This window comes from Roseburia porci, assembly GCF_009695765.1.
GTDB classification, from domain to species: domain Bacteria; phylum Bacillota; class Clostridia; order Lachnospirales; family Lachnospiraceae; genus Roseburia; species Roseburia porci.
The window spans coordinates 1-57,671 of record NZ_VUNI01000011.1; the positions used below are offsets into that span (position 1 = coordinate 1).

Here is a 57,671-nt window from a genome sequence, read left to right on the forward strand (position 1 = left end):
CTCACCCGTCCGCCACTCAGTCACAGAACAATCACTCCGAAGAGATCAAGTAAAGTGCTTCGTTCGACTTGCATGTGTTAAGCACGCCGCCAGCGTTCATCCTGAGCCAGGATCAAACTCTCATGTTAAAAAGTTTAATCATGTTCAAAACTTAGCTTGGCTAAATTTATCCTTTGATTTAATGTTTAAAGGTGCATCTTTCGATGCTGTTCGTCAAATCTTTTTGATTTGCCTGAATAATTCTCATTGAATCTTTCAAGGTTTTTCACTGTTCAGTTATCAATGTTCTTTGTTATTGTCTCATCAGCGACAACTTCTATATCCTATCATAGAGTTGCAAGCTTGTCAACAACTTTTTTATTTTTTCTAACAACAAAAACCTGTATTTCTTCGGCTTCGCTGTCAGCTCGATTATAATATCATGGCGACCATACAAAGTCAACAATAATTTTACATTTTTCTATAAGTTTTTACATAATGTGTTTTAGACGAAATTCATTATCGTATTCAAAATGAAATTGTTCTCATACAGCCATGTTAATACCGGAGCTTCATAAATATAGCCAGTCATATAACTTCCAAATTCTGTTGTGCTTAAAAATGCTACAACTGTCATAAATATCCAGACTCCGATCACACCTTTGAGCACCCCTGCACCAAGTCCAAGGAACTTGTTAACTCCATTAAGGATCGGGATATAATCCACAATTTTGAGTGTTCTTCCAATAAATCGAAAAATGATTCCAGATGCAATAAGAACAAGGATATATGCGATTCCTTTTATCACAAGTACAGCCATATTATGTGCTATAAGCGTATATGCTCCAGTCTGATCTAATACCTGGTCAGCTAGCTGATTTGTATTTAAAAGCTGTTTGCTGACAGGTTCCGGGAATTTGATTCCAAGTCCTGCCAGCCATTCCTCAGCTGCCTGCGGCTGTGTATTCGTAGCATCAACAGAAGTATCGGAGTTCGTCTGGTCTTTTATTGTATTTGTCAGCCATTCATTACAGCCTTTTTCCACACTGCTTTCTATCGCCTCATTCTGCATCAGCACATTAGTAACATATGGCGTTGCCCATGTAACAAATGCAAGAACCAGCACCCATTGAACCAGATAATATATCGTGCGTAAAAATCCTTTTGAATATCCAGAAACAATATGAAACGCTATAAACCCAATTACTGCAATTAATAACCAATTCATTTCAGTCGTACCTCTTGTGTCTCACCGTCCATGATGAATGTGTATCTTCTACTTGTTACACCTGACATGATCCGGTATATTTTATTATCAAATGTATATGCGAACTTTTTAATACTGTGTATCGTAAATAACTCACATTCATGATCATTTCGAATGCAAATGTCATTATTCTGCAAAAATTCCACCGCAGTATAGGCAAGTGAAGTATCATTTTCCATAATTACTTTTCCATTTTTGTCATAAACCTGAATGTGATGTGAAACTTCTTCTCCTTCGTTCGCTGTAACAATGCCTATGTATTTATCGTTATAAAATACGCTCTCAACCTCTTTGTCAAGGGAAATCTCCTGCTCGACCGCCGGCTTCTGAGAGCCGCCAAACACGATAATTTCGTTATCTCCGATTGCATACATCCGATTGTCTGATATGTATTCAATATCCGGTATCAGCATATCTGAATATGAAAAAGTTCCCACGTTGTTGTCGATCTCATTCTGTCCTACAGATCCAAAGTTGTAAAAACTGATCGTGGACTTAATATTTCCATCATTCACGTCAACCATATCCACTGCCATTTTCTGTGCATCGTCCGAAAGTGCAATGTCCACCGGGAAACCTCCCTGGTCTCCGTAGAATTCGCCACTTGCAAGTTCTTTTCCATTTCGGTCGTACAGTTTGACATAGGAGATATTGTCCGACTTCATCAAAACGGCGATTGTTCCCTGTCCCGCAATATTTACGGTCTGAATCGGCATGTTTGTATCAATCTCCTTTTTCAGGCCGGTCTGATCCATAATATAGATAGAAGTTCCCTGCTGATCATAGATGGCAAGATATTCCTGACACATATCAAGTTTCGGACGTGTCATCTCATAGGACTGATTCCAGATCAGTTTATTGGAATTATCCATGCAGGAAGCTCCATCATTGCTGTATTTAATGATTTTCCCACTGAATTCTTCAAATTTAACTGCCTCCGAATCGTCTCTCTGCTGGGTACTGATAACTTCATAAGAATCATAACTTCGCAGTGCCATCCACAATCCAAACAGAGCGGCAGCAATTATCAAAACAATTATTATTTCAACCACACGTCGAAATATTTTTCTTCTGTGGGCATGTATTTTTTCATCTAATTCTTCCAGATTTGTCTCTACGGTACTGAAACCGCTATTCTTTATCTCCGGCATTTCTCTTCCTCTTAATCTGTGCATTTTCCGCCTGCCAGCAGTCGAATTGACGTCTGGGCTCAGGCAAAAGTCCGGAAAACCTCCGGTTTTCTGCCTCACCGCTTGCTCATTTACTTTGCTCCGCAGTGCAAGCTCGCAAACGCTTCGCGTTTTCTCGCTGGCGGGCAGTCGCCCTATCGCCAGGAATCCAACGTCTTTTCCGCCTGCCAGCAGTCGAATTGACGTTGGATTCCTGGCGGCACTGCTCGTTGCTTACGTCATTATACCATGTTTCTAATTTCACTTCATCTATTTTATTTATTGTGGCATTTTCAGGATTTGTCCGTCATAGATTGCATCCGGATCCGAGATTCCATTCAGACTGCAGATTTCCGATAGCCTGTCCAGGTTTCCATAGCGTTCCCTGCAAATAGAACGGAGTGTATCCCCTTTTTGTACACAGTAACTTACAGGTTCTTCACTTGGTTTTGCAAGGGCAGCATCTCCGGACACTTCCTTTTGCTCGATACCAGGTACTTCGTCCACCGGAATTGACATTGTTTCCGTAGACTGCGTTTCCGTACTTTCCTGCACTGATGTGTCTGTGTTGTCTCTGTTTTCCGTTTCCGGCTGCTGTTTTACTGCCTCTTCTGTATCCTGTTTCTGAAACGATATCGTGTTGATTGCATGCTGTAGATCATACATCTGGTTTCTGGTCCGGTAAGCTCCCACACCAATAATTCCAATAAGAAGTACAACAGCTGCACTCATCACATAAGAAACAGACTGGTGTTGTTCGGGTTTCTTTTCATTCTGTTTCAGCATCTGCCTGTATTTTGGCTTTTCCCGTTCTTTTGTCTGTGATTTTTCCCGCTTTTCCATTCGGCGTTCCTGTGTCGTTTCTTCGTTGTCCACACGCCAGTCTGGGATATGATCGCTGATTCTCCAATCGGATGCATTTTCCCGTTCATTGCGGTCTAACGTTTCCAGTTCTACATCCACACGTCTGACATACTCCGGTTCATAATAAATATAAAATCCCTGTTTTTGGCGAAGATGATTTTTGCATGTGATATAAAAGAATTCATCCCGTTCCATGGAATCCAGTAGGAAAAGAACCTGATGTGCCCCGCCAAACTGTTCCCTGTGCACTGCCTCCAGTTCCATGCTGATTTTTGGCGGCATTCCTTTGATATCAAGTGCCCACCCGACAATGATATAAGATTCATATGCACGCTTAATATCCCGGAACACTTCACTCCAGGAATGATTGTTCCATTTTGGAATATTTTGCACAAACTCGATATCCACGACCGGAATCGCAGCTTCTACAAAAGTCGCATACCTTCCACCTGTACATTCTGTATGCCCCATCAGCACAAATACCCGCTTGTCCTGAAGTTCTTCCCGATGTATTCTGTCGTAAGCACTTTTTTCTATGTAGATTTTGTCTTCTTCATCCGGGGAACCGATCTGTTGTATGTTTTTCAGGTTCCGCTGCGTAGTCTGCTGGATATCACCCATGATCACCACTCCTTTTTCAGCATGGTAGCATATGTTTTCTGCAAAAATTGATGAATGGTTGTCCGATTCCAGATAATTTTTCGACAAAACGGTATACGTTGAACGTAGACTTGCAAATTTGATTTATCGGGTTAGGGGGCTAAAGGTGGTTTTTATTTTTGGACCGGCAATTGCGCAAAGCAGTGCCTATTGTGTCCTATTGTACGAAAATAAGACACTCTAGGTTTGCCTGATTTAAATTTTCTCGAAATGACGCGTACGTCTTAAACGTCCCGTCCATGGACCGTTAAGACTTTTGCAGCCATCCATGGCTGCAAAACACTATGCATAAACAGGCAAACTAAGATTGTCTAATTTCCTCCCAAATCGCCAAAACAGGCACTGCTTTGTGCAATTCGCCTGCTTCCAAACCCTGAATCACCTCTAGCCCCCTAACCTGATAAATCAAAAGGCGGGTGCCTAAGCACCCGCCTCCGGTCAGATATTTGATTTATTTTACAAACGCTTTTACTTTCTTGTAAATTCCTTCTGCATCCAGTTCATATTTATGGATCAGCTCTGTTGCAGGGCCAGATTCTCCGAATTTGTCCTCTACACCAATGCGCAGAACTTTTGTCGGAGCTTCCTCGCAAAGCACTTCGCATACGGCACTTCCGAGTCCACCATTGATCCAGTGTTCTTCGACAGTTACGACTTTTCCGGTCTTCTGAGCTGATTTTACAACCAGTTCTTTGTCTAATGGTTTGATGGTATGAATGTTGACTACTTCGGCATTGATTCCATCTGCTTCAAGCATTTTTGCTGCTTCTAATGCTTCGCTTACTTCAAGTCCGGTAGCAAAAATAGATACATCAGTTCCTTCTTTTAATACGATTCCTTTTCCGATCTCGAATTTGTAGTCTGCATTGTCATTGATAACCGGAACTGCAAGACGTCCAAATCTCATGTATACAGGTCCTACATGCTCATATGCAGCTTCTACTGCTGCTTTTGCTTCGATATCATCGGATGGATTGATCACTACCATTCCCGGGATCTCTCTCATCAGAGCAAGATCTTCCAGACACTGATGTGTTGCGCCATCTTCTCCGACAGAAATTCCGGCGTGTGTTGCACCGATTTTTACGTTTAAGTGTGGATATCCGATTGAGTTACGTACCTGCTCATATGCACGTCCTGCTGCAAACATTGCAAATGTACTCATAAAAGGCACTTTTCCACAGGTAGATAATCCTGCTGCGATGCCTGCCATATTTGCTTCTGCGATTCCACAATCCCAATGACGGTCAGGGAATGCTTTCTGGAATGTTCCTGTTTTGGTTGCGCCAGCAAGGTCTGCGTCCAAAACGATCAGGTCTTCATGTTTTTTACCAAGTTCTACTAATGCATTACCGTAGCTCTCACGGGTTGCGATTTTCTTAACGTCTGCCATTACTGCTCACCTGCTTTCTCTAAATCTGCCATTGCGATTGCATACTCCTCATCATTCGGAGCTTTTCCATGCCATCCTGCATTGTTTTCCATGAAGGATACACCCTTACCTTTGATTGTCTTTGCAATAATTGCGGTAGGCATTCCTTTTGTCTCACGTGCTTCTTTGAAAGCAGCGCGGATCTGATCGAAATCATTGCCATCGATATTGATTACATGAAAATTGAATGCTTCAAATTTCTTGTCGATCGGATATGGAGAACATACCTGATCGATTGGTCCGTCGATCTGAAGGTTATTGTTATCTACGATGACAACAAGGTTATCTAATTTACGGAAACCAGCCCACATTGCTGCTTCCCAGATCTGACCCTCCTGGATCTCTCCATCACCGGTCAGGCAGTATACACGATTTGATTTTCCGTCAAATTTTGCTGCGGCAGCCATACCAACTGCAGTGGAAAGTCCCTGTCCAAGAGAACCGCTGGACATATCAACACCTGGAATATGTTTCATATCCGGATGTCCCTGTAAATAAGATCCTGTATGACGTAATGTCACAAGATCCTCTTTCGGGAAAAAGCCTTTTTCTGCAAGTGTTGAATAATATGCAGGTGCTACATGGCCTTTGGATAATACGAAACGGTCACGATCCTCCATTTTGGGATTAGCCGGATCAATGTTCATCTCTTCAAAATACAGATAAGTAAAAATATCTGCTGAGGATAAAGATCCACCTGGATGTCCGGATTTTGCACTGTGAACAGCTGTTACAATGCTTTTGCGAATTTCATTCGCGGTTTTTGACAGTTCTAAATTATTCATGTTGTCTCCCTTTCTATAATTCTGTCCTACCTTCCAAAGCCCTGAAAAGTGTAATCTCATCAATATATTCAAGATCACCGCCAACAGGTACTCCGCTGGCAATTCTGGTCACTTTGATTCCGGTAGGTTTTATCAGCTTACTTATATACATCGCGGTAGTTTCGCCTTCAAGACTGGAATTCGTTGCAATGATCACTTCATCCACATCACCCTGGAGGCGCTGCATCAGTTCTTTTAACTTAATGTCATTGGGACCGATTCCAAGCATCGGTGAAATTGCGCCATGAAGGACATGGTATACACCATTGTATTTTCCTGTCTTTTCATAGGCTGCAAGGTCTCTGGTATTCTCCACAACCATGATCGTTTTATGATCTCGCCCTGCATCTCTGCAGATTGGACAAAGATCACTGTCCGTCAGCGTAAAACACTGTTTGCAGTATTTCACGTTGCGTTTTGCATGAATGATCGCATCAGAAAGCTGTGCGACCTGTTCTTCCGGCATATTCAGAATATGAAACGCCAGACGCTGTGCCGATTTGGTTCCAATCCCCGGAAGCGAGGAAAGTTCTTCAATCAGCCTCGATATCTCTTTACTATAATAATCCATGAATTGGACAGCTCCTGTTCACCGTTTCTTAGAATGGTAATCCTGCTCCAAGTCCGCCTGTGATCTTAGACATAGATGCCTGTGAATTCTCATCGATCTGGCGTAATGCTTCATTGGTAGCAGCCATGATCAGATCCTCTAACATTTCGATGTCATCCGGATCTACAACTTCCTCAGATAATTTTACTTTTTTGACCTCGTGTTTTCCGGATACAGTAACTTCAACTGCACCGCCGCCGGCTTTTGCAGTAACTTCCATTTCTTCAAGCTGCTTCTGAGCCTCTTCCATCTGTTTCTGCATTTTCTGGGCCTGTTTCATAAGATTGTTCATGTTTCCCGGCATTCCACCTGGGAATCCACCTCTTTTTGCCATTGTCTGTCATCCTCCTAAAAATTCTCTTCTACTATATCAAAATGGATCAGATCTCTCAGATCCGGAACGATATCTGCTGCCGCTCTTCCCGACTCGTTTTTCTTCAGCTGGACTTCTATTTCCTTACCGGTTCTCTGGGCAAGTAACTCCCGCAGCGAATCCATGCATCCCGCTTTATTCTCATAGAGATATTCGTATGCATTCGGATCATCGAACAGCAAGATCAGTTCTCCACTGCTTCCAAGTGTCGGAACGCCTTTATTCAGGTATGTTTTTGCAATCGCACCACATTCGGAAATAATGGATTTCCAGTTGCCGATTGCTGCTGCAACGTCCTCCGGTATTGCCTTTGGAAGCTGCGGCTTTTCCATTGGTGCTCCTGCTGCCTGCGTCTGGCCAGCTGCTGCATTTCCACTTTGTGGCGCTACAGCCATTGGAACTCCGTTTGCAATCTTTTTCTCAAGACTGTCGAGCCGGTCAATGATGGAGGAATAATCCTTCTCCATCTCCGGCTTGCAGAGCTTGATAATTGCTATTTCAATCAAAATACGTTTCTGTGTCGCATATCGGATCTGGTTACTGAGGTCCGAGAAAATACGGATATAGCGCATCAGCACTTCCGCGTCAACCATTTGTGCCTCTTCCTTTAAAACAGCCAGATTATCGCTGGAGATGTCAAGCACATCCTCCATGCCGTCTGAACTCTGTAAAAGAAGCAGATTCCTCATATACCAGGTAAAATCATTTACAAACTGTCCTAACTCCCTGCCTTCCACCACAAGTTCTTCTAAAACAGCGATGGCGCCTGTAATATCCTTATCCAGGATCTTCCTGAGAAGACGCGAAAACACATCCGTGTCTACCGCACCGAGCACTTCAAGTACATTGTCATAGGTAAGCGTCTGTCCAAGGTAAAAAGCAATACACTGGTCAAGAAGGCTTAATGCATCACGCATGGAACCGTCTCCGGCTTTTGCCACATAACGCAGTGCCTTTTCCTCCACGTCTACATGTTCTTCGTCCATCAGTTCCCGAAGCCTGTCCGTAATGGTATCAATAGAAATCCTCCGGAAATCATATCTCTGGCATCGGGAAAGAATCGTGATCGGGATCTTGTGTGCCTCCGTAGTTGCCAGAATAAAAATAACATAGGATGGCGGTTCTTCCAGTGTTTTCAACAATGCGTTAAACGCACCTATGGAAAGCATATGAACCTCGTCGATAATATAAACCTTATATTTGCCCTCAGTCGGACGATAGGTTACTTCCTCGCGGATCTGTCTTATATTCTCCACACCGTTATTGGAAGCAGCATCGATTTCAATCACATTCATGGATGTGCCTGCTGCAATTGCCTTGCAGGTCGGACATTCCCCACACGGGCTTCCATCTACCGGGTGCTCACAGTTTACTGCTTTTGCAAAAATCTTTGCGATTGTTGTCTTACCAGTACCTCTGGTACCGCAAAACAGATAAGCATGTCCTATTCTATCGGCTTTGATCTGATTCTTCAGCGTTGTTACAATGTGATCCTGTCCTTTTACATCCTCAAATTCCTGCGGACGGAACTTGCGGTATAATGCCTGATATGACACGCTTTCACCAACTTTCTAATCTATCTGATATTAATCGGATCAGTCACCAAAACTGATACCGATTCTCTTTGCTTCTTTGATCATCTGTCCGTTTGGATCTACTGTCTTCAACTTACCGGCAACTTCTCCTAACGGAACTCTCTTCGTCCTGCCATCGATCATGGCAATCATATAACCATAATCTTCATCCATGATAGCCTTTGCTGCTGCAGATCCAAGTCTTGTGCAAAGTACACGGTCATATGGACATGGGCTTCCGCCTCTTTGTGTATGTCCCGGAACGGCAACACGCACCTCCACACCACAAATCTCCTTGATCTGATCTGCGATCTCATAGGAAACGGATGGGTATTTGCGGCTTGCAGCCTTTGCTTTATATGCCTTCTTCGTAAGTTCGGCATCTTCCTTTGAGATAGCACCTTCGGCTACAGCAAGGATTGTAAAGCCTTTTCCTGCGTTGCTGCGCTTCTGGATTGCTTCCACAACTTTATTGATATCATATGGAATCTCTGGCAAAAGTATGATATCAGCACCGCCGGCAATTCCGGCATAAAGTGTCAGCCATCCAACTTTGTGCCCCATAACCTCTACGATAAACACACGGTTATGTGATGCAGCCGTTGTATGGATACAATCAATTGCATCTGTCGCAATGTTGATCGCACTCTGGAAACCAAACGTAACGTCCGTTCCATAAATATCATTGTCAATCGTCTTCGGCAGATGAATGACATTTAACCCCTCTTCCCGGAGCAGATTTGCTGTCTTCTGTGTTCCATTTCCTCCAAGGATGACAATACAGTCCAGCTTCAGCTTACGATAGGTATTCTTCATAGCCTCAACCTTGTCCAGACCGTTTTCATCCGGAACTCTCATCTGTTTAAATGGCTGGCGGGAGGAACCAAGAATCGTTCCACCTTTGGTCAGTATTCCCGAAAAATCTGCGGCTGTCAGAATGCGGTACTGTTCATAGATCAGTCCCTTATATCCATTCTCGAATCCATAGATCTCTAATTCATCTACATTCTCTACAAGACCTTTTACCACACCGCGCATCGCTGCGTTCAATGCCTGGCAGTCTCCACCGCTTGTTAACATACCAATTCTCATCATAAGCATATCCTTTCCTGGAAAAGTCCATAGTTCTCGCTACATTATAATATAGTTATTGTTCTTCCGTCAATTGTGAAAACTCGCAAATCCCTGCACAAAATACAGCAATTTATTTGCAAAATATACGACTTGTGATATGATATAGAGGTTGTATCCATCTAATTTTATGGAGAGTTGTCCGAGTGGCTTAAGGTGCGGCTCTCGAAAAGCCGTGTACCCCGCAAAGGGTACCGCGGGTTCAAATCCCGTGCTCTCCGTTATAGTATTGATACCAACTAGCATAAGAGCGAATCACTGCAAAGTGGTCTCGCTCTTATTTTAAATTATGAACATTTTGTGTCCTGTATATAAATTTCATAAAATAAACACAACTTCATATTAAATTCTAAAATAGATGTAATTTACATATATGGAGGTTTACCGATTATGAAAAAGACTACTGACCAGAAACCGGAGTTCACTCTGGATGCCCTGAGTGAAGCAATCCGCACTTACGCCCGGGAGGATGTTTCCTATTTACTGCAGAAAGGAATTTTAAAAGAGATCCCTGAAACAGATAAAATGCATTATCACCGCCAGCTTGTATCACTGCAAAGCCTGGATATTGTTTCCGCGATTGCCAGACAGGAAGACCATCTTGACCCCAAAATTTTTCTTGAGCAGTCTGCGTCATCCCAATGGAAATCCTTTGTTGGCCAGTGCCTTACAAAATTTCACAAACGTTTTCAATATGATGACCGCGAAGTCTGTGACACTCTGTTCACCCTTTCCCTGCAGTGTGGTGTAAGCAGCATGTTAAATACACTGCTTGAAAAAGGAAAATGCAAAGACCGTTATCCGGAGATTGGCAGCTGCTCCCTCGAAATGTTAAAAGGACTTCGAAAATTCTCTCCGGATACCATCCACAATGATGATCTGGTGCAGTTCTATCTCATAGCAGCCACCACACAGGAGCATGAGAAAAAACTGGATTATCTGAATAAAAAGGGATTTGATTTCTTTCTGAAAGACAGCACTGGAAAGACCGTCATTGACTATCTGAACGAACGCATCACCAGCGGCAGATACGAGAAGAACCGCCATGGCAGCCTGCTTCAGGTAGAAGATAAAAAGATGTATGGCAAATTAAAAGCCATGAAAGAAGAAAAAGAACATCCTGCTTCTTCGAAAAAGCTTTCCACCAAAACACTTGCCTGCATTATCGCCTCTGTCTGCGTTGTGGTTGCCCTGATTCTGATCGCAGTCATCCCGAACCTGAAAAAATCATCAGATTCCAATACCGTAACCAACACAGAAACCAGTGCTTCCAATAACACAGCAGACTCCACAGAAGCTTCTGACACCAGCTCCGAAAGCACCGATACAACCGCTTATCAGACTGACAGCAGCCTTACCGTTGCCGATGGTGACAAAGTCAATATCGATTATGTAGGTTATGTGGACGGAACAGCATTTGACGGCGGTGATACCAAAGGACAGGGAACCGACCTTACAATCGGGTCAGGAACTTACATAGATAACTTTGAAGAGCAGTTAATCGGTGCACATCCAGGTGACACGGTCACTGTAAATGTTACCTTCCCGGAAAACTACGGTAAGGAGAACTTAAACGGAAAAGATGCCACCTTCGATGTCACCATAAATGGAATTTATAAATAATTACTTTGTAAAGTTTTCTGAGACAGGGCATTTTAAATAAAATGCTTTGCCTCGGAACTTAGTTCATCAGCAACCGTTTTATTCTGCATAATTCTTCCTGAAATGTCACTGATTTCATTTGAGAGATCTAATGTATTGGCAGCTGCAAGGTTAATTCCTTCCGAACTCTCTTTTACAGCTCCCAAGATATTCTCCACATAATTCATAATATGAACCGTCTTTTGTCTCAATTCGTCGGACATCTGATAAAAATCACCCACAACTTCATGAATATATACGGCATCTTCATTATACTGTGTTCCGGCAGATACGAATTTGTCGTAATCTGGAAGAATATTGTTCTGAATATATGTTACAAGTTCACTAGAATTTTTAATTAATTCCTGCACTGTTTCTACAACGGTTTTATTAATTGCCTGAATATTGACTGCAGCATCTCTGCTGGATTCTGAAAGCTGTCCAATTTCTGATGCAACAACCGCAAATCCTCGACCTGCCTGTCCTGCTCTGGCAGCCTCTATGGATGCATTTAGCGCCAGAAGATTTGTCTGATCGGCAATATTTAAAATATCATTGGTAAGCTCGCTGACTTTTTCAACCTGTCTACTGTCCTCAATTGTTTTCTGAAGTCTTTCAATAATATCATTTGCCATCCGATCCGTGTTCTGCTTATTTTCCACTGCATCATTTTTCAATTCATTTGCCATCTGATCCATATTGTCTGAATAATCCAGCATATGATCTGAGCGTTCTGCAAGTTTCTTTGTGCGCTCTTCTATTTCTTTCATATCATCAGAAATACCAGATACTGTATCTGTCATTGTCTGCATTGAAGCAGATAATTCTTCCATAACTGCAGAAATATCATTTGAATTTTCATTAGAATTCTGGATTTTAACATTTACCTCAGATACGATCTCATCCATCTGACGCGAACTGTCAGAAATTCTTTCCATAACATCCTGCAATGTCTGGATAAATGCATTTACACTTGTTCCAACACTTCCAATCTCATCTTTTCCAGAAATTTTAAGACGAACGGACAGATCCCCTTCATTGTTCTCAATGTTCTTAATCAGCTTCTGAAGTGTTTTACTGATATACTGCATCGGGGCAACAATTCCTTTCATACAGATATACATCGCAAATACGATCATAAAAGCAGAAATTGCGATAAAAACAATTGATGAATTTCTTGCATTATTGTATGCCCTCTGCTGTGCATTTAATGCCTCATCCATTGCCGTTTCCCGCATGTTGATCAGACTCTCAATCTTTTTAGAAAGGTAATCCTCTGTCGGTTTCTGTATAACATTAATTGCCTCTATCGCCTCATCTGAATTTCCCTTTGAACTTGCATCAAGAACCTGATTCATGCCGTCTTTGTATTTGTCAAATTTCTTTTCCATTGCGCCAAAATATTCTTCTTCGCGATTTGTCAATGACTGTTTTTTATACTCATCAAAATAGGATTGCATCTTTTCCATTTTCTCGTTGATCACCTCAGAAAAGCTATCCTTTGTGATTGAAGTATCCGCATCACAGTGACCATACATATTTTTTCCCATCGACTCCAGTTCCGCAGACATATTCATAAGAAGTTCAATGCTCTTTGTGCAATCATCTGAAATCACAATCCCGGTATTCCTGAGATGCCTGGTATCTTTCAGACTGAATATGCTAGCAAGCAAAACAACAACACCAAGAATCACAATTGGAAACATTACTTTAAATTTAATGCTAATATTATTTAATTTTTTCATAATATTCCGCCTCCTATTCTGATAATTCCGGATGAAGTGCCTTCATTCTATTGTAAAAATCCTGAAGGGCTTCATCATAAGTAATGTCTCCATCAAAATACGGATGAAACGCTTTCTGAATCTGTTCATTACAATCCTTATCATAATCTGTTGTATTACTCATATCAATCTTCTTTGCAGCCTCAGCAAAAAGTGCAATATGATTCTGCCCGCCAAGGAAATCTGAACTATAGTCACTCGCTGCAAGTTCTTCCATAGCACTCTGATTATTCGTATAATCCTGCGTATCCTCTGTAATCTGCTTCATTGTGTCTGCATCACACGATAAACGATACATAAGGTCCCGAACGAACGGAATATTATCTGATCCCTTTGCGGCACACATCCACGTTCCGCCCCAGTAATATGCCTGTGGTCCTTCACATACCGCATAATCACCGTAAGCACCATTTCCTTTTTCCTCCGGAGCCGAACTGTCTGCAAGAGAATTACCCATCAATGTAAAATTGATTCCCCATGTAGAATAAAAAAAGCCAAACACTTTTCCATCTGGTCCTTGATCCAGACTCCACTGAGGACTCCAGAGTGTTGTGCGGTTCGAATAATTATTGTCAGCATATTGCTTCGACTGCTCGATCCATTTTTCAATACTTGGATCAATCTCTATTTTTCCATCTTTTACCCACGGAGATGACACATTATTGGAAAATGTACGGTAAGAATCATCATAGCCCGATAACATATAGTATCCGTTATCATGCATTTGTTGCGCAACCTGATCAAATCCCTCCCAGCTGGAAAGTTTCTCCTGTACCTGTTTGGGATCATCGGTTCCAAGAACCTGTTTTGCAATTGATCTGCGGTATGCAAAAAGCCCAGGTGTTGCCTGCCATGTTGTTGCTTTCTGTACTCCATTATCGCTCACGATCTCTTTTGTATAATTATACTGATCTTTCAAATCATCTTCTGTAAGTCCAACATCACTGACTACATCTAAGACATAGTCCGATTTTATGTATTTACCAGCATAATCTGCTTCGATTAAGAACATGTCGACCTTATCATCATCGATCGCTTCATCCTGTTCCTCCAGAGCCTCGTCCAGATTAATCTGATATGCATTGTTATCACTGGAGATTATTACAAAATTCACTTCTACACCATGCTTTTCTTCCAGATCCTTTGCATAGACTTCATAAATTTGTTTGAATTCATCATTCCAGCAATAAATATTGACAACTTTTCCTTCCTCTTCAGATGTATCAGCCACATCACTCTCTGTTCCCAGGTTATTTCTGTTTCCACAGCCTGCAAGAAGAGTTGTACCGGTTGCCACCAAAATCAACACACTTACTATTTTCTTTTTCATATGTGCTCCTTTCTGATACCATCCCTAATAATGTCTGTCTTTTTTGCAATATCTTATTTGTATATCAAAAGGAACGCTATTAACTTTTCCAATTCTGCCATAGCGTTCCTTTTTATTGTTTCTCTATTTTATTTTTATGTTCAGTTTCTCTATTCCTTCACACCGCCAAGCGTTACTCCGGCAATGATAAATTTTGACAGGAACAGGTAGATCACAATGATCGGTACGATTGCAACCGTGATCATCATATAAATCTTACCCATATCAAAGTTCATATAATCTGCGCCACGAAGTGTTGCGATCAGAATTGGAACTGTCATCTTATTCTTGGACTGAATAATAAGTGCCGGTACAAAATAGTTATTCCATGATCCTACAAACGTAAAGATTGCCTGTACTGCGATTGCCGGTTTCATAATTGGGAGAACAATATAGTTGAATGTTTTAAATTCACCGGAACCATCGATTCTTGCAGCCTCTACTAAAGACAACGGAAGAGATGACTCTAAATAACTGTACATAAAGTAAAATACTGCCGGAGATGCAATGGATGGAATGATCAGCGGAAGCCAGGAATCATACATTCCCATTTTGGTGATCAATCTTAAAAATCCCATTGCTGTAACCTGTGTCGGCATGACAAGGATTGCCATAATAAATGTAAATGCAGCTTTTTTCATCTTAAAATCATATGCATAAAGACCATATGCCGTCAAAGATGAAAAATATGTACAAATTGCTGCGCTGCTCGCAGAAATGATCAAACTATTCACAATGCCGCGGATCATCGGAAAACTTCCGTCTTTTGCAACATTTTTCAGATTATCCAGGAAATGTGTCCCTGGAAGTGCTGAGAATCCTTTCTGCAATTCTGCATGTGAACGCGTTGCATTTACAATCAGAATATAGAAGAAGAACAGACACAAAAATGATAAAACAATCAATACAATGTGTGCAAAAATACTGCGAAAATGCTTTGCTTTATTTGGTTTCACTTTTTATTTCCTCCTTCTTCTTTCTTCTCGTGCAGCCTTTTTTGCTGCTTTTTTAGAACCATCCGGGTCACTGTCATTCGTCATACGATATACGATAAAACATAAAATTGCACTGATAATGAACAGGTAAACAGACAACGCACCTGCCATACCATAGTTTTTACTCTTCAGATGATTATTTAAGAACATGATAAGTGTCATGGATGACCGATCCGGATTACCCTGTCCATTCGTAAGGATCTGCGGTACATCGAACATCTGCAGACCACCGATAATAGAGGTGATCAATGTATATGCAAGGATCGGACGGATCATTGGGAGAGTAATATAAAGAAAACGTTGTATGCTGTTACATCCGTCCAGATCACATGCTTCGAAAATTTCTACACTGATTCCGTTTACTGCAGCAATCAGCATGATGGTCGTATTACCAAACCACATCAGGAAGTTCATGAATCCAATCAGTGATCTGGTACCAAAAACCGATCCCATAAAATCAATTGGCGTATGAATGAGCCCAATCGACATTAAAATGGAATTGACCGGTCCGCTTGTTGAGAATAATGCAAAGAATAACATTGCAAATGCAGATGCCATGATCAGGTTCGGAAGATAAATTACAACCTTGAAAAACTGTTTGCCACGGATTTTCAGGCGGGCATCTGTAAACCAGCATGCAAGCACCAGTGCGATTACGATCTGAGGAATAAATCCGATAATCCAGAGAATCAATGTATTTGCACCATATTGCAGCATGTCAGATTTCAAAAGGCTTGCATAGTTTGCCATTCCTACAAAATTTGGTCCGATCTCTTTGATTCCAGAACGATAGTATTCGTAAAAACTATATCTGACTGTATCCGCCAGCGGAATCAAAGAAAAAATGAAATATGTGATGAAAAATGGGAGAATAAAGATATAGCCCCATTTTGCATAGCTGACGGTTCTTTTCTTTTTCTTCATGAAACTTTTCCTTTCTATCAAGCTGGTTATGCGGAGCATAATCATTTACGCCCCGCAAATCAGCTTTTTATTCTGGCCAATTAACTTGTTTGATATCCGGATAACGTTCTTCAATGGATGTCTCAAAGTTTGTCTTAGCTTTATCAAAGTCTACATTACCCTGTAAGTAATCGCTGAAGGAATTCTGGATCAGTTCAACGCATCCCTGGTCGTAAGATGAAAGCGGCGCAATCTTAATATTCTCAGCAACTGGTGCAAAGTATGCAAATGGGTTCTGTCCTCCAAGGAAATCTGATGCATAGGTTGCATCATCCATAGCAGCTTCCTGCATTCCTGATTTTGTATTTGTGAAATCAGAGTACTCTTTGGAAATCTTTAATAAATTATCTTTGTCTGCCGTCATAGCAAGAATAATGTCTTTTACATGTTCCGGATTATCTGTTCCGGTAGCAGCATGGATGTAAGAGCCACCCCAGTTGTATTCCTGTGGAGGAGTTGTAACAGCCCATGATCCATCAGCACCATCCCAGTTTGGTTTCAGTGTAAAATCAATACCCCATGCCGGGAACAGGAATGCGAATACTTTTGACTGGGAACCCATCGCTTTGTTCCAGTCATCATTCCACTGGCCTTTAATGTTTGCATCAATATACCCGTTATCCAGCCATTCTTTGGAATCATCTACCCAGTTCATGATCTTCTGGTCAACATTTACCTGATCTCCGTCCGGCTCAACCCATGAATTGTCAATGCTGTTTCCATACAAACGGAATGTATCTGCATAAGATGCAAATGTATAGTATCCTTTTTCTTTTAATTCTGCTGCTGTCTGTTTGATGGTATCCCAGTCTTTCACTTTCTCGCCTACTGCTTCCGGATCGTCAGTTCCAAATACATCCTTTGCAATATCACGGCGGTATACTAAAAGTCCCGGGCAACACTGCCATGTAGAACCTCTCTGCACTCCGTCCGCATCAGAAGCAGTTGTTCTTGTAAAATCATACTGATCTGCAAATTCTTTATCGCAGTCGATTCCAAGGTCTTTCAGAGGCATTGCCACATCTGCTGCTGCATCTGTGTATTTAAATACATAGTCTGTCTCAGATAAGAAGATATCTACCTTATCATCTGCAGCCGCATCAGCCTGACGTCCTAATGCTTCATCTAATTTCTGCTGATATACACCATCCTGATTTGGATTGATGATCCAGTGAATCTCTGTTCCATCATTTAACGTCGTTACCGTGCCATCATCCGAAGTCTCTTTTACTTCTGGATAAACAGCCTCTAATCTCTGGCGGAACTCGTCGTTCCATGAATAAATGTTGATTACCTTTCCTTCCGATGCATCGGCTCCATCACCGGATCCTTTTGATGCGCTGCCACATCCCGCAAACAATGTAACCCCCATTGCAACGGTCAGTAGCAAACTGATTGCTCTACGCTTCATATTTCATTTCCTCCCTTTATAGATTAAATATGATTGAGATTACGTTTCTTAATTCCTTTTGGCTTTTTCGATCCGTCCATCTCATTTACAAGTCATATATTACCCGAATGTAACGCTTTATTATATTAAATCAATTGTAAAAATGTCAGATTCGTGTCATAATAACACTATTCTGACATACATAAGGAGCGATACCATGGAACATACAAAAGAATGGTTTCATACAGAACTTGAAAATAGCGAGCTGGAGACACAGCACCGCTCGCTAAATATCGAATATTCATTTTATAATGCTGTAAAAACCGGAGATATGGATGCCGTGATCCAAAACTGTAAACAGGATGCTTTCATCGATTTAAAAGGAACTGGTGTCCTGTCCAGAAATCCTCTTACGAACATCAAATATCATTTTGTTGTCACAACCGCTATGGTGACACGTTACTGCATTGATGGCGGTCTTGAGCCGGAACAGGCTTACCGTCTGAGCGATTTCTATATTCTGAAAATGGACACCTGCACTACGATCCGTCAGGTTGCCGATCTGCATCATGAAATGGCAAAGGATTTCACTGGAAAAATGATCCTCCAGAAAAAAAGTTCCATTTTGTCAAAGCCTGTCATGCAATGCGTTGATTACATTTATAGCCATATCAAGGAACGCATTACCATCGCCGTGCTCGCAGAACACACCGGTCTTTCTGAGAATTATCTTTCACGTGTTTTCAAACAGAATCTTGGTGTTTCCTTAAGTGATTACATCCGTGAGAAAAAGATTGAAAAAGCAACACATCTTCTGCGTTATTCCGACAAGCCGATTGTCGACATTGCAAACTACCTGTCTTTTTCATCCCAGAGCCATTTCATTCAGATCTTTGAAAGTTATACCGGACTGACACCGAAGAAATACCGCGACAAATATTACAAGTCCATGTGGTAGGAAATCGTTACATCAATTCTGTGACTCTTTTCGGAAGAGAGTGTATCAATTACTGTTTTTGGCAGATACACACTTCTTTCATCGTGTTTCTCCATGTCTGTTCCATCGCACTGCGCCTTTTGGATTTTCACTTGATCCGGCATAAGTTTTTCCGGATTATGAATGAAAATATCAAATTTCTTACCTGCAAATTCCATGTGAAGTGCTGCATCTCCGGTTTCGTCAAACTGTTCCGGCATAAGAGCAGGCGCAATCACCAGATCTCCAAGTTCGCCGTAAACACCATAGGCAGAGGTGATCATTGTAAGCATAAACCAGCTTGCCGCACCTGTCAGATATGCATAAAGTCCTCTTCCGTCATTATCAAAATATTCCGGGATTCCCGGATACATAACGCTATTTTCCACACGCATCGCAGCATCCAGCAGAGTTTTCAACACTTTATACCCTTCCTTGGCATATCCCTGTTTATAAAGTGCATTTGCGTACATAACTGCCATATGTGAAAATACTGCTCCGTTTTCTTTTTCTCCGTAAGCAAATCCAAACATACGTCCCAGATCAAATTTTTCTTCTTTAAAATCTGTATTCAGGCGATATCCTCCAGCTTTTTCATCGAACAGATAACGATCTGCGCTCTTTATAATTGCCTTCGTCTGATCTGGTTCTGCCGTACCACTCATGATTGCAAACACCTGTCCCGTCAGCATCATACGTACATCCTGATCTTTGCAATGTTCAACTGCCCTCCCATGATTATCATAATAACTGTTAAACCATCCTGCATCATTCTGATCTGCAACCCATTCCTGCTCACGGATATGTTTCATCATCCAGTCTGCTTTTTCTTCAAGATTGTCTGCAACCTGATCCAGTCTCAATATTACGGTATGTCCTGTGATATTATGTGCACAACAGTCTGAATATGCTTTCAGCAATTTCTGTTTTTTCATCGGATCATCATAAAGTTCTTTACCATCGGACAGAAGATATTCCATCTCTTTTGCAATCTCGATCTTACTGATTCCAGTCCGGTTTTCCAGCTCTCTGCAGATTTTTGCAATATCTTTCAGATTACCTGCATAGGCACAGGTGAATGCCACACTTTCTCCTTTTTCCCATGCCATATCCAGTGCGTCATTCCAGTCTGCTCCATGAAGACGCATTTCGTTATGCTCTCCCACATCATAAAAAGCACAGAGATTCTGTAAAAGAATGTGCTCCAGCATGCTTCCGAAATAAATTTCTCCCGATTCCGTACACTGTTTTTGTCCATATCCGCTGTTCCACAGCTCGTCATGTGCAGTTCCGCGGCATGACTGAAGATCTTTAAAATATGGGATTTTTTCAAACAGTATCTCCATATCTCCGGTCTGGTCGATATAAAGCTTTGTTGTAACAAACGGCCAGAATGCGTGATCCATCCATACTCTTGTAATATTATTACGGTCTGCAATGAATTCCCCCTGCTTTTCACCAATGATCGTAGCATTTGTTCCATCAATGCGAACGCCACCATAGTTATCAACGATCATCTGCCGTACAACGGATGGCTCCATGATCAGAAGCGCCAGACAATCCTGCCACAGATCTCTCCATCCGCGCCCACCTTTTCCGTAATCGTGATACGGAAGGAAAGAACAACCATAGATTCTTCTTAACACAGGTTGGAAACAGATCCACTTTAGGTAATTGTCAACCTCCATATCTCCAGTTTCAAAATCAACATTTACTTTTTCTGTCCAATGTTTTTTCACTTTGGAAAGAGCTTGTTTTACTTGTTCGAACGTACGATATGATGCTGCGATCCTGTCTGCCTGTTCTTCCTGTTCTGCCATTCCTGCAAGTACAATATACCGTTTTGTGTCTCCTGGCATAAGTGTCACATTATGATAACGGATTGCTCCAACCGCTTCTTTGCCCTGAATCAGCTGCCCAGCCAAAATACCTGCTTTCTCTGTGCGCACAGCTTCCGGGATCAAAAAAGAACCTCCTTCTCCGATAAATTGCGGAACCGTAGGATAAAATGCCTCTGGTCTTTGCCCATCTTCTTCAGATCCATATACAAAATAAGTTGTCTCATTTTTCTGATGTCCCCTCTCGTCAAAAGAAAGAACCGGTTTCACCTCCACCCCGTATTCTGTGGTTTGAATCCTGTGAAGCAGAGAAGTAACATGTCTGTGGTCTCTGATATTATCAGCGCTTCTTCCATAAACCGGAATTGCAGCAATTGGTGTGAGTTCCAGCTCCTCAGCTGCAATATTTGTCAGTTCAACAAGCATAACCTCCATGCTTCCATCCACAGTTACGAAAGAAGTGGTTTGTGCTTTTAATCCATATTTATTTGAAATTCTTGTAAGCTTCTGCCACATAAAACCTGCTTCCAGTGTGCTTTCTTCCTGTTCTCCGGTAAACCGGGCAAGCTCCTGTTCTGCAGAATTGCCGCATACAGACCAGTATCCTTTTCCTTTTACACGACACCAGAAATTTCTGGTGTTACGATTATTATGCAGGTTTTCAATACTGACCGGTTCCAAAAGGAAATGGTTCTGATCTGTTTTGCTGTCGCCTCCAAGAACAGGTGTAATGCTTGATTTCAAACCACGTTCCCCGGCAAGAGGCAGATATAATCCCGTATAATTTTCTGGGTTATGAATCATAAATGTTCCGTTTTTATCCTGAAATTCAATCTGTTTCATGTATAACTCCTTTTGTCATTAATTATGAAAGATACAGTTCAACTACTGTCTCTGCTGTTAAGATTTCTTCCGGAATATAATTTCCTTCCATCTCCTGTCCGTTAACCAGAAGCTTTTTACATCCGGATTCGGCATGATTCGGATTTTTTACCGTAATATGTAAGTGACAGCCACGGAAATCTTTGTCAATTTCGAATTCATCCCACGCTTTCGGAACAGATGGTGCAATATGAAGTCCATAGAAATCCGGACGCATGCCAAGAATTCCTTCCACACAGCCTACCATCACAGTAGATGCTGTTCCGGTGAGCCAGTGTACATGGGAACGTCCAAAATTCGGACTTGCCTTTCCTTCTGTAAACTGTCCATAACAATATGGCTCCAGTCTGCGGATCTCAGCCCTGTCATTCTGTGCTGCCGGTGCATTTTCCATAAAATATTCAAATGCACGTTCTCCATGTCCGCGAAGTGCTTCTGCAAGTATGATCCACCCCTGTGACTGTGAAAAAATACCTGCATTTTCCTTTGTTCCTGCATTGTAAATTACAGCAAGTGCTCCATCAAACGCATGCGCATGATATGGAGGGTCCATAAGAATTGCTCCGTACTCTGTATTTAAGCGGTCATATACCTGCTGCAATGCAAGATCGCCCTGTTTTTCATCTGCAAGTCCACTGATTACCGCCCAGCTCTGTGGATTTAACCACATATTTGCCTCCGGATCGTCACGTTTTCCGATCACTTCTCCATTTTCTGTAAATCCACGGATGAAACGATCTTCGTTCCAGCAAAGATCCTGTATCAAGTTTCCAAGATTTTTCTGGCATTCATCCAGATATCCAATATAGCTTTCATCTTTTTTATATGCTGCAAACTCTTTTAAAATCGTCATTGCATAATAGAACTGCAATGCAACAAATGTAGATTCCCCATCCTTTCCAAGGCGTAAACAATCATTCCAGTCCGCATACAGTCCTGCTGGCATACCATGTTTTCCAAGATGATTCATGGAAAAATCAATGGCCCGTTTCAAATGCTCATATACCGTTCCTTCATCCTTATTGGCAAATGGTATTACTTCATCAATAAAATCCACATTTCCGGTCTCCGATACATATTTATATACCGTTGGAAACAACCACAGTGCATCATCTGCACGATATGCCGGATGACCGGTTTCCTGTACATAAGATGCATCATCCGGCGTGTCCTCATGACCAGGATTATGTGTGAACTTAACAAGCGGAAGCCCGCCACCGTTATCTACCTGTGCTGAAAGCATAAACCGGATCTTCTCAACTGCCATCTCCGGTGCAAGATGGATCACACCCTGAATATCCTGTACAGTATCGCGATATCCATATCCGTTTCGCAGTCCACAATAAGTAAAAGATGCCGCACGCGACCAGATAAATGTCATAAAGCAGTTATACGCATTCCATGTATTGATCATGGTATCAAACTCCGGACTTGGTGTTTTTACCTGAAAGTGAGACAGCTGTTTATGCCAGTAAGAAATAAGTTCTTCAAGTTCTTCCTTACATACGGATGCAGTATCCGTATAAGATGCTACAATCTCTCCTGCTTCTGCATCATCTTTCATCCCAACAAGAAATGCGATCTCTTTCGTCTCACCCGGAGCAATCGAAAGTGCTGTAGTCAGTGCTCCGCATCCGTTCTCATTATAATTTCCCTGATTATTCAATTTTCCGTTTATTACACCCTGCGGATTACCGTAACCGTGATATCTTCCAAGAAATTCTTCTTTATCCCCGCACCAGCTCTGGACTTCTGCACCTGCAAGTCCAAAGAACCGGTTCACTACGATCTTATTATCAACTTCTTTCCCATTTTCGATCTGATCAAGGTTTGCGTGGATCATCTGACGTACACGATTGTCGTGAAATACACTCTTTGTAATAAACTGGGAATACTGTAAATTTACCTGATCCTGCTCATAATTGCTGTTATTGGTAAACTCTGCATATCCGGTCACATTTACGCTTCTTACCTTATCTGTGTCATTCGTAATTGCGAGACTCCATACCTCATATGATTTTCCAAGTGGAACATAATATCTGACTTCTGAATGAATTCCACTGTAATCGGCCATCATTTTCGTGTATGCAGTTCCATGGTGACACTCACTTTTGTATTCGCTTAAGTCCTTTCCAACCGGCTGCCAGGATGCAGACCAGAAATCCCGGCTTTCATTGTCTCTGATATAAATATATCTTCCCGGCTCGTCAAACTGATTAAATACATATCTTAATATCCGTCCGTTTGCTCCCGATTTTGCAAAACTGTAACCACCTGCATTATTTGATACAATTGCACCATATTCCGGTGAACCGAGATAGTTAACCCATGGTGCCGGAGTATCCGGTCTTGTAATCACATATTCTTTTTTTTCATCATCAAAATATCCATATTTCATATTTCATGCTCCATTCTTTCATTTTCCGTTTTCAACTGTATATCTCTGTTTCGCCTATACTATAGCTTTTTATCCAGTCAGAAATATACAAGATTATTCCTGAAAATGTCAGATTCATGACCTAGTCTTTTCACACATTGCAGGTACATTTTTTATGAAATTTAAAATCCCGGAATTGACGTTTGACGCAATATAGTTATAATTATAACTATATTACAAAAAGAAGGGATGAGCCATGGCGCAGGAATGGATCGCGCATACCCAGAAAATAAAAACCTTTTACAACTGGTCTTTTCATGATCTTGCAAAAGAACTTGACCTGTCACAGCTCGAGATCGATATTCTGCTGTTTTTACATAACAATCCGGAGAATAATGTCGCACGGGATCTGTGCAATCTCCGCGGAATCGCGAAGTCCAATGCCTCCAACGGAATCCGGATTCTCGAAAAGAAGGGGCTTCTTATCAGTTCCGCCGATGCAGACAGCCGCAAGATCCGCCGGTTGAACCTTACTTCTGCCGGTCAGGGCATTGCAAAAAGACTTGCTGCGAAACAGCGTGATATTTTCGAAACGATGTTTGCGGGAGTTTCCAAAGAACAGATCCAGATTGTTCAGCAGATTATGGATCAATGTGAAAAAAATATGGAGGAACAAATGAAATGGAACTTTTTATAAAATTTGTGATATGTTTTATCGCCGGAATCGGCGCAGGACTTGGTACTGGATTTGCAGGGATGAGTGCTGCCGCTGTCATCAGCCCGGTGCTCATCACTTTTTTAGATATGGACCCTTATATGGCAGTCGGAATCGCACTGGCCAGTGATGTTCTCGCCAGCGCAATATCTGCCTATACTTATAGGAAAAATAAAAACCTTGATATCAAAAACGGAATTATTATGCTTATTTCCGTTTTATGTTTTACCATGGTAGGAAGTTATGTGTCGAGCCTTGTACCAGGCACGGCTATGGGTAATTTTTCAGTGTTTATGACCATGCTGCTCGGAATCAAATTCCTTGTCAGACCGGTCATGGCACCAAAAGCCTCCTTTACCAATGCAACACCAAAACAAAAGGTGATCCGTTCCATCCTCTGTGGTGTACTGATCGGTTTCATCTGCGGTTTTATCGGTGCAGGCGGAGGCATGATGATGCTTCTTGTTCTGACCTCGGTTCTTGGATATGAGTTAAAAACCGCAGTCGGTACAAGCGTATTTATTATGACTTTCACTGCTTTTACAGGGTCTGCAAGCCACTTTATCCTTGGCGGCATTCCAGATCTCTGGGCGCTTTTGTTCTGTGTGGCAAGCACACTGCTCTGGGCCCGCATCGCTGCCGTGATCGCCAATAAAGCTTCTGCCAAAACATTGAACCGTGTAACCGGTGTCGTTCTGCTCGTACTTGGCATCGTCGTTCTGTTTGTTTAATCACACGTTACTACAAGAGCCTGATATCCACAAAGTGTGATCTGATCTCCGTTTCGATCCACAATATCGGTGTTATTCAGCAGAACTTTCCACTCTGCATTCTGATCTTTGGACGAGAACCTAACGGTCTGCGGTTCTTTCTGGAAATTCACAAGCACAAGAATCGTCTGATCACCATTCTTTCGTTCGTACGCAATCAGGTTCTTTTGTTCACGTTCAAATGGGTGAAATCTTCCAAATGTCAGCGTGTCATGATACTGCGGATCTTTGTACAGTGCGATCATTTTCTTATAAAATGCATATACTGAATCCGGGTCATGAAGCTGACTTTTCAGATTGATACGCTGATAATCCGGATTCACCATAATCCATGGTGTGTGCGAAGAGAATCCCGCATTCTCCTCGTCGCTCCACTGAACCGGAGTGCGGGCGTTATCACGGCTGAATGTGTGAGCCAGGTTAAGTGCCTCTTCCTTTGTGCAGCCTGCATCCAGGCATACGCGGTATTCGTCCATCGTACTAATGTCATCATAATCAGAAATATCCGGAAAATCACAGTTTTCCATTCCGATTTCCTGTCCCTGATAGATGAATGGTATTCCGCGCAGGAAGAAATATGCACACGCCAGCGCTTTTTTACTTGTATCCGACAGATCTTCTGCCGGAATAAAACGACTTACGCCGCGTGGTTCATCGTGATTTTCAATGATATTGGATAAAAACCCGATCTCTCCAGTGGTCATCTGGCTGTCAAAAATCGCATTTTTATACATCTCTGCGGTAACCGTTTCATGCTCATACCAGCCGCCATGTTTTCCACACATTTCCGGTGCAAAATCAAATTTCGATGAAAAATGTCCGTTCTCTCCAATGAATTCCCGAAGCTCCGATTCCTTATCGTTAAATACTTCGCCTACGGTAAATGCATCGTATTTTTCAAAGGTCTCATGTTTCATCTCTTCCAGGAATTCCCCAATACCTTCTGCCTCTTCTAACATCCGTCCGATATAAACAAGTCCGTCATCTCTGTCCGGTTCATAATCCTGAAATGGCAGTTTCTTTTTGATGTTGATGATCGCATCAATACGGAATCCAGCAATTCCACGCTCCAGCCACCAGTTCATCATTTTATAGATTTCCTGTCTGAGTTTCGGGTTTTCCCAGTTCAGATCCGGCTGTTTGCGGTGGAAGGAATGCAGATAATATTTATCCGTGCCAGGGATAGGTTCCCATACACTGCCTCCGAAATACGATCTCCAGTTGCATGGCAGCTTTCCGTCTTTTTTCTCCGCAATATAAAAATACTTTCCATATTCTCCATCAGGATCTTTCATCGCTTTCTGGAACCACTCATGTTCATCTGAGCAGTGATTAACGACTAAGTCCATTATGATATACATATCACGTTTTTTCGCCTCTGCGATCAAACGGTCCATAGTTTCCAGATCACCAAACACCGGATTGATGTCATAATAATCGGATATATCATATCCCTGATCTACGAGTGGAGAACGGTAAACTGGTGAAATCCAGATAATATCCACCCCAAGATCTTTTAAATAATCCAGTTTTCCAATAATGCCCTCGAGATCACCGATGCCGTCTCCGTTGGCATCGGCAAAGCTTTTCGGCCAGATCTGATAAGCAACTTTTCCAATCCACCATTTCTGCTTCATGTGCTGCCTCCTAATAACGGTATACCTTCGCCTCATATGGGCGCAATGTCTGTCCCATATCATCTGCATAGTTTGCAATCAGTTTTTCTGCCCCATCCGGAATCTGTCCCATGACAGCATCCGTAACCGATACCTCATGATCCGTAAAATTGCAGAGTACCATTAAATGTTCATTTTCATAGGTTCTCTTATAGATAAAAGTCTCTTCACTCTCTGCTTCAAGCAGTTCATAATCCCCGTATACAATGATCTCATTCTCATGACGCAGGCGGATCAGTTTTTTATAGTATGAAAATACGGAATCCGGATCATTGACCTGCGCTTTGGCATTTACCTCAGGGTAATTGGAATTTACTTTGAGCCACGGTGTTCCCGTTGTGAATCCTGCGTTTTTGCTGTCATCCCACTGCATTGGAGTTCTTGCATTATCCCTGCTGATACGTTTGAGATATCCCATCATTTCCTCATGGGAGACTCCGCATTGTTCTGTGAGTTCATGGTATGCATTGATACTTTCAATATCACGGTAATCTTCAAGATTGTCAAAGTATGCATTGCACATTCCAAGTTCTTCTCCCTGATATACATACGGCGTTCCCTGCATCATGTGAAGGCAGGTTGCAAGCAGTTTTGCAGAACGTTCACGATATTCTTCACTGTCGTTTCCGTATCTGGATACGGAACGCGGCTGATCATGGTTGGACAGATACAGACTGTTCCATGCCTCATGGGAAAGCCCTGTCTGCCATTTGGATAAGTTCGCTTTCCACTCCGGAAGCGGCATCTTATGTCCATCCCATTTTCCGTAATGGGTTTTCTCATGTTCGCTTCCGCTGACATGTTCAAACTGGAATACCATGTTAAGCTCACTGCCGTCTGCATTGGCATACTTCTTTGCTTCTTCGAGTGTAACACCTGCTGCCTCACCAACGGTGATCAGGTCGTATTTTGAGAGCACTTTCCGGTTCATTTCCTGCAGATATTCATGGACATGAGGTCCGTTGGCGCATCCGCTGTCCGCATATCCGTTTTCTCCCGGAATTCCATCCGGAAGTCCTTCCGGTTTGGAGATCAGGCTGATGACATCCATACGGAATCCGTCAATTCCCTTTTCACACCACCAGTTCATCATATCAAATACATGATCGCGCACCTTTGGATTATCCCAGTTTAAATCCGGCTGTTTTTTAGAGAAAAGATGCAGGAAATACATATCGGTCTGTTCATCATATTTCCATGCGGAACCACTGAAGCAGGATCCCCAGTTATTTGGCTCTTTTCCGTCTTCTTTGCCTTTTCTCCAGATATAAAAATCACGGTATGGATTATCCACACTCTTACGGCTCTCCACAAACCATGCATGTTCATCGGAAGTATGGTTTACCACAAGATCCATCATGATCTTGATTCCAAGCTCATGAGCGCGCGCGAGCATCCGGTCATAATCTTCCATCGTTCCAAATTCTGTCATGATCGCCTGATAATCGCTGATGTCATATCCGTTGTCATCATTCGGTGACTGATAAACCGGCGACAGCCAGATCACATCGATTCCAAGCTCTTTTAAATAATCAAGTTTCTCTGTAATACCGTTCAGATCTCCGATTCCATCTCCGTTTGAGTCCATAAAACTTCTTGGATAGATCTGATATACAACCGCTTCCTTCCACCATGCTTTTTTCATTGTTATTCCTGCCTTTCTGATTATTTATTATTGTTGATTCTCTGCTGCCGGGGTGTCCGTTTCCTTTCGCAATCCCTGGCATTCTCTTTACATTAATCGCATAACCTTCCTCTTGAAATTAGCATACTGTGCCAGGAAAAGTCAAAGGTTAAGCGCATAACCATGAAAGTGCATAAAGCCTGCCTGTATTTTTGTAAAAAATACACAATTATATATTGTCGAGTTTTTTTACCGATTCCCGTTCTACAAGCCGGACCGGAAGTCTCCAGCGCTCCTCTGAAATGTCTATCGATTTTTTATTTTTCCGGGCATCCTGCAGATATAAAAGCGCCTCGACCGCCATCCTGGCTTTCTTTGCGATATTCTGGCTCATCGTTGTAAGCTTCGGCCGCGCAAGCCGCGCATAGATCAGATCATCAAATCCGGCTATGGAAATGTCCTCCGGCACACGGATTCCCTTACTCTGTAAAAAGGAACTGACCTCAAGCGCATAAAAATCCGATGCCACAAATAATGCCGTGTACTCCCGCAGCTTCGGAAGAAACTGCTCCATCTGAAGCTCTCTCACCGGCTCACTGGAAGAAAAGATAAAGTGATCCTGCTCCGACAGGGAAAGTCCCGCTTCCGTCATTGCCTGCATAAGTCCCATCCATCTGTGATGATCGACGGTTGCATCGTTGTCCGCAAGCATGGCGATCTTCGTATGCCCCTGGGATATCAGATATTGTCCCATCTGATATCCGCCGCCAAAATCGTCCGTTGAAATATTGATAAAATCCGCCTGATTCTGTAGATAAGAGTCTATGGAAACGATTCCTCTGCGATACTTCTGGTTCAGACTTTTCAGTTCCTCCTCCGACATGTTGCATACAATAAGTCCCTCCAGATTCCATGCGATTGCCTGACGGATAATCTCTTCCTCCGTCTGTTGCGCAATCAGATACATATAGCAGTCATGTTCCCGGATCTCATATTCCAGGTTGCCTAAAAAAGCACTGTAATAAGGGTCCTCGAGCACAATCTTAACGCCCGGCTTACACGGAATCACAAGCCCGATCATATTCGAGGACGTCTGCGCTAACATCATGGCAGAACGGTTCCTGACATACCCCATCTCGTCTAATGCCGTCTGGATTTTCTCCCGCACTTCCTTTGAAACCCTCTGCTCTTTTCCATTGATCACGTTAGAAACGGTGGCTGTGCTCACGCCGACCGCTTCTGCTACATCTTTGATTCGAACCATGCGCTAAACCTCTTTCTTCCTGTTCCGCCCCAAATCATTGCTATGCTGTCACTCTGTGTCCCCTATAAAATTGCGGATTTCTTTACTGATGCAAACACCAGCGTATGTTTTCCCTCGCCTTCTGCATATAAACTCCACTATGTCTGTCTGCCTTTTACTTTTATATTTCCATTTTTAATGCTTTTACGGTGTCCTCAAACGCATAGAACAGGTCAATGTACTTTTCCACAATAACATGACAATTTTTTTTCACAATCTCACAGTCATAATCGTGTGCAAGTTCATTTCTTACTTTTAGCATTTCCATCCAGGATTCATCTGAAATCAAATTTGCCTTATAGGCTTCCCTGAGTACTTCTCTTGGCGACCCTGCCACAAAACCGGTGATTGCATAATACTGTACCAGAATATCTTTCATAACTTTCCATGACAAGTCAAATGTGATGCTAAATTTGGCACTTGTTCCACTCAGAACAAAAGAATCTGAAAGATTTCTCTGTTTTGCTTCTGCTAAATCATCCACACCTGTTACTGCTATATCAATATCGCTCCGTTCTCTTGCAGTTTCTTTGGCTCTCGATCCATATAAGATGACTTCTTTTGCATGAAACAGTTTGCAAAGTTTTGCAACTTCTTCTATGACTTCTTCTGCGCTCATGATTTCTCCCTCTTCTTAAATGTATTTTGAAGCTTTTTCTATTGTATCATTTGAAATACCAAAAAGAAACGGTTACACCTTGCAAATTAAAAATACAAATAGCCGCAATTTACTGTACCTGATCATAAAACTTCCGTATCACATCTTCTGCCGGTTTCCGATAGATCTCATAATAGCGGTGCTTTTTTGCCTCTTCTTCGGAATAGAGCTGTCCGTGCCAGGACCAGACTGCCATTCCTTCCACCCATTCACGGCGGCTGATTGCTTCCGTCATCGCCTGATACCACGCTGCCTGTCCTTCCAGATCGATTCCACCCTTTACTTCCCAGTTGTTCGGCACAAGGTTGGAGCCCTCCGTTGCCATACAGCCGGCTTCCGCAAAGAAAAACGGCTTATGGAACTGTTTTACTACTTTTTCGATCCGGTCAAGCTGATTGTCCCAGTCATCAATCGGATAATATCCACTGGATGATATCACATCGACTGCATCCCACCATGTGATCTGGTTTTCCTGATATTTATCTGTATTATAGCTTACCAGGCCTGAATATACGCCACGGATATCTGTAATCAGTTTACGCCATTCTTTTTCGCGGTGCTCTGACATGACCATCTCGCAGCCTGCAATAAACATTTCACAGCCAGTGCGTTCTGCGATCTTTGCATAATGCAGCTGAAATCTGGTGTATGACGCAAACCAGTTACACCATTTCGGCTCACATGGAACATCCAGATCAAAAAAACTGATATGTGCTCTCCATGTTCCGTTTACGCAGTTGACCGTAGGCTTTAAGATTACCCTGAGTCCAAGTTCTCTAGCATAAGCGATCATCTTCTCAAGTTCTTCATCGGTCACGTTCCGCTTATGATCAAATGAGATTTCTTCGGAATGCGCCGTCTCCTGCAATCCACATGGCACAAAGATCACGGTATCCGCATGCGTCTGTTCTTTCATCACCCGCAGACTCTCCTTTGTCTCCGGCTTATTGAATTCCCCTCTGGATGCAAATGGTGCAAATGTAATTCCTTTGATATATTTCATATTTGTTCTCCTGTTTAAAACAGGCTGCAAAGCGTCGATGCACTTCGCAGCCTGCGTGACTTACCTGTTCTGTTTTTCTCTGTTGATCCCGTTTCTATCGTGTGGATGCGATGATCTGCATATTTCCTTCAAAATTCAGAGATTTGCAGTCTGCAGGTGCGATAAAATGATCACCCTTTTTCAGAAGATGTCCGTTTACTGATCCCTGTCCGCTTACAACTGTCATAAGCAGGAATGGATATTTCTGCTCTACCTGTGTATTTCCGGAAACTTCAAGTTTGAATACGGAATAGTAATTGCAGCTGTATAACAGATTCAGACGGTTGAGTGGAAGTCCGTTTACAGAACGTACACTTTCTCCGACCGGTTTTGCAGGAACTGTGATAACATCAATACTCTTCTGTACATGAAGTTCTCTTGGCTTACCGTTTGACAGACGATCATAATCATATACACGGTAAGTAATATCACTGTTCTGCTGTGTCTCTAAGATCTGGAAACCACCCTTGATCGCATGTACGGTTCCCGGATCGATCTGAATGAAATCACCCTTCCTGATCGGAATCTCACGAATCAGTTCTGACCATCTCTTCTGTTCGATCATCTCTTTTAATTCTTCTCTTGTTGATGCATTGTGACCGATTACAAGGCTTGCATTTTCCGGACAATCTAATACATACCAGCACTCTGTTTTTCCAAGAGAACCATTCTCATTCTTTAATGCATATTCATCGTTTGGATGAACCTGGATACTTAAATCTGCTTTTGCATCAATAATCTTGATCAAAAGTGGGAAACGATCCTCTGTCGGATTTCCGAATAATTCCGGATTTTTTGCCCAGAGTTCAGAAAGATGCATGCCTTTAAAAGCACCTTCACGGATTACACCATCTCCGTTTGGATGTGCTGAAATTCCCCAGCATTCTCCGATATCATCGCCTTCTACCGGATAACCATACTCTGTGCGGAGTTTTGATCCTCCCCAGATATTATGTGTCAGAGCCGGATCTAAAAAGATCAGTTCCTCGGATGTCTTTTTCGCCTTGTGGGAGCCGGAAACGATGACAGAGATCAGATCAAATCCATTCTGATCTTTCTCAGATGCCTCTACAATGCGGATATCAACGGTATGAAGCTTGTTCTCCAGATGCTCTGCAACCGTCTCAAGTTCCAGTTTATCGCCCCATGTCTCATCAAAATTTGCATCCAGACGGTATGCATGCTCTGTATCTCCATCGATAACTACTTCTGCTACCGGAGCTGGTTTGTTCATTGTTTTTCTGTACTGTACAGCGATGCTTCCGCCTCTTAATTCAAAACGGATGCTGTCTCCGACTTTGGATGCACTCCATCCGTTTTTGAAACAGTCGGTAATTCCTTCCTGTTTGGAAGTATCTGCGGCAAATCCATTCAGTTCCGGTTTGCTGTTTCTGTTGTCATAACGTACGGAATCCTCATAATCGTTATAAGTAAATGGTGCACGAAGTTCCGGAGCCGGAAGTTCTGCCTCGTCCATAACATCAAATACTTTGGAAAGGAAATAAGTAATCACAGAAGCCACCAGGCTGTGTCCTGCATCATTTGGATGAAGATCATCCTGTGTAATCTCACGGTTTGGAAGTCTTCCTGCTTTTACTTCTTCATAAATTGTGCTCTGCATGCTGACAGATGGCAGATCATAATATCTTCCAACACGTGCATGCATCAGCTGTGCGTTAGCACCGGTGTCATAACATACATTATGTACAAGAAGCATTGCCGGTTTTGTCTCAGAATCATAGATTTTGCGGACAAGACCTTCATATGTCTCCATAAAATGCTCTGTGCTGTCATCATTTACGGAAAACTCCACAATGACAAAATCCGGTTTGTAGCTTAAAAGATCACTCTGGGCACGTGCCACACCAAACTGTGAAGTTGTTCCGCCGATTCCGGCGTTCACATACTCAAATTCAGCTTCCGGAAACTGTTTTTTCCACCACTCAAATACATGATATGCATAACATGTCTCCGGTGTGGAAGAAAGGCATCCCTGTGTGATTGAACCACCAAGAAAACCAAGTACCAGCTTCTCGCCGTTTGCTGCCTTTTTCATCAATTCTTTCATACGGAAAAGGTTTCCGCGGTTTACGATTCCCTTTTCATAATCAATCTGATATCTCATCTTTTATTTCCATTCCTTTCATTCTGTTTCGATTATCATACGCTCTGATTCTGCGCATTCCAGTTCTATGCGTTCTGGTTCTATTCATTCCAGATTCCATCGCCCAGAGATTCAATGTAAGCAGTTAATTCTTCTGCCATTTCCTCTGCCTCCGGAATTCTAAGATGTCCCGGTGTTCCTGCCCCGTTTCGTTTGTACATATAATGATGCACACGTGGATCCTGGATCTGTCCGCAGACCTCATCGATTGCGCGATCCCAGTTTGCATCATGCTGAAGAAGTGTTGTCTGCAGGATGATCTGGGCTTTTGGATAAAGTCCCATGAGACGCTCTACAAATGCCTTATAGTGTACTCTCCAGTTCTCAGCCTTTGCACCATCATAATCTTCTGCCATATAATCCTCCGGATGATTGTCATTCTGGCCGATTGCCACAATCACAACATGCGGTGTATAATCTGCAAAATTCCATGGTTTTACCGGTCCCATTTCCGGGTTGTATTCTAATTTGTCATAGCAGGATTCCACTCCGTAAAAATGAGGATCCACAAACCAGCCGGTGTGATCTAAAAGCGCAATACCGCCCTGTGAAGTATCATGCAGTTCTGCGTGAAGCTTACGAGCTGTAATCCAGGAATAGGAATACCAGCTGTTGGAATACTCTCCATTATGCTCCGGATCTTCTTTTCCGACATACTGCACTGCCTCGGATACTTCTCCACAGGATACGCTGTCACCAAATACTTCGATTCTTCTCTCCGGCTTCGGTGAAGGCTCCATTATTATAGCATTCTTATCCAGTTCAAGTCCATATAATGTAAACATATGGCAGATATCCTGTCGTTTAAACAGGATGAGTTCATGCTCCTCATCCGCAAGATGCTCTGCAAGAATATACGTATGCAGCTGTTCATCTTCTTTCAATGCGATCTTCGTCTGTTTTCCATCAACGATCACGCCAAGATAGTTGCTCCAATATGCATGGTTATTGGAAATAACTGCTTTTACACTTGTTCCGTGAAAACGGATTTTTACATAGCTTGCCGCATAGATAAATACCGGCGCTTTTTTATCTTCAAAATCAATTCTTCCACTATACTGTAACATTGGATGATCTGGTGTAATATACATAATTATTTTCCCCCCTGTTTATAAATAAAGAGCCTGCTCAACATAAATGTCTGCAGGCTCTTTGACTTTATTATCGAATACCGATTTCTGTATCTGACTCTGTCACTACACTGTGCTCTTTGATGTAATCAATGATCTCATCAAGCTTTGTGAATGCAAGTCCAACGTAGCTGTCAGCAGCTCCATAGTAAATTGCGATCTTTCCAGACTCTGGATCATGGATTGTTGCGCATGGGAAGCATACGTTTGGTACGAAACCACGCTCTTCATACCACTCTTCCGGAGTAAGAAGGAATGTTTCACAACGATATTTTACAACGGATGGATTGTCAATGTCTAAGATTGCTCCACCGATGGAGTATACAAATCCGTTACATGTTCCACTTACACCATGGTAGAATAACAGCCATCCTTCAGAAGTCTCGATTGGAGCAGCACCGCCACCGATTTTAACGGACTCCCACCATTCGCTTCCTTTGCCCATAACATGTCTGTGTTTGCCCCAGTATGTCATATCCGGGCTTTCGCTTAAGAAGATATCACCAAATGGTGTATGTCCACTATCGGATGGACGGGAAAGCATTACATAATTGCCGTTGATCTTTCTTGGGAATAAAACAGCATTACGGTTAAATGGAATGAATGGATTCTCTAAACGTACGAATGTCTTGAAATCGGTTGTTTTTGCAAGTCCGATAGAAGCTCCGTAGAAATCCTGACACCAGATAATGTAATAGGTATCTTCGATCTTAACAAGACGAGGATCATATGCGTATACCGGCATAAATTCTTTTCCGTTCTGATCTACGAAATGGATCTTCTCTTTGTCAAATTCCCAGTGAATTGCATCGTTACTTCTTCCAAGGTAGATGTAAGGAATTCCGTTTGTCTGCTCACCACGGAAAACTCCGATGAATCCATCTCCGTAAGGCATTACTGCACTGTTAAAGATACGTGCAACACCTTCTACCGGGTTTCTTCCGATAATCGGGTTCTCTGTGTATCTCCATACTGGTGCACCTTTTAATCCTTCTGGTTTCTCCTGCCATGGCACATTTGGTACTGCCGGCGCAATCATCTTATATTTGCTCATTTTATTATCCTCTTTATTCTCTCTAATCTTATTTTAATAATTCCAGGTTCTTTTTGATCAGGTCGCATCTCTGTGCTACGCACTCTACGCTGCGTCCCGGATCTTTTGGTGTGTTGAATACATAATCAACCAGCTTATCAAGTGTTGTGGTTGCAACATGCATTCTTGTATCCGATGATGCATAGTAAATGAATACTTCATTGTTCTCATTTACGATTGCTCCGTTTGTAAATACAACGTTGCTTACATCGCCGACACGTTCCTCTCCTCTTGGTCCAATGAGAAGTCCGGATGGCTCTGCGATAACCTTCGAAGGATCATCCAGTGCTGTTGCGAATGCATAAATAACATAACGAAGTCCGGCTGCTGTGTTACGAACACCGTGTGCGATATGAATCCAGCCCTTATCTGTTTTGATCGGAGTAGCTCCTGCACCGTTTTTCGCTTCAGTAATTGTGTGGTATTTACGTAAGCTTGTCATTTTCTCTTCATCGATGACTGCATGTGTAATATCATCGCACAGTCCGAATCCGATTCCTCCGCCTGATCCAGTCTCAATGAAATCATCCATTGGTCTGGTGTAAAATGCATATTTTCCATTTACAAATTCAGGATGAAGTACAACGTTTCTCTGCTGTGGGGAGTTTAAGGTAACAAGGTTATCCAGTCTCTCCCAGTGTTTTAAATCTTTTGTACGAACGATTCCGGCTGCTGCAACTGCTGCTGAAAGATCGTTTACAGATGTATCTTTGCTCTCTGAACAGAACACACCATAGATGTATCCATCTTCATGTTTTGTCAGACGCATATCATATACGTTTGTTTCCTCTGGACAGGTATCGTCTAAAAGGATTGGATAATCCCAGAAACGGAAACCGTCTACTCCGTTGTCACTTTCAGCAACTCCAAAGAAAGATTTACGGTCATTTCCCTCGATACGTGCTACCAGATAATATTTTCCGTTCAGCTCGATTGCTCCGGAATTCATAACGGCATTGATTCCAAGACGCTCCATGAAATATGGGTTGGTCTCTTTATTCAGATCATATCTCCATGTAAGTGGAATATGCTCTCTTGTTAATACAGGATATTCATAACGGTCATAAACACCATTATAGAAATCACTCTTTACATTTTTTCTGTTTAACAGTTCTTCCTGTTTTTTTAACAGCTCATAATATTTTTCATGAACCATGGCGATTCTCCTTATTTTTATTTATTTGTTCATACCAAGTCTGCGGATGATTTCCATACACATACGTCCGTTGTGATATGGACATTTCCAAGGCTCCACGATCGGCTTACCAACAACTGGTTTACCTTCCTGTGTTACAAGCCAGAACCACTCAGATCCCTCTCTCTTATCGATCACATGCTCTTTGATGAATTCCCAGACCAAAAGTGCTCCCTCTAAGTATTCCTCATGTTCCGGATCCTGCTGCCATCCGTTTACGAAACCGACAACGGTCTCTGCCTGAACCCACCATACACGGTTTGTGTCTACTTTGCCTTTGTCACATTCATTGGAAAGTGAATGTCCATCAAATGCAATGTCATAAATCTGTCTGGTCAGTACCTTTGTGATCGCATGCATTTTATCACGGTATTCTGAGCTTCCAAGTACTGAAACTCCACGATCTAAAAGCCAGGCTGTTTCGATGTCATGACCATAGGAATACAGATCAATGATGGAATGATATTCTCTGTCGAAGAACACTTCCTGTCTCTTCAGAACCGGATTGTATACCTTGTCTGCAACAGTATCCATGATCCACATTAAGCGTTCTTTGACTTCTTCATTGCCTGTCACGCGAAGTAACTCTGTATACGCTTCAAACACATGAAGAAGTGTATTCATTGTCTTATCCGCCAAGACTCCGTTCTCGGAAAGCTTTTCGTTTGACTCCGGCTTAAAGTCTCTTGTGAATGCTTCCATATATCCAAGATCATCGGTACATTTATCCTCGATTAAATGGAATAACTGGAATGCAAGATCAAGCGCCTCACTGTCACCACTTGCTTCATAATAAGATGCAAGTGCGTAAATGCAGAATGCCTGATTGTATGTATGTTTTGTAGTATCTTCCGGTGTACCGTCATATTTAAGTGACCAGTAGATTCCGCCGAATTCTTTGTCAATGCATGCATTTTTCAGGAATTCATATCCATGCTCTGCCTCAGCAAGAAGGCTTTCATCTGCTTCTCCAAGTGCTTTGGACAATGTGTATGCGTTGGCAAAGAACCATGTGATACGGCTGTTTAAAATGCATCCCTTGACAGCCTTTTTGTCAAGCTCGAGATCATAGCTCAGCCAGCCATAATAGCCGCCGAACTCATCATCACGAAGTTTTTTCCAGAATGGGATAATTCCATTCTGCAGATGGTCTTTCATTTCGTTTGCCATCTGAACCGCTTTTTCCCGGTTGTCCATCGTAACAGCTCCTTTCATATTTTTATACGATTAACCTTTTACAGCTCCTGATGTGATTCCACTGTAGATCTGTTTCTGACAGCAGATAAATACGATCAGCGCTGGAAGTAAGGAAATGATGACACCTGCACAAATAAGGTTGTACTGGCTTCCCATTGGTCCTACGAATGTATACAGTGAAATTGCGATTGTGTGCAGCTCTTTTTTCTGAAGATAAAGGTTTGCTGCATAGTACTCGTTATAAACACCAACACCCTTTAAGATACAGGATGTTACGATTGCCGGTTTTAAAAGTGGAAGCATGATCTTCCAGAAAATCGTCCAGTAAGAAGCTCCATCGATAATTGCGGACTCATCCAGAGACAACGGTATATTTTCCATAAACTGAATGAAGATGTAAATCGAAATAACGTCCGTTCCACAACTCATGATGATATATCCATACAGACTGTTTACCAGATGAAGATTTGTCATGATCTGGTAAACAGTAACCTGCATCGCAACTCCTGGGAGAAGAGAAGCAAATAAGAATAAGTTACGGATCAATGCATTTCCAGGAAACTGGAAACGATTCAGTACAAATGCCATCTGTGTTCCGACGATTACGGAAACAAACAGTACAATGACCATAACAAGCAGGGAATTTAAAAATGCTCTTCCCATATCGGCTGTCTGAAATGCTTTGATGAAGTTATCAAAATTCAACCAGCTCTGTGGTAATGTCATAACATTCGTATTTGCGTATTCTTCGTTTGTCTTAAATGCTGTGATAACACACGATACGATTGGAAGTACTGCACAGATTCCAAAGAAGATCAGTGATGCATACTCCACGATCAGCCAGATAATATGACCGGCTGAATAGTTTTTTCTTCTTTTCTTGTTCGATGTAACTGCCTGACTACTCATTATACAGCCGCTCCTTTCTTCTGTGCCTTGATACGCCGTTTTTCTTCTTTCATACGGGCTTTTTCAGCCTTCATGCGTGCCCGTTTTGCAGCATAGGATTCATCCATGCTTTCCGCATCCCGGAAGATATATTTAAAGAATAATTTCTGTAAAATCGTACATGCGAAGATAATCAGTAATAATACAACTGCCATTGCAGATGCAAGACCTACTTTCTGACTTGTATGCGCGATCTCGTTCATGATTACGAAATATGTTCCTGTTCCGTTTGCACCACTTGTGATTACGTATGGCTGTTCGAATGCACTTAAAGATCCTGTGATAGAAAGGATAACATTTAACGTAACGATTGTTTTAATACTTGGTAAAATAATATGTTTGAACTGTTCCCATTTATTTGCACCGTCAAGCTCGGCTGCTTCATAAAGATCTGCATCAACAGACATGATCGCACCTATGAAAAGAACCATGTTCTGTCCGAAGTATCTCCATACAGATGTTGCAACCAAAGACCAGTTATTTACGGACTGATCTTTCAGCCAATACGGAAGATTGTCGATGTTAAATCCACACCACTGTAATACGGTATCAAACACATATCCTCTGGTGTAGAAGAATTTAAAGATAAAACCTACTGCAATACCATTGATCAGGAATGGGAAGAACATTAATCCTTTGAAAAAGTTTCCTCCTTTTACCTTAAAGCTCAAAATGGTTGCAAGATAAAGGGCAATTACCAACTGGATCAAAGCTCCGACTACATAGTAAAGACTGAGTTTCAAAGCACTGAAGCAGTCATCCCTGCGGAATACATCAATGTAATTTTTTAACCCTACAAAAACCCGTTTGTCTACCGGGGTAGAATATTTCATTTTGTAAAAACTGAATTTAATCATTTCTCCGAATGGGAGATATGTAAATGTAAACAATAGCAGCAATGGAATAATCATAAATGCAACACCTATGATCAACTGCTGTCCCTGTCTACTCTTCGCCCATTTCACGAGATTAAACGGCTTTTTCTCTTTTTTTGTTTTTGCTGCAGTTGCTGCCATAATCACGTTTCCTCCATTTTTCCAATTATTTCAAGTGTAAGAGTTTTTATAAGCACTGCAGCAGTGTGACTGCTACAGTGCCATTTTGTCATTCAGATCTAGCTTAATTCTATTAATTAGTATTTTACTTCAATATCGTTTGCCTGTTGTGCATCATCCCATGCTTTATTCCACTCAGACATGATGTCATCGAAACTCTTGTCTCCGTTTGCAGCGTGCTCAACAATCTCCTGAATTCTTGTATCTCCACCATTGTTAATGTTTAACTCAGATTCAGAGTTCATGTCGTTCAGGTAATCTTCCTCACCGTCAAGAGCTGGCTGATCCTCTAAGAGATCTACACCTGTGAAGGCAAGTTTTGTATCGTTCAGGTCTTTAGCAACTGGAAGTCCATCTTCGTTGTATGAGAATCCAGATTTCTCTGTCATCCATTTTACGAATACCATAGCTGCTGTCTGCTCGTCTGCTGATGCGTTTTTACTGATACCATAAGAGTAGTCAGCACCTGCTGATGCGTACTGTTTTCCGTCGATTGTGATTGGGAATGGCATATATCCGATGTCTGCACCGTTGTCACCAGCTGCTTCCATCTGTGGGTAAGCCCATGAGCCAAGTACCATACATCCGATCTTTCCATTGTTAATCTCAGCTTTGCAGCCTTCCCAGTCAGTTGTTGTATAATCTTCTTCTGTCAAGCCTTCTGCAACTGCATCGTAAAGGATCTTGTATACTGCGTAAGCATGTGTATCATCGCCGTAATCTTTGAATGGATCTTTGGTGTGAACAAGCTGCTGGTTCATATATGTATCATCACCTGTTGCGTTGATTCCGATGTAAGCATCCCATGCTCCCATTGTCCAGCCAGCAGCATAGTTTGTGTAAAGTGGAATAGCGTCTGTCTTCTCTTTGATCAGTTTCAGATCAGCAATGAACTCTTCCGGAGTTGTTGGAAGTTCTGTGATTCCAGCATCTGTAAATACTTTCTGGTTGTAAACGATACCCTGTGTTGTTGCTGTAGAAGGTACTCCGTAAACTTCTCCGTCATATGACCATGCATTTACATAGTTGATCTCGTTTGACATGGTATCCACATCACCGTAAGAGATGAAGTAGCTTGAGATATCTTTCTTATCTACTGCCGGAATCATCATGATTGTCTCATAATCGCCAGACTGTAAATGTGTTAATGCATCGTCTGCATAGTTTGTATCCGTTGTGATTGTTACATGGATGTCTGGATATTCTTTATTGAACTCTTCCAGATACTGATCCCATGTTGTTCCCTTATAATCATCTGACTGAAGATCAGTACGATGATTGAACATTGTAATATCTGCTTTGAGGTCTGTGTAATCCTCTCCTAATTTGATGTCTGCGTATTTAACGCTTGTAGCAGAATCCCCATCTGCTCCCTTTTTGTCTGACGATCCACATGCTGCCATGCTGACTGCCATTGCTGCAACCAATGAGATTGCCAATACCTTTTTCAACTTCATATTGTTGTCCTCCTTTATTTCGTTACCCTTTTGTAACTTAATTTAATTATATTATTTTATTTATTTTAGTCATCACTCATTCTTGTTATTAATCATCTATTATTGTTTTCGTATCCATTTTCGATGTTATCCCCAAAAATGTGTCATGTTTTTTGTGCACATTTACAATATTATTTTTCCGTTTTCTTTGTTTTAAAGATTAATTTAAGTTAAATTCAAGTCATTTTTCATTTTTAAGTTATATTTCATTCTTGTTTTATCACTCATTTTTGCTATAATATACTTAAATTAACATAAAAAGGAGAAGTTTATGGAGTCGTTGGCACAGGTTTTTGACAATTTCAGTGAAAAAACAATCGAAGATCACCCTTTTTTCTTTTGCTTCGATTGTATCGAACCCATCCACACCGACCGCCCTTTCCAGTGTAAGAATGTAATATTACCATCTGCGTTCTTTCTATATATAAAGTCCGGGCGCATCACACTTGAGATTCACTCACGCGATAACGCATCCCATACGAAAGAATTAACCGAAGGTGACATTGTTTTCTTATATCCGGATACCTTCTTTTCCCTTTCTTCGGATGCCGCTGTAACAGATTTTATACTGCTTGCACTTCATGGGGTTCTTTTGCAGGATTATCTGCTTTCATCCCATCACAGCAACCGTTATTACGTACTTGATAATTATCTTCCGATTCTTTCGAACCAGATCGAGCACATTGAAGCAGATTTCACCTCAGACCTTATGGCACATTGCAGTACCGAAAAACGGATCTTTTTAATGCAGCAATATGCAACGGATCTCATGACATATTTCCGGCAGTCACTTGTTCTGCCGGCAAACCAGATGGCACGCTCTGTCCCTTCCTATCTGAAAAAAGTCCGCAGACATCTGGATGAGCATTATGCGCTTACCTTTGTCCTGGATGACGTTGTGGAATGGTATGGAGTAAGCAAATATAAATTCTGTCATGATTTTAAGGAGTTTTACGGTCAGCCTCCACTCCAGTACTTAAACGAACAGCGTATCCTGCACGCAAAAGACTTTCTTCTTTCTACCGATGTTCCGGTACATGAAGTCGGCTCTATGGTCGGCATTGATAACACGAACCATTTCATCACGCTTTTCAAGCGTTGCACCGGCGTAACCCCGCTGCAATACCGGCGTGAGCACCTTTCCATCGACTGATCTCTGATTCCGGCATCGAAAGATTCCAAAAACAAAACGAGTGAATGTATCTCATGATTCCGAGATACATTCACTCGTTTTTATTTGATCTTATTCAGGTTCTTTACGCTGTCTTTCACAACCAGATGTCCTTCTACAATTGAAATACCCTTGTGATAAGGATCACCGTTCATCTTTTTGATCAGGATGTTGACGCCGCGGCGCGCCATTTCCTTCAAATCAACTTCATATGTTGTAATTGCAATGTCACTGAGTCCCGGGAACAGATAATTATCATATCCCACTACGGAAATATCCTCTGGTACACGATATCCAAGGCCCTCCAGTTTATGGATCAGTTCATTCGCACACAAGTCGCAGTTACATACAAATGCCGTTGGCATATCTTCCGGAAGCTGCATCAGGTTCTCCGGATCGATCTGATCATTCGAAGGATCACGATCCGGTATTACCCAGTCATCATGCACCGTAAATCCATGTTCAAGCATAGATTTGCAGTAACCGAAATAACGGTCGGTAATACTTCCGGTAGCTTTTAAAGTTCCTACGTATGCGATCTTGCGATGTCCCATTTCAAACAGATAATTGGTAAGCTTATAAGCGCCATAATAACTGTCTGAAATGATTGCGTCGCAGTCTTCATTTTCATTGCAAAAATCCAGATACACCATCGGGACATTGGAATTTTTCTCCAGGCTCTGAAGGTAACGTTCTCTCTGTCGTCCAATTACGATCAGTCCGTCTACTTTCTGTTCCTGAAGAAGCATTGGAATCTGATTTGTCTCTGCAGCCTCGTTTGTAATGACTTCAAGTAATGTAAAGCATCCCTTTGCTGAAGCCTTCGTCGTTACCATCTGGTACATCTGCCAGTAGAAGGAGTCATATTTTCCCAGGAATACCTCGGAAATGATAATTCCAATATTATAACTTTTCTGTGCTCTTTCCTTGCGAAGTGCCGATGGTTGTTTATACCCCATTTCATTCGCCAATTCTTTAATTCTCGCCCTAAGCTCCTCGCTAACTCCCTTCTGGTTCGACAGAGCTTTTGACACGGTTACTGTACTGACATTTACCTTCTCTGCAATGTCAGCAAGTTTCACTGCCTTTGCCATGAGTCCTTACTCCTTTTTATCCTTTCACTTCTACCAAGTGAATTAATTCTGCATGATAATCTCCAAATACGCTTGCAACCAGAAGACCACCGTTCATCAGTGCATCTCCTCCAAGAATCTGTTTCTCATTCTCGCGGTTTTCATATGAGATCTCATATTTTGCATCTGCCTTTAAGCCCTGCAGACGAATCTTTCTGCTATGGCAGTTTGGTCTTGCAAGTACCTGGACAAATGTAACCAGTGCTTCGGACTGATCTTTTGCAGTCACTTCATAACAATCATATTCATGATTCTCATTGTAGGATGCGATTCTGTAGTAATCGCCCTCTCTTACCAGATCATTATACTTGTGATACATTGCGATCTGGGACGGAATCATATTGCGGTCCTCTTCCGGAATCTTTGTAACGTCAAGCTCATAACCAAATGTTCCGGCAAGCGCAACAAATCCACGTGTTTCAAATGGCGTTACTCTTCCAACGGTATGGTTCGGGCAGTCAGATACGTGAGCTCCCATAGAAGATAATGGATAAATCAGGGAAGTTCCCTCCTGGATCTTCAGCCGCTCTACCGCATCGGTGTCATCAGAGCACCAGATCTGTGGGCTGTAGTATAACATTCCCGGATCAAATCTTGCTCCTCCACCAGAGCAGTTCTCAAGCAGAAGATGCGGGAACTCATGGATCAGGCGCTCCTGCAGTTCATATACACCAAGCACATAACGATGGAACAGTTCTCCCTGTTCATCTGCTGCAAGTACTGCACTTCCGATATCTGAAAGCTGACGGTTCATATCCCATTTTACATATTCAATATTGGCGCTGTGCAGAATGTCTGCCACACAGTTATATACATAATCACGTACTTCTTTTCTTGAAAGATCAAGTACATACTGGTTTCTTCCAAGGCTTGCAACTCTTCCCGGAATCTGGATTGCCCAGTCGCTGTGTTTCTCATACAGTTTGGAATCCGGTGAAATCATTTCCGGCTCGAACCAGATACCAAACTTCATTCCAAGTTTGTTCACCTCATCTACGAGATATTTCAATCCGCCCTGGATCTTATTCTCGTTGACAAACCAGTCTCCAAGGCTGGTATTATCATCATTTCTGTGTCCAAACCAGCCGTCATCCATAACGAGCATTTCAATTCCGAGTTTGGAAGCCTGACGTGCGATGTCCAGAAGTTTCTCTGTTGTGAAATCAAAATAAGTAGCTTCCCAGTTGTTGATCAGAATCGGACGTTTCTTGTCTTTATATTCTCCGCGGATCAGATGTTTACGGTACATATCATGGTAGTTGCGTGTCATCTGTCCGATTCCATGATCAGAATAGGTAAGAACAACTTCCGGTGCTGTAAAGGATGCTCCCGGTGTAAGTTTCCATCTGAAGTTCTCAGGATTGATTCCCATCGTCAGTCTGAGAAGACCAAACTGGTTCTTTTCTACCTGTGCAAGGAAATTGCCGGAATATACAAAATGCATTCCGTATACTCTTCCCTGTTCCTGTGTTGTCGTTTTTTCCTTTAATGCGATAAATGGATGTTCCTGATGTGAACTCTCGCCTCTGACAGATCCAACACTCTGTTTTCCATAACCGATGCTGCGGTATTCAATCTGGCGTTCTCTCGCCCAGGAACCATGTAATGTGATCATCTCATAGTCTTCATCGTCAATATCAAAGCTGCTGGAATATACCTTATCCAGATATACATCTTCAGCTCCGTCGTTGCGCACGATCACGCTTCTTGTAATTACGTCTTCTTTTTCAAAAACGGTGTATAACAGATCAATTGCGACATTCAATACCTGATCTCTGCAATGAAGGATCAGGGTCTCTGTCTCTTCTTCCCCTGAGAATGTGGAAGGCAGTCCTTCTAACTGTGGTTTGTCTTTTGTAATCTCATAGGATTCATAAGTTACAGAAACCGCAGTATATCCTGCTTTGGTGCAGATCTCGATTGCGCTCTCCCTGTAATCTCCTAATCCATTTCCCGGATACTCCATTGGAAATGCATCCAGAAATGATGTCCTGTCACGGTTATTCTTTGACGGAACAAATGGTGCTTCATATATTCTCATTAAATAGCTCAGATCCTGTGGTTTGATCCTGCTGCCGTAATATACGTGTCCAACAAAATTCTCCTCATCCACAATTCCGATCACATAGCTTGTGTTGTCTGTATCCAGCTGGAACAGTCTGTTTTTTTCGTTAAAATTAATTGCCATATTATCCTCCATGCATTATGTTTCATTTGTAATATTTAAAAAAGAAAATGGTTCCTTCTCATTCAATTGTAAAAACTGGATCAGCAGATATCCTGCCCGGATTGAAAGTTTTTCCTCATGCAGTATCCGAAGCGCCTCCTTCTTATCTACGAAGCAGACCTCGATGTCCTCGCTGTCCTCCATCTGTTTTCGATCCACACTTCCGCTCGCATATCCGAAAACCATGCTGTCAAGTTCGTCCGAAAGACCCTGTGCCAGATAAAACGGCCGTCTGAGATCCGGGTTTCCCCCCTCATATACCGTAAGATCAAGTCCTGTTTCTTCTTTCATCTCACGAACTGCGGCCTGTGCATCGGTTTCCCCTTCCTCGATCAGTCCCGCTGGAAGTTCATACAGATATTCATCCATCGGATAACGATATTGCCGGATCATAACAAGCCGGTGCGGGCTCTCCTTCGTCACCGCAAAGACTGCCATCCCGGAAGCCCTGTTCGAATGCGTATTCAGCTTGATCCTGTCCTCCGGTTCTCTTGACGCAAAATAATAATGAAATGACTTTCCTGTACGTGTCAGGGCATCCATCTCATAAAGATTCAGGAAACGGTTGTCGGTCAGTTTCCGGAATGCTGTATATTTCTGATGATCTGCCATAAGGTTCCCCCTAAAAAGCTAATTTAACTTAATTATATAGTTTAATTAGCTTTTTGTAAATTAAAAAAGAGCAAATATTAGATTTTTTCTAATACTGCTCTTTTTCTACTTGGAACTGCACATATATGATGCTATACTGTGACTGCAAAAATATTTGTTATACACAGGAGATCCTAAATGAATACACAAAAGCAAAAAATCACTCATGAACTCAAAAACTATACACTGATCACCATCAGTATTTTTATTATGGCTTTCGGTGTCTATTTTTTTAAATTCCCAAATAACTTCGTATTCGGTGGTGTGACCGGATTTGCTGTCGTTGTTGCACAGATTACGCCACTCTCGGCCAGCGTATTTTCTTTTATCGCCAATACGCTACTGCTCGTTCTCGGTCTGATATGCCTCGGACGTTCTTTTGCACTGAAAACCACTTATGCAAGTATGCTTTTATCCATTCTGCTGCTTGTTTTTGAACATGCATATCCGATGGAGCAGCCATTATCGAATGAACCGATGCTGGAACTGATCTTTGCGATCGCACTTCCCGCCATTGGCTCCGCAATTCTGTTCTATATCGGTGCTTCCAGTGGTGGAACCGACGTACTTGCCATGATCATCAAGAAATATACCCATGTAAAAGACATCGGTATTGCACTGTTTATTACCGATTTGTTAATGATCATCTGTGCCTGCTTCGTATTTGACATCAAAACGGCACTGTACTCGTTTGTCGGTCTGACCGTTAAATCCTTTATGATCGACAGCATTATAGAAAATATCACCCTCTGCAAGTCCATTATGATCATCTGTGATGATCCGGAGCCAATCTGTAAATATATTACCGAGGGGCTGAACAAAGGCGCTACGATTGTTGATGGAAAAGGTGCCTACACGCATTCCTGCAAACACATTGTCTTTACCACACTGACCCGCAGACAGGCGATCGTACTCCGAAACCATATCCATGAACATCACCTGAATGCTTTTATCTCTGTCTCAAGTACCAGTGAAGTATTCGGAAACGGTTTTTCCAATATCTGATCCGGTATACATAACTCCATAAGCTGCCTGCATACTTCCGCAGGCAGTTTATTTTTGTTCATTCTGTTTATTTGCGTCCTGATTTCTTGGTGTACGCTCCTTTTTTCTTCCTATGTATACATTCCATCTGGTGTATGCTTCCTGGGAATTTCTTGATTTGTAGATCACATTCTGTTCCTCTTCACTTACTGTTTCAATAATGGAATAGCTTCCACGATCATAAGTAAAACGTGCGTTTTTTCCTTCTACCTCTTTCTCTCCAAGGACAAATTTATTGATTGTGCTTCCTTTTGCCTGCATTCTTCTTTTCCTCTTCCTGCTGCAACACAAAGTTAACAGCCGCCTGTAATTTCTGATCTTTTTTTATCTCTTCGCTCTCCGCCAGCTGCGCAGCCTCTTCTTCTGAAAACAATTCTCTCAGCTGTACCTGATGATTGTGCACAGGAATATAGGACACCTGTGCATCCTCATACACCGGCTTCAGAACATAGTATGGGATCTCAGGTCCTTTCCCCCGTCTCAGCTGAACGATGTTCTCCACGCGGCATAATCCCTGCGTCTCGCTGTATATATACTGTTTCTTCTGAAACATGCATGATTCTCCTAATCCTATAATAGATAATTTTACATTTTATCATACCATTGCCCAATGAAGAGTTCAATAACCAATGCCCGAAGCTTCCTTCCAAACCACTATATAATAAATTTCTCTACATTTTTCTGAAGTTCTTCCGCAGATGCACGTGCAGCTGCAGCCTTCTCTTTAATATCAGAAGCTTTCTCCACTACAACTGCTGTTTTCTCTGCAATATCTGTTGTACCTGTTGCACCCTCGGTTGCTGCTTTGCTGACTTCTGTAATCGCATCCATAACGCCTCCGATCGATGCCAGAAGCTCCTCTGAGGAAGCAGAGAAATCCGTCACAAGAGCATCCACATTAGAAGCATCCGATTTATAAGACTCTGCCATATTTCCAAAGTCTGCAAGACTCTTCACAACATCATTTCCGACAAACTCGAGAAGCCGTTTTGAATCCTCCGCCAGATTCTCGACTGCCTTGGTAACATTCTGTGTTACCTCCTGGATGTTGCCGACTGCTGCCTGCGACTGTTCTGCCAGTCCACGTATTTCATCCGCAACAACAGCAAACCCCTTACCTGCTTCTCCTGCGCGTGCAGCCTCTATGGATGCATTTAAGGAAAGCAGATTCGTCTGTCCGGTAATGTCCATAATGGATTCTGCAAGAACCCCGATCTGCTCCACAACCTTAATGTCTTCCAGTGCTTTTGTCAGACTGCTCTCAATTTCTTCATGGACTTCCTTTGTCCGTTTATCGTTTTCATCAGAATCTTCCTTAATCTTCATTGCACGCTCACGGATATCATCTGCTTCTGAGGCTCCATCCTGTGATCTGGTCGCAATTCCTTTGGCAGCATCCTCAATCTCATGGGACATTGCATTAATTTCTTCCGAAGACGCTGCTGTCTCCTGCATTCCTGCTGCAAGCTGTTCTGTTGTGGCTGATACGTTTTCAATTTCTTCTTCTAACGCTTTCACATTGGCATCAATATCCTGGATCATTCCGGTGATCCCAACTGCTTCTTTTTTAACATCCCCAATTAAGCTTCCCATCTCCGATCTCATCGATTCCAGAGAAACGGAAAGCAATCCAAAATCATCCTTTCGTTCCAGAAGATCTCTGTCCAGTGGCTGCGAGAAGTCTCCCTTCTCCATTGCATGGATATACCCCAGACTTCTTTTCAAAGGTTTCACAATACTAAATGTGATCCAGATCAAAAGTGCAATAAAAACGGCCTCTACAATACCTGCATATGCTATAAATTTATTTCTTGTACTATCGATGTCTTTTGTAAAATCATCTTCAAGCGCAGCAATCTGATCATCGATGTGATCCGTATAATTTCCAGTTCCGATTACCCAGCCAAACGGTTCAAAAGCTTTGCTGTAAGATCTCTTCGGAGATGGCTCCGTCTCTCCCTCTTTTGGAAATACGTAATCCGTAAATCCACCGTCTTCCTGCTGACCGACTGTAATAATATCTTTTACCATCTGATATCCATTTGCATCCTTTGCATCCATACGATTTGTGCCTTCGGTATCGCTGCCGAGCAATACCACGTTGGTTCCATCATATTGGTCTACCCAGAAATAACCACTGTCACCATAGCGCATTTCCCGAATCTCATCTGCTGCAAGCGTCATTGCCTCCTCCTCCGTATATATGCCTGCCCGATACTGGTCATAGATGGTCTGGCACAGGGATATCGCACAAATGACCTGATTCTTGATCTCCTGGTCATAAGAATCTCTCTCATCCTGTTCCATCACCTTTAACGCATTATTCTTCATGTGTTCCATGTTATAAGTTGAATAAACAACACAGAATGTCAGGGCAACAAATGCTACAATCATTACAATCAATAATTTCTGTTTTACCTTGATATTATTCATAACACATCCCCCTTGTAAGTCATTATTACTATTTCTTTCTTACTATATTACCACTTTCCTAACATATTGTACATATCTTCTGCAGATAAAGTTTTTTTTGTATCGTTTTTTACAATACAGAGTAAGAATTTCTATCTATAATCAGACTCAGTTAGACAAAGGCGTCAACCAGACCGGTTGGCGCTTTTTTTATTTGTATAAACGAAGGAGGATTGGATTATGGGAAGAATTGAAAACCATCCTATTCTTGGACCTGGTCCGGAAGGGAAAAAAGTTACCTTTTATTATAATGGCACTCCAATGGAGGGACTTGAAGGCGAGCCGATTATGGCAGCACTCAAGGTCAACGGCGTCATGGTACACCGTTATACCGCCAAAACACACGAACCACGCGGTGTCTTCTGTGCGATCGGCAGATGTACCGATTGCGTTATGATCGTCGATGGAAAACCGAATGTCCGAACCTGCATCACTCCTTTAGAAGAAGGAATGAAGGTTGAAACACAGTACGGTGTCAGTGCAAAGGAGGCTTGAATATGGAAGTAAAACGTTATGATATGATCGTTGTCGGTGCAGGTCCTGCAGGACTTTCCGCAGCGATCGAAGCAGCAAAACATGGTGTAAAACCAATCGTATTTGATGAAAATGCAAGACCAGGCGGCCAGCTTTTTAAACAGATCCATAAATTTTTTGGTTCCAAAGAACATAAAGCCAGGATCAGAGGCTTCAAAATTGGTGAAGAACTTCTTGCCGAAGCAGAGAAATACGGTGTCGATGTTGTCTTAAACGCAACTGTCGTCGGATTGTATCCGGATAAAGAAGTCACCGTCCGTATCGCAGGTGAGGTGAAACACTTCAAAGGCGACAGCATTCTGATCGCAACCGGAGCATCTGAGAATATGGTAAATTTCAAAGGCTGGACACTTCCAGGCGTCATCGGTGCCGGAGCTGCCCAGACCATGATGAACCTGCACCATATTCTTCCTGGCAAAAAAGTTCTGATGCTTGGCTCCGGAAACGTTGGGCTTGTTGTAAGTTTCCAGCTGATGCAGGCAGGATGTGAAGTCGTAGCACTCTGCGATGCAGCACCACGAATCGGCGGATATGGAGTACACGCAGCAAAAGTTGCAAGATGCGGAGTTCCATTCTATCTGTCACACACGATCGTGGAAGCGGAAGGCGATGAATATGTAACCGGTGTCACAATCGGACAGGTCGGACCAGACTGGAAGGTCATTCCAGGTACAGAAAAACACTTTGATGTTGATACGATCTGCCTTGCAGTCGGCTTATCTCCAATGTCACAGCTTCTGGATCAGGCAGGATGCAAAATGAAAGATACCAGAGGCGGTTTTGTCCCGGATTGTGACGAAGAAGGTCAGACGAGCGTCCCTGGAATCTATGCTGCCGGCGATGTATCCGGTATTGAAGAAGCAAGTTCCGCAATGATCGAAGGACGTATCAGTGGTATCACGATTGCTGAATACCTCGGATTTACGGAGGAAGCCGAAAAAGAAGCACGCATCAAAGAGCTGGAAACCCAGCTGGATACTCTCCGCCAGGGTATGTTTGCTCCATGCAACCGTGGGAAGAAAATTGAAAAAACAGAGGAGGGCATCGATATCTCCCAGAACCTTCTCACGAACGGCTTCGTTGATGATGATGAGATCGGCCGTTTCCCTGGTGTTACCAGACAAAGAAAGATCCATCCGGTTATGGAATGTACACAGAATATCCCATGTAACCCTTGTCAGGATGCCTGCAAACGTGGATGTATCACCATCGGAAAGAATATCACCTCTCTTCCGGTCGTTGACAATGAACACGAATGTATCGGCTGCGGTATGTGCGTTGCAAGCTGCTCCGGTCAGGCGATCTTCCTTGTCGAAGAAGATGTAGAACCTGGATATGGAGAAGTTACCATGCCATATGAATTCATGCCGCTCCCAAAAGCCGGGGATAAAGGAATCGCCTGCGGCCGAAACGGAAAAGAAGTCTGTGAATGTGAAGTTACCAAAGTACGTACGAGTCCTGCTTTTGACCACACCAACCTTCTTACCATCAAAGTTCCAAATGACATGCTTATGAAAGCTCGTTTCTACAGAGCGAAAAAGGAGGCTTCATTATGATTGATATCAGACAGAAATTAGACGAAATCGGACCTTTTGTTCCTGGTGCAGACGACGGCTTATTGGTATGCAGATGTGAAGAAGTCACAAAAGGTGAAATCCGCCGCGCTGTCCACGAAGGCATTTTCACGATCGAGGAAATGCGCAGATATTTAAGAAACGGAATGGGACTCTGTCAGGGACAGACCTGCAGCAGACTGGTCAAATCCATTATGGCTGCCGAATTAAAAGAGGCTCCTGATTATGTAGAACCAGCTTCTGCGAGAGCACCAATGAGACCTATTGAAATGGAGATTTTAGGAAAGGATCAGGGTGGCAAGCATGAATAAAACAGCAGATGTGATCATTATTGGCGGCGGTATCGTCGGATGTGCCGCAGCCTACTACCTTGCAAAATCCGGAACAAAAAATGTAATCGTGCTGGAGTCCACCAAAAGCATCGGTCATGGTGGAAGCTGCCGTAACGGCGGCGGTGTACGTCAGTCCGGCCGTGATGTCAGAGAACTTCCTTATGCAATGTACGGAATCGAGCACCTGTGGCCGACACTTTCTGAGGAACTCGGCGTCGATGTTGAATATACCCAGAAAGGCAACTTACGCCTTGGCAAAACAGAGGCTCATCTGAAGAAATTACAGACACTTGCCGACAATGCCAAAAAAGTCGGTCTCGGTGTTGAAATGGTAGATGCCAAAGAAGTACAGGAGATCTGCCCTTACCTTTCCAAAGAAATCATCGGTGCAAGCTGGTGTCCAACCGATGGTCACGCCAATCCACTGACCACAACATTAGGTTATTATAAACGTTCCCTGGAGCTTGGTGTTTCCTATTATACGGATGCCAAAGTCGCTTCCCTGAAAAAAATACGCGGAAAAGTACGTCAGGTCATTCTGATAGACGGAACTGTCTTTGAAGGAGAACAGGTCATTCTTGCCGCCGGATATGAAAGCCGCGCAATTGCAAGAACTGTCGGTGTAGATCTTCCAATGACACGACTGATCGACGAGATGTTTGTAACCGAGATGCAGCCACATATGTTTGATATCATGCTTGGTACTGCTGCCGCTGACTTCTATGGTCATCAGGCACATCACGGCTCTTTCGTATTCGGTTCCGAATGTGGATACGAAGAAGTAACCGACATGGACGATCCTTCCAAATTATATACCAACTCCATGACACTTTCCGCAAGCTGTCGTGCCGTTATGGACTATGTTCCATGTCTGAAGGATGCCAAAGTTGTACGCAGCTGGTGTGGATGGTTAGACAATGCTTTCGACGGAGTTCCATTCATCGGACCTTGTCTGGATGCCGAAGGACTGATCGTTGCATGCGGATTTACCGGACACGGATTTGGAACAGCTCCTGCAGTCGGCCTCATGCTTTCACAGATGGTTCATGGAGAAAAAACAGTTGTAGACCTGAGTGCACTTGCTCCAAACCGTTTTATGCCAAACAAATAAAAATAAAGTCAATATCGTTTTTTACAATACATAAACGATAGGATGCGTTAATATAATAAAGAATTATACTTGAATTACCAAATAAAATATGGTAAATTAAAGAGGACGAAGGCGTCAGATGCAAAAGCATCTGGCGCCTTTTTTCTCTTTTACAGATCTGTAAAGGAGGACTTAACTATGGATACAAAAATTGATTTTCTCTACCTCTCCGAGCCGGATATGATAAAAGCCGGTGTCAAGGATATGAGCAAGTGTGTGGACTGCATGGAGGACCTTCTGGTCACCTTAAATAAAGGAGACTATATGATGGGCGGTGAAAACCACAATTCTCACGGATGCATGATCATGTTCCCGGATGACCCGAAATTCCCGGGCATGCCAAAGAACGGACCTGACCGCAGATTCATGGCAATGCCTGCCTACCTCGGTGGCAAGCACCAGTTAGCAGGTATGAAATGGTATGGTTCAAACATCGAAAACAAGGCAAAAGGACTTCCACGTTCTATCCTTATGATGATGTTAAACGACAAAGATACCGGAGCTCCACTCGCACTGATGTCCGCCAACCTGGTCAGCTCATACCGGACCGGTGGAATTCCAGGAGTCGGCGCAAGATATCTTGCAAGAAAAGACTCCAAAGTCGTATCCATCATCGGACCTGGTGTCATGGGCAAGACCTCTCTTGCCGCATTCATGGCTGTATGTCCGAACCTGGAAACACTCAAGGTAAAAGGCAGAGGTGCCAAATCCTTAGACGACTTTGTTTCATGGGCAAAATCAGAATTTCCACAGTTAAAAGAGATCATTGTCTGCAAGGACAATGAAGAAGCAATCCGGGACAGCGATATTATCAGTTTTACCACAACCGTATTGAACGATGTTTCCACATTCCCTGAGATCAAAGAGGAATGGGTGAAAAAAGGTGCTCTCATCTCCATGCCATCCGCAGCAAGATTCGACAGTAAGGAATTTGTTGCAAAACGGACAAAAATGGTCGTAGACAACTACAGTCTGTATGAAGCATGGGAGGAAGAATATCCGTATCCGACTTACGATACCGTATGTATCGTCGGTTCACTTTTCACCGATCTCGTACATGATGGTCTGGCAAAACGCGAAGATATTATCGACATCTCTGACATTATCACAGGAAAGCATGTCGGTCGTGAAAGTGATGATGAAATCATTATCTTTTCCGTGGGCGGTATGCCGGTTGAAGATATTGCATGGGGACATGAAGTATACAAAAATGCACTTGCAAAAGGAATCGGCGTAACTCTTCCGCTGTGGGACAAACCTGACATGGCATAAGAGGTGCTATTTATGAATCTACTGCAGCCATATGTACAGAAAAACGCAAAAGGATATCAGAGTATGCGTGCAAAAAGCAGCCATATTTTTGAGTATTATGCTTTTGAGGAGGAACCCGCGGCACAGCCCATAAACGCTGTGCCCGATGGCTGCGTAGATCTTCTGTATGCAATCGGAGAAAACGACGTCCACTGTTTTCTTGGTGGAACCGTCTTAAAGATGAAATACTGGCCTTTTGAAAAGAACCGTATGTATTTTGGCATACGTTTCCAGCCTGGACAGTGTATTCTTCCAAAAGGTATTTCGATCGGAGATATCATCAACACCGACATCGAGATTCCATCCACTGCATATGGTGCAGATATTGATGAGCAGCTCTCTCATACAGAGAGCATGAAAGAACGTGCAGCAATGATCCATAAGGTGCTTGCGGATGCCCGTCAGTCACAGTCATCCCCAAATTCCAAAGAAGGCATTGAGGCATATATAAGAAACAGAATTTATGAGACGAAAGGAACTGTGTCCATCAAAGAAATCTCACAGGACACCGGATATTCGGAATGTTATGTGCGCAGGGCATTTCATGAGATGCACGGCATCAGTCCAAAAACCTTTGAAAAGATCGTACGCTTCCAGAACACACTCGAAGAAATGGCACTTCACAAGGATATGGCTTTTTATGATATGGCACAGGAAAGCGGTTATTACGATCAGTCTCACATGGTAAAAGAATTTAAAAGTTTTACGGGGCTTACACCGGAAAATTATCAGAGATATATGGCAAATGTATAAAAAAGGAGGACACACTATGGCTACAGGTCTATCAAAAATCGAAATCATAACAAGTTTTGCCAAATTTACAGAACTTCAGAAGGAACTCAGCCACCTCGGAGTAAGAGGAATGACAGTAACACAGGTTATGGGATGCGGAATTCAGAAAGGTTCTGCAGAATATGCCGTGGAGGAAAACGAGGAATTCGTCCTTCTTCCGAAACAACAGATCAGCCTTGTGGTTGAAACCAGCAAAGTGCGGGAAATCGTCGAAGCCGTCAAACAGATCTTATATACCGGTCACATCGGAGACGGTAAGATCTTTGTATACTCCCTGGATAACGTAATTAAAGTACGTACCGGCGATGAAGGTGCAGACGCACTGTAGGAGGCTGCTTATGGAAGAGAAAAAATTAGGACTCGGAAGTGTTATATCCACTTCTGTAGGTCTTGTAATCGCAACCAGCTGTCTGGTCTCACTCGGTCAGGGTGCTGGTGAAGTCGGAATCGTATTTATCGGAGCCATGGTCGTGGCCTGTCTTTTGAACCTGACCACAATCGGTTCTTTATCTGAATTAAACGCATTGATGCCCAATATAACCGGCGGTCTTGCGCAATATACATTAGCCTGCATGGGACCACTTCCTACGATCGTATCCATGGTCGGCGGCTATCTGATCTGCAATATCCTGTCTGCCGGTGTTGAAGCCTCCATCTTTGCATATGCGATGTCACAGGTTATTCCACTGCCGATCCCAAGTATTGTATACACGGCAGTCATGATGATCATCGTCATGGTTGCGAACCTAAGAGGAGTTGACATGTTTGCCAAGCTCCAGGATCTGGTCGCTTTTCTTCTGGTTGGCTCCATGGTTGTCATGGGACTGATCGGAGTCTTTAAACTTGGAACCGGTCAGGTTGTAACCCAGCCTGCCAATATGGCAACAAGTCCGTCGCAGGTCATCTCCATGACCGCAGTTGCATTCTGGCTATTTATCGGAGCTGAATTTGCAATTCCAATCTCCAGTCAGGTCAAAAATGCGAAAAAAAATGTACCACTTGGCATGTGCCTCGGTCTGATCATTATCCTGATCATGCAGTCGATCATGGTGCTTGGATTTTATCATTACACCCCATGGACAGAACTTGCAAACTCTGCTGCACCACATATGCTTT

The 57,671-nt window shown here is 42.6% G+C and carries 49 protein-coding genes, 1 tRNA gene and 1 rRNA gene (1 of these 51 running past the window's edge); 15 read left to right on the top strand and 36 right to left on the bottom strand.

The genetic code is table 11. The annotated features are described in order from the left end of the window. The 10 genes from FYJ75_RS07560 to FYJ75_RS07605 form a co-directional block, all read right to left on the bottom strand. Positions 1-128, bottom strand: a 16S ribosomal RNA gene (locus FYJ75_RS07560); the annotation flags it as partial. Between the two features lie 356 nt (positions 129-484). Next, positions 485-1,207, bottom strand: a complete 723-nt coding sequence (locus FYJ75_RS07565; RefSeq protein WP_154429855.1) for a CvpA family protein — start codon at positions 1,205-1,207, stop codon at positions 485-487. Next, positions 1,204-2,421, bottom strand: a complete 1,218-nt coding sequence (locus tag FYJ75_RS07570; protein ID WP_235907036.1) for a DUF5711 family protein — start codon at positions 2,419-2,421, stop codon at positions 1,204-1,206. Before FYJ75_RS07570 ends, FYJ75_RS07565 begins: the two co-directional genes overlap by 4 nt. 273 nt (positions 2,422-2,694) lie before the next feature. After that, positions 2,695-3,900 (bottom strand): LysM peptidoglycan-binding domain-containing protein, encoded by a 1,206-nt coding sequence (locus FYJ75_RS07575; protein WP_154429856.1) that lies wholly within the window; start codon positions 3,898-3,900, stop codon positions 2,695-2,697. Positions 3,901-4,390: 490 nt separating this feature from the next. Beyond that, a complete protein-coding gene (locus FYJ75_RS07580) occupies positions 4,391-5,332 on the bottom strand; it encodes a transketolase family protein (protein WP_154429857.1) in 942 nt (313 codons plus the stop codon). Further along, the gene (locus FYJ75_RS07585; protein WP_154429858.1) at positions 5,332-6,156 is read right to left on the bottom strand and encodes a transketolase; all 825 of its coding nucleotides are present in this window, start codon (positions 6,154-6,156) and stop codon (positions 5,332-5,334) included. The genes FYJ75_RS07580 and FYJ75_RS07585 overlap by 1 nt, the downstream gene beginning before the upstream one ends. 13 nt (positions 6,157-6,169) lie before the next feature. Continuing rightward, on the bottom strand, positions 6,170-6,766 hold the full coding sequence (recR, locus tag FYJ75_RS07590) for a recombination mediator RecR (RefSeq protein WP_154429859.1): 597 nt from the start codon (positions 6,764-6,766) through the stop codon (positions 6,170-6,172). Positions 6,767-6,794: 28 nt separating this feature from the next. Further along, a complete protein-coding gene (locus FYJ75_RS07595) occupies positions 6,795-7,139 on the bottom strand; it encodes a YbaB/EbfC family nucleoid-associated protein (protein WP_154429860.1) in 345 nt (114 codons plus the stop codon). Between the two features lie 14 nt (positions 7,140-7,153). Further along, positions 7,154-8,734, bottom strand: coding sequence for a DNA polymerase III subunit gamma/tau (gene dnaX / locus FYJ75_RS07600; RefSeq protein WP_328596888.1), 1,581 nt, complete (start codon positions 8,732-8,734; stop codon positions 7,154-7,156). 39 nt (positions 8,735-8,773) lie between these two features. Continuing rightward, positions 8,774-9,847 carry a 6-phosphofructokinase gene (locus FYJ75_RS07605; protein WP_154429861.1) on the bottom strand — a complete coding sequence of 358 codons (1,074 nt, stop codon included), beginning with the start codon at positions 9,845-9,847 and terminating at the stop codon, positions 8,774-8,776. Between the two features lie 168 nt (positions 9,848-10,015). Here FYJ75_RS07605 and FYJ75_RS07610 point away from each other — a divergent pair. Beyond that, a tRNA-Ser gene (locus FYJ75_RS07610) sits at positions 10,016-10,104 on the top strand. A gap of 169 nt (positions 10,105-10,273) precedes the next feature. Beyond that, a complete protein-coding gene (locus tag FYJ75_RS14935; protein ID WP_331467497.1) occupies positions 10,274-11,506 on the top strand; it encodes an FKBP-type peptidyl-prolyl cis-trans isomerase in 1,233 nt (410 codons plus the stop codon). A gap of 32 nt (positions 11,507-11,538) precedes the next feature. Here FYJ75_RS14935 and FYJ75_RS07620 read toward each other — a convergent pair whose 3' ends face one another. The 5 genes from FYJ75_RS07620 to FYJ75_RS07640 form a co-directional block, all read right to left on the bottom strand. Continuing rightward, complete coding sequence (locus tag FYJ75_RS07620) at positions 11,539-13,269, bottom strand: methyl-accepting chemotaxis protein (protein ID WP_154429862.1); 1,731 nt, start codon at positions 13,267-13,269, stop codon at positions 11,539-11,541. Between the two features lie 13 nt (positions 13,270-13,282). Beyond that, on the bottom strand, positions 13,283-14,638 hold the full coding sequence (locus FYJ75_RS07625) for an ABC transporter substrate-binding protein (RefSeq protein ID WP_154429863.1): 1,356 nt from the start codon (positions 14,636-14,638) through the stop codon (positions 13,283-13,285). Positions 14,639-14,787: 149 nt separating this feature from the next. After that, positions 14,788-15,633 carry a carbohydrate ABC transporter permease gene (locus FYJ75_RS07630; RefSeq protein WP_328596889.1) on the bottom strand — a complete coding sequence of 282 codons (846 nt, stop codon included), beginning with the start codon at positions 15,631-15,633 and terminating at the stop codon, positions 14,788-14,790. A 3-nt stretch (positions 15,634-15,636) separates the two neighbouring features. Continuing rightward, positions 15,637-16,596 carry a carbohydrate ABC transporter permease gene (locus FYJ75_RS07635; protein WP_154429864.1) on the bottom strand — a complete coding sequence of 320 codons (960 nt, stop codon included), beginning with the start codon at positions 16,594-16,596 and terminating at the stop codon, positions 15,637-15,639. Positions 16,597-16,663: 67 nt separating this feature from the next. After that, positions 16,664-18,046 (bottom strand): carbohydrate ABC transporter substrate-binding protein, encoded by a 1,383-nt coding sequence (locus FYJ75_RS07640; protein WP_154429865.1) that lies wholly within the window; start codon positions 18,044-18,046, stop codon positions 16,664-16,666. Between the two features lie 196 nt (positions 18,047-18,242). Here FYJ75_RS07640 and FYJ75_RS07645 point away from each other — a divergent pair, with 196 nt between their 5' ends. Then, entirely contained in the window at positions 18,243-18,983 is a 741-nt protein-coding gene (locus FYJ75_RS07645; RefSeq protein ID WP_154429866.1) for an AraC family transcriptional regulator, read from the top strand. On the opposite strand, the gene FYJ75_RS07650 is transcribed toward FYJ75_RS07645, so the two are convergent. Then, a complete protein-coding gene (locus FYJ75_RS07650) occupies positions 18,965-21,682 on the bottom strand; it encodes a GH36-type glycosyl hydrolase domain-containing protein (RefSeq protein ID WP_154429867.1) in 2,718 nt (905 codons plus the stop codon). The two genes, FYJ75_RS07645 and FYJ75_RS07650, sit on opposite strands and share 19 nt — an antisense overlap. Before the next feature lie 22 nt (positions 21,683-21,704). Next, on the bottom strand, positions 21,705-24,119 hold the full coding sequence (locus tag FYJ75_RS07655) for a GH36-type glycosyl hydrolase domain-containing protein (RefSeq protein WP_154429868.1): 2,415 nt from the start codon (positions 24,117-24,119) through the stop codon (positions 21,705-21,707). A gap of 235 nt (positions 24,120-24,354) precedes the next feature. Between FYJ75_RS07655 and FYJ75_RS07660 the strand changes: the two genes are divergently transcribed. Together FYJ75_RS07660 and FYJ75_RS07665 are read left to right on the top strand one after the other, a co-directional pair. Further along, a complete protein-coding gene (locus FYJ75_RS07660; protein WP_154429869.1) occupies positions 24,355-24,795 on the top strand; it encodes a MarR family winged helix-turn-helix transcriptional regulator in 441 nt (146 codons plus the stop codon). Then, positions 24,780-25,544, top strand: coding sequence for a sulfite exporter TauE/SafE family protein (locus FYJ75_RS07665; protein ID WP_154429870.1), 765 nt, complete (start codon positions 24,780-24,782; stop codon positions 25,542-25,544). Before FYJ75_RS07660 ends, FYJ75_RS07665 begins: the two co-directional genes overlap by 16 nt. Here FYJ75_RS07665 and FYJ75_RS07670 read toward each other — a convergent pair. From FYJ75_RS07670 to FYJ75_RS07730, 13 genes are all read right to left on the bottom strand, one after another. Then, a complete protein-coding gene (locus FYJ75_RS07670; protein ID WP_154429871.1) occupies positions 25,541-27,220 on the bottom strand; it encodes a glycoside hydrolase family 13 protein in 1,680 nt (559 codons plus the stop codon). The genes FYJ75_RS07665 and FYJ75_RS07670 overlap by 4 nt on opposite strands. Positions 27,221-27,230: 10 nt before the next feature. Continuing rightward, positions 27,231-28,904: a glycoside hydrolase family 13 protein gene (locus FYJ75_RS07675; protein ID WP_154429872.1), complete on the bottom strand. Its 1,674-nt coding sequence runs from the start codon at positions 28,902-28,904 to the stop codon at positions 27,231-27,233. 208 nt (positions 28,905-29,112) lie between these two features. After that, positions 29,113-30,147, bottom strand: coding sequence for a LacI family DNA-binding transcriptional regulator (locus tag FYJ75_RS07680; protein ID WP_154429873.1), 1,035 nt, complete (start codon positions 30,145-30,147; stop codon positions 29,113-29,115). 160 nt (positions 30,148-30,307) lie between these two features. Next, positions 30,308-30,805 carry an HI0074 family nucleotidyltransferase substrate-binding subunit gene (locus FYJ75_RS07685; RefSeq protein WP_154429874.1) on the bottom strand — a complete coding sequence of 166 codons (498 nt, stop codon included), beginning with the start codon at positions 30,803-30,805 and terminating at the stop codon, positions 30,308-30,310. Positions 30,806-30,914: 109 nt separating this feature from the next. After that, positions 30,915-31,847, bottom strand: a complete 933-nt coding sequence (locus tag FYJ75_RS07690; RefSeq protein WP_154429875.1) for a glycoside hydrolase family 113 — start codon at positions 31,845-31,847, stop codon at positions 30,915-30,917. Between the two features lie 94 nt (positions 31,848-31,941). Next, entirely contained in the window at positions 31,942-34,011 is a 2,070-nt protein-coding gene (locus tag FYJ75_RS14425; protein WP_235907037.1) for a type I phosphomannose isomerase catalytic subunit, read from the bottom strand. 80 nt (positions 34,012-34,091) lie between these two features. Then, positions 34,092-35,141 (bottom strand): SGNH/GDSL hydrolase family protein, encoded by a 1,050-nt coding sequence (locus tag FYJ75_RS07700; protein ID WP_154429876.1) that lies wholly within the window; start codon positions 35,139-35,141, stop codon positions 34,092-34,094. A gap of 70 nt (positions 35,142-35,211) precedes the next feature. Continuing rightward, on the bottom strand, positions 35,212-36,234 hold the full coding sequence (locus FYJ75_RS07705) for a glycoside hydrolase family 130 protein (protein WP_154429877.1): 1,023 nt from the start codon (positions 36,232-36,234) through the stop codon (positions 35,212-35,214). A gap of 28 nt (positions 36,235-36,262) precedes the next feature. Continuing rightward, positions 36,263-37,429, bottom strand: a complete 1,167-nt coding sequence (locus FYJ75_RS07710; protein ID WP_154429878.1) for a glycoside hydrolase family 130 protein — start codon at positions 37,427-37,429, stop codon at positions 36,263-36,265. Positions 37,430-37,450: 21 nt separating this feature from the next. Beyond that, a complete protein-coding gene (locus tag FYJ75_RS07715) occupies positions 37,451-38,665 on the bottom strand; it encodes an AGE family epimerase/isomerase (protein WP_154429879.1) in 1,215 nt (404 codons plus the stop codon). Between the two features lie 30 nt (positions 38,666-38,695). Then, positions 38,696-39,574 (bottom strand): carbohydrate ABC transporter permease, encoded by an 879-nt coding sequence (locus tag FYJ75_RS07720; RefSeq protein WP_154429880.1) that lies wholly within the window; start codon positions 39,572-39,574, stop codon positions 38,696-38,698. Beyond that, positions 39,574-40,629, bottom strand: a complete 1,056-nt coding sequence (locus tag FYJ75_RS07725) for a carbohydrate ABC transporter permease (protein WP_154429881.1) — start codon at positions 40,627-40,629, stop codon at positions 39,574-39,576. The genes FYJ75_RS07720 and FYJ75_RS07725 overlap by 1 nt, the downstream gene beginning before the upstream one ends. A gap of 116 nt (positions 40,630-40,745) precedes the next feature. Beyond that, the gene (locus FYJ75_RS07730) at positions 40,746-42,125 is read right to left on the bottom strand and encodes an ABC transporter substrate-binding protein (protein ID WP_154429882.1); all 1,380 of its coding nucleotides are present in this window, start codon (positions 42,123-42,125) and stop codon (positions 40,746-40,748) included. Positions 42,126-42,435: 310 nt separating this feature from the next. Here FYJ75_RS07730 and FYJ75_RS07735 point away from each other — a divergent pair, with 310 nt between their 5' ends. Then, entirely contained in the window at positions 42,436-43,317 is an 882-nt protein-coding gene (locus FYJ75_RS07735) for a helix-turn-helix transcriptional regulator (protein ID WP_154429883.1), read from the top strand. An 80-nt stretch (positions 43,318-43,397) separates the two neighbouring features. Here FYJ75_RS07735 and FYJ75_RS07740 read toward each other — a convergent pair whose 3' ends face one another. Genes FYJ75_RS07740 through FYJ75_RS07750 form a run of 3 tightly spaced genes read right to left on the bottom strand, consistent with a single transcriptional unit; the run spans position 43,398 to position 47,307 of the window. Beyond that, positions 43,398-44,429, bottom strand: a complete 1,032-nt coding sequence (locus FYJ75_RS07740) for a substrate-binding domain-containing protein (protein WP_154429884.1) — start codon at positions 44,427-44,429, stop codon at positions 43,398-43,400. Between the two features lie 16 nt (positions 44,430-44,445). Further along, complete coding sequence (locus FYJ75_RS07745) at positions 44,446-46,656, bottom strand: alpha-galactosidase (protein WP_154429885.1); 2,211 nt, start codon at positions 46,654-46,656, stop codon at positions 44,446-44,448. A gap of 15 nt (positions 46,657-46,671) precedes the next feature. Then, positions 46,672-47,307: an NUDIX hydrolase gene (locus FYJ75_RS07750; RefSeq protein ID WP_154429886.1), complete on the bottom strand. Its 636-nt coding sequence runs from the start codon at positions 47,305-47,307 to the stop codon at positions 46,672-46,674. A gap of 177 nt (positions 47,308-47,484) precedes the next feature. Here FYJ75_RS07750 and FYJ75_RS07755 point away from each other — a divergent pair, with 177 nt between their 5' ends. Beyond that, complete coding sequence (locus FYJ75_RS07755) at positions 47,485-48,351, top strand: YitT family protein (protein ID WP_154429887.1); 867 nt, start codon at positions 47,485-47,487, stop codon at positions 48,349-48,351. A gap of 48 nt (positions 48,352-48,399) precedes the next feature. On the opposite strand, the gene FYJ75_RS07760 is transcribed toward FYJ75_RS07755, so the two are convergent. From FYJ75_RS07760 to FYJ75_RS07770, 3 genes are all read right to left on the bottom strand, one after another. Continuing rightward, on the bottom strand, positions 48,400-48,651 hold the full coding sequence (locus tag FYJ75_RS07760) for a hypothetical protein (RefSeq protein ID WP_154429888.1): 252 nt from the start codon (positions 48,649-48,651) through the stop codon (positions 48,400-48,402). After that, positions 48,623-48,943 (bottom strand): CarD family transcriptional regulator, encoded by a 321-nt coding sequence (locus FYJ75_RS07765; RefSeq protein ID WP_154429889.1) that lies wholly within the window; start codon positions 48,941-48,943, stop codon positions 48,623-48,625. The genes FYJ75_RS07760 and FYJ75_RS07765 overlap by 29 nt, the downstream gene beginning before the upstream one ends. A 101-nt stretch (positions 48,944-49,044) precedes the next feature. After that, the gene (locus tag FYJ75_RS07770; RefSeq protein ID WP_154429890.1) at positions 49,045-50,823 is read right to left on the bottom strand and encodes a methyl-accepting chemotaxis protein; all 1,779 of its coding nucleotides are present in this window, start codon (positions 50,821-50,823) and stop codon (positions 49,045-49,047) included. Positions 50,824-51,042: 219 nt separating this feature from the next. On the opposite strand from FYJ75_RS07770, the gene FYJ75_RS07775 reads away from it, so the two are divergent. The 8 genes from FYJ75_RS07775 to FYJ75_RS07810 all read left to right on the top strand — a co-directional run. After that, on the top strand, positions 51,043-51,357 hold the full coding sequence (locus FYJ75_RS07775; RefSeq protein WP_154429891.1) for a (2Fe-2S)-binding protein: 315 nt from the start codon (positions 51,043-51,045) through the stop codon (positions 51,355-51,357). A gap of 2 nt (positions 51,358-51,359) precedes the next feature. After that, on the top strand, positions 51,360-52,952 hold the full coding sequence (locus tag FYJ75_RS07780) for an FAD-dependent oxidoreductase (protein WP_154429892.1): 1,593 nt from the start codon (positions 51,360-51,362) through the stop codon (positions 52,950-52,952). Beyond that, a complete protein-coding gene (locus FYJ75_RS07785; RefSeq protein ID WP_154429893.1) occupies positions 52,949-53,281 on the top strand; it encodes a (2Fe-2S)-binding protein in 333 nt (110 codons plus the stop codon). Before FYJ75_RS07780 ends, FYJ75_RS07785 begins: the two co-directional genes overlap by 4 nt. Beyond that, on the top strand, positions 53,274-54,413 hold the full coding sequence (locus FYJ75_RS07790) for an NAD(P)/FAD-dependent oxidoreductase (protein WP_154429894.1): 1,140 nt from the start codon (positions 53,274-53,276) through the stop codon (positions 54,411-54,413). The genes FYJ75_RS07785 and FYJ75_RS07790 overlap by 8 nt, the downstream gene beginning before the upstream one ends. 177 nt (positions 54,414-54,590) lie before the next feature. Then, on the top strand, positions 54,591-55,724 hold the full coding sequence (locus FYJ75_RS07795) for a tyramine oxidase subunit B (protein WP_154429895.1): 1,134 nt from the start codon (positions 54,591-54,593) through the stop codon (positions 55,722-55,724). A gap of 12 nt (positions 55,725-55,736) precedes the next feature. Continuing rightward, complete coding sequence (locus FYJ75_RS07800; protein ID WP_154429896.1) at positions 55,737-56,516, top strand: helix-turn-helix domain-containing protein; 780 nt, start codon at positions 55,737-55,739, stop codon at positions 56,514-56,516. Positions 56,517-56,532: 16 nt separating this feature from the next. Continuing rightward, the gene (locus FYJ75_RS07805) at positions 56,533-56,883 is read left to right on the top strand and encodes a P-II family nitrogen regulator (protein ID WP_195838969.1); all 351 of its coding nucleotides are present in this window, start codon (positions 56,533-56,535) and stop codon (positions 56,881-56,883) included. A gap of 10 nt (positions 56,884-56,893) precedes the next feature. Beyond that, positions 56,894-57,671, top strand: partial view of an APC family permease gene (locus tag FYJ75_RS07810; protein ID WP_195838970.1) — the 5' portion only. The gene runs 623 nt beyond the window's last position; 778 of the gene's 1,401 nt are visible here — the first part of the coding sequence; the start codon lies at positions 56,894-56,896; its stop codon lies off the right edge, out of view.

What these genes read in the sequence shown, in the direction of transcription:
- FYJ75_RS07735 (WP_154429883.1), top strand. Translation starts at nt 42,436, where the DNA reads ATGGAGTCGTTGGCACAGGTTTTTGACAATTTCAGTGAAAAAACAATC.
- FYJ75_RS07595 (WP_154429860.1), bottom strand. Translation starts at nt 7,139, where the DNA reads ATGGCAAAAAGAGGTGGATTCCCAGGTGGAATGCCGGGAAACATGAAC.
- FYJ75_RS07605 (WP_154429861.1), bottom strand. Translation starts at nt 9,847, where the DNA reads ATGATGAGAATTGGTATGTTAACAAGCGGTGGAGACTGCCAGGCATTG.
- FYJ75_RS07805 (WP_195838969.1), top strand. Translation starts at nt 56,533, where the DNA reads ATGGCTACAGGTCTATCAAAAATCGAAATCATAACAAGTTTTGCCAAA.
- FYJ75_RS07685 (WP_154429874.1), bottom strand. Translation starts at nt 30,805, where the DNA reads ATGAGCGCAGAAGAAGTCATAGAAGAAGTTGCAAAACTTTGCAAACTG.
- FYJ75_RS07745 (WP_154429885.1), bottom strand. Translation starts at nt 46,656, where the DNA reads ATGGCAATTAATTTTAACGAAAAAAACAGACTGTTCCAGCTGGATACA.
- FYJ75_RS07670 (WP_154429871.1), bottom strand. Translation starts at nt 27,220, where the DNA reads ATGAAGCAGAAATGGTGGATTGGAAAAGTTGCTTATCAGATCTGGCCG.
- FYJ75_RS07690 (WP_154429875.1), bottom strand. Translation starts at nt 31,847, where the DNA reads ATGAAATATATCAAAGGAATTACATTTGCACCATTTGCATCCAGAGGG.
- FYJ75_RS07750 (WP_154429886.1), bottom strand. Translation starts at nt 47,307, where the DNA reads ATGGCAGATCATCAGAAATATACAGCATTCCGGAAACTGACCGACAAC.
- FYJ75_RS07715 (WP_154429879.1), bottom strand. Translation starts at nt 38,665, where the DNA reads ATGGACAACCGGGAAAAAGCGGTTCAGATGGCAAACGAAATGAAAGAC.
- recR (WP_154429859.1), bottom strand. Translation starts at nt 6,766, where the DNA reads ATGGATTATTATAGTAAAGAGATATCGAGGCTGATTGAAGAACTTTCC.
- FYJ75_RS07800 (WP_154429896.1), top strand. Translation starts at nt 55,737, where the DNA reads ATGAATCTACTGCAGCCATATGTACAGAAAAACGCAAAAGGATATCAG.
- FYJ75_RS07680 (WP_154429873.1), bottom strand. Translation starts at nt 30,147, where the DNA reads ATGGTTCGAATCAAAGATGTAGCAGAAGCGGTCGGCGTGAGCACAGCC.
- FYJ75_RS07640 (WP_154429865.1), bottom strand. Translation starts at nt 18,046, where the DNA reads ATGAAGCGTAGAGCAATCAGTTTGCTACTGACCGTTGCAATGGGGGTT.
- FYJ75_RS07665 (WP_154429870.1), top strand. Translation starts at nt 24,780, where the DNA reads ATGGAACTTTTTATAAAATTTGTGATATGTTTTATCGCCGGAATCGGC.
- FYJ75_RS07655 (WP_154429868.1), bottom strand. Translation starts at nt 24,119, where the DNA reads ATGAAATATGGATATTTTGATGATGAAAAAAAAGAATATGTGATTACA.
- FYJ75_RS07700 (WP_154429876.1), bottom strand. Translation starts at nt 35,141, where the DNA reads ATGTATATTACACCAGATCATCCAATGTTACAGTATAGTGGAAGAATT.
- FYJ75_RS07730 (WP_154429882.1), bottom strand. Translation starts at nt 42,125, where the DNA reads ATGAAGTTGAAAAAGGTATTGGCAATCTCATTGGTTGCAGCAATGGCA.
- FYJ75_RS07635 (WP_154429864.1), bottom strand. Translation starts at nt 16,596, where the DNA reads ATGAAGAAAAAGAAAAGAACCGTCAGCTATGCAAAATGGGGCTATATC.
- FYJ75_RS07565 (WP_154429855.1), bottom strand. Translation starts at nt 1,207, where the DNA reads ATGAATTGGTTATTAATTGCAGTAATTGGGTTTATAGCGTTTCATATT.
- FYJ75_RS07580 (WP_154429857.1), bottom strand. Translation starts at nt 5,332, where the DNA reads ATGGCAGACGTTAAGAAAATCGCAACCCGTGAGAGCTACGGTAATGCA.
- FYJ75_RS07725 (WP_154429881.1), bottom strand. Translation starts at nt 40,629, where the DNA reads ATGGCAGCAACTGCAGCAAAAACAAAAAAAGAGAAAAAGCCGTTTAAT.
- FYJ75_RS07575 (WP_154429856.1), bottom strand. Translation starts at nt 3,900, where the DNA reads ATGGGTGATATCCAGCAGACTACGCAGCGGAACCTGAAAAACATACAA.
- FYJ75_RS07755 (WP_154429887.1), top strand. Translation starts at nt 47,485, where the DNA reads ATGAATACACAAAAGCAAAAAATCACTCATGAACTCAAAAACTATACA.
- FYJ75_RS07775 (WP_154429891.1), top strand. Translation starts at nt 51,043, where the DNA reads ATGGGAAGAATTGAAAACCATCCTATTCTTGGACCTGGTCCGGAAGGG.
- FYJ75_RS07660 (WP_154429869.1), top strand. Translation starts at nt 24,355, where the DNA reads ATGGCGCAGGAATGGATCGCGCATACCCAGAAAATAAAAACCTTTTAC.
- FYJ75_RS07710 (WP_154429878.1), bottom strand. Translation starts at nt 37,429, where the DNA reads ATGGTTCATGAAAAATATTATGAGCTGTTAAAAAAACAGGAAGAACTG.
- FYJ75_RS07675 (WP_154429872.1), bottom strand. Translation starts at nt 28,904, where the DNA reads ATGAAAAAAGCATGGTGGAAGGAAGCGGTTGTATATCAGATCTATCCA.
- FYJ75_RS07705 (WP_154429877.1), bottom strand. Translation starts at nt 36,234, where the DNA reads ATGAGCAAATATAAGATGATTGCGCCGGCAGTACCAAATGTGCCATGG.
- FYJ75_RS07770 (WP_154429890.1), bottom strand. Translation starts at nt 50,823, where the DNA reads ATGAATAATATCAAGGTAAAACAGAAATTATTGATTGTAATGATTGTA.
- FYJ75_RS07765 (WP_154429889.1), bottom strand. Translation starts at nt 48,943, where the DNA reads ATGTTTCAGAAGAAACAGTATATATACAGCGAGACGCAGGGATTATGC.
- FYJ75_RS07625 (WP_154429863.1), bottom strand. Translation starts at nt 14,638, where the DNA reads ATGAAAAAGAAAATAGTAAGTGTGTTGATTTTGGTGGCAACCGGTACA.
- FYJ75_RS07620 (WP_154429862.1), bottom strand. Translation starts at nt 13,269, where the DNA reads ATGAAAAAATTAAATAATATTAGCATTAAATTTAAAGTAATGTTTCCA.
- FYJ75_RS07570 (WP_235907036.1), bottom strand. Translation starts at nt 2,421, where the DNA reads ATGCACAGATTAAGAGGAAGAGAAATGCCGGAGATAAAGAATAGCGGT.
- FYJ75_RS07795 (WP_154429895.1), top strand. Translation starts at nt 54,591, where the DNA reads ATGGATACAAAAATTGATTTTCTCTACCTCTCCGAGCCGGATATGATA.
- FYJ75_RS14425 (WP_235907037.1), bottom strand. Translation starts at nt 34,011, where the DNA reads ATGAGATATCAGATTGATTATGAAAAGGGAATCGTAAACCGCGGAAAC.
- FYJ75_RS07760 (WP_154429888.1), bottom strand. Translation starts at nt 48,651, where the DNA reads ATGCAGGCAAAAGGAAGCACAATCAATAAATTTGTCCTTGGAGAGAAA.
- FYJ75_RS07645 (WP_154429866.1), top strand. Translation starts at nt 18,243, where the DNA reads ATGGAACATACAAAAGAATGGTTTCATACAGAACTTGAAAATAGCGAG.
- FYJ75_RS07780 (WP_154429892.1), top strand. Translation starts at nt 51,360, where the DNA reads ATGGAAGTAAAACGTTATGATATGATCGTTGTCGGTGCAGGTCCTGCA.
- FYJ75_RS07740 (WP_154429884.1), bottom strand. Translation starts at nt 44,429, where the DNA reads ATGGCAAAGGCAGTGAAACTTGCTGACATTGCAGAGAAGGTAAATGTC.
- FYJ75_RS07790 (WP_154429894.1), top strand. Translation starts at nt 53,274, where the DNA reads ATGAATAAAACAGCAGATGTGATCATTATTGGCGGCGGTATCGTCGGA.
- FYJ75_RS07785 (WP_154429893.1), top strand. Translation starts at nt 52,949, where the DNA reads ATGATTGATATCAGACAGAAATTAGACGAAATCGGACCTTTTGTTCCT.
- FYJ75_RS14935 (WP_331467497.1), top strand. Translation starts at nt 10,274, where the DNA reads ATGAAAAAGACTACTGACCAGAAACCGGAGTTCACTCTGGATGCCCTG.
- FYJ75_RS07650 (WP_154429867.1), bottom strand. Translation starts at nt 21,682, where the DNA reads ATGAAACAGATTGAATTTCAGGATAAAAACGGAACATTTATGATTCAT.
- FYJ75_RS07585 (WP_154429858.1), bottom strand. Translation starts at nt 6,156, where the DNA reads ATGAATAATTTAGAACTGTCAAAAACCGCGAATGAAATTCGCAAAAGC.
- FYJ75_RS07720 (WP_154429880.1), bottom strand. Translation starts at nt 39,574, where the DNA reads ATGAGTAGTCAGGCAGTTACATCGAACAAGAAAAGAAGAAAAAACTAT.